General features: G+C 54.5%; 54 protein-coding genes, 1 pseudogene and 1 riboswitch (1 of these 56 only partly in view). Of the genes and pseudogenes, 14 read left to right on the top strand and 41 right to left on the bottom strand.

Features of this window, described 5'->3' with window-relative positions:
• From gutM to gutQ, 3 genes are all read left to right on the top strand, one after another.
• Window positions 1-214 carry the 3' portion of a transcriptional regulator GutM gene (gutM, locus tag ABIE29_RS15130; RefSeq protein ID WP_429619567.1) on the top strand. It extends 143 nt beyond the left edge of the window, so the window shows 214 of its 357 coding nt (coding positions 144-357); the start codon falls outside the window, past its left edge; it ends in the stop codon at window positions 212-214.
• Between the two features lie 84 nt (window positions 215-298).
• The gene (gene srlR / locus ABIE29_RS15125; protein WP_429619565.1) at window positions 299-1,075 is read left to right on the top strand and encodes a glucitol operon DNA-binding transcriptional repressor SrlR; all 777 of its coding nucleotides are present in this window, start codon (window positions 299-301) and stop codon (window positions 1,073-1,075) included.
• On the top strand, window positions 1,068-2,039 hold the full coding sequence (gene gutQ / locus ABIE29_RS15120; protein WP_429619634.1) for an arabinose-5-phosphate isomerase GutQ: 972 nt from the start codon (window positions 1,068-1,070) through the stop codon (window positions 2,037-2,039). Before srlR ends, gutQ begins: the two co-directional genes overlap by 8 nt.
• 82 nt (window positions 2,040-2,121) lie before the next feature.
• Here gutQ and ABIE29_RS15115 read toward each other — a convergent pair whose 3' ends face one another.
• From ABIE29_RS15115 to thiM, 3 genes are all read right to left on the bottom strand, one after another.
• Window positions 2,122-2,580 carry an inhibitor of vertebrate lysozyme family protein gene (locus ABIE29_RS15115; protein WP_429619563.1) on the bottom strand — a complete coding sequence of 153 codons (459 nt, stop codon included), beginning with the start codon at window positions 2,578-2,580 and terminating at the stop codon, window positions 2,122-2,124.
• 282 nt (window positions 2,581-2,862) lie between these two features.
• Window positions 2,863-3,663, bottom strand: a complete 801-nt coding sequence (thiD, locus tag ABIE29_RS15110) for a bifunctional hydroxymethylpyrimidine kinase/phosphomethylpyrimidine kinase (protein WP_429619562.1) — start codon at window positions 3,661-3,663, stop codon at window positions 2,863-2,865.
• Window positions 3,660-4,454, bottom strand: coding sequence for a hydroxyethylthiazole kinase (thiM, locus tag ABIE29_RS15105; protein ID WP_429619561.1), 795 nt, complete (start codon window positions 4,452-4,454; stop codon window positions 3,660-3,662). The genes thiD and thiM overlap by 4 nt, the downstream gene beginning before the upstream one ends.
• A gap of 36 nt (window positions 4,455-4,490) precedes the next feature.
• Window positions 4,491-4,582: riboswitch (TPP riboswitch) on the bottom strand.
• Window positions 4,583-4,694: 112 nt separating this feature from the next.
• Here thiM and rluF point away from each other — a divergent pair.
• From rluF to ABIE29_RS15090, 3 genes are all read left to right on the top strand, one after another.
• A complete protein-coding gene (rluF, locus tag ABIE29_RS15100; RefSeq protein ID WP_429619560.1) occupies window positions 4,695-5,462 on the top strand; it encodes a 23S rRNA pseudouridine(2604) synthase RluF in 768 nt (255 codons plus the stop codon).
• 296 nt (window positions 5,463-5,758) lie between these two features.
• Window positions 5,759-7,345 (top strand): phosphoethanolamine transferase, encoded by a 1,587-nt coding sequence (locus tag ABIE29_RS15095; protein ID WP_429619559.1) that lies wholly within the window; start codon window positions 5,759-5,761, stop codon window positions 7,343-7,345.
• Between the two features lie 82 nt (window positions 7,346-7,427).
• Window positions 7,428-7,643 carry a YgdI/YgdR family lipoprotein gene (locus tag ABIE29_RS15090; RefSeq protein WP_429619558.1) on the top strand — a complete coding sequence of 72 codons (216 nt, stop codon included), beginning with the start codon at window positions 7,428-7,430 and terminating at the stop codon, window positions 7,641-7,643.
• Window positions 7,644-7,768: 125 nt separating this feature from the next.
• Here ABIE29_RS15090 and pepT read toward each other — a convergent pair whose 3' ends face one another.
• Entirely contained in the window at window positions 7,769-8,998 is a 1,230-nt protein-coding gene (pepT, locus tag ABIE29_RS15085) for a peptidase T (RefSeq protein ID WP_429619557.1), read from the bottom strand.
• A 245-nt stretch (window positions 8,999-9,243) separates the two neighbouring features.
• On the opposite strand from pepT, the gene ABIE29_RS15080 reads away from it, so the two are divergent.
• From ABIE29_RS15080 to ABIE29_RS15065, 4 genes and pseudogenes are all read left to right on the top strand, one after another.
• On the top strand, window positions 9,244-10,836 hold the full coding sequence (locus ABIE29_RS15080) for an ABC transporter substrate-binding protein (RefSeq protein WP_429619555.1): 1,593 nt from the start codon (window positions 9,244-9,246) through the stop codon (window positions 10,834-10,836).
• A 325-nt stretch (window positions 10,837-11,161) separates the two neighbouring features.
• Window positions 11,162-11,713, top strand: coding sequence for a DUF1571 domain-containing protein (locus ABIE29_RS15075; RefSeq protein WP_429619554.1), 552 nt, complete (start codon window positions 11,162-11,164; stop codon window positions 11,711-11,713).
• 15 nt (window positions 11,714-11,728) lie between these two features.
• A pseudogene (locus ABIE29_RS15070) lies at window positions 11,729-12,207 on the top strand (SRPBCC family protein).
• 38 nt (window positions 12,208-12,245) lie between these two features.
• Window positions 12,246-12,671 carry an N-acetyltransferase family protein gene (locus ABIE29_RS15065; RefSeq protein ID WP_429619553.1) on the top strand — a complete coding sequence of 142 codons (426 nt, stop codon included), beginning with the start codon at window positions 12,246-12,248 and terminating at the stop codon, window positions 12,669-12,671.
• A 72-nt stretch (window positions 12,672-12,743) separates the two neighbouring features.
• Here the strand turns inward: ABIE29_RS15065 and guaA are convergent, their stop codons facing one another.
• On the bottom strand, window positions 12,744-14,321 hold the full coding sequence (gene guaA, locus ABIE29_RS15060) for a glutamine-hydrolyzing GMP synthase (protein WP_065686599.1): 1,578 nt from the start codon (window positions 14,319-14,321) through the stop codon (window positions 12,744-12,746).
• Between the two features lie 104 nt (window positions 14,322-14,425).
• A complete protein-coding gene (guaB, locus tag ABIE29_RS15055) occupies window positions 14,426-15,889 on the bottom strand; it encodes an IMP dehydrogenase (RefSeq protein WP_037411907.1) in 1,464 nt (487 codons plus the stop codon).
• Window positions 15,890-16,058: 169 nt separating this feature from the next.
• On the opposite strand from guaB, the gene xseA reads away from it, so the two are divergent.
• On the top strand, window positions 16,059-17,435 hold the full coding sequence (gene xseA, locus ABIE29_RS15050; RefSeq protein ID WP_429619551.1) for an exodeoxyribonuclease VII large subunit: 1,377 nt from the start codon (window positions 16,059-16,061) through the stop codon (window positions 17,433-17,435).
• A 3-nt stretch (window positions 17,436-17,438) separates the two neighbouring features.
• On the opposite strand, the gene ABIE29_RS15045 is transcribed toward xseA, so the two are convergent.
• The 5 genes from ABIE29_RS15045 to ABIE29_RS15025 form a co-directional block, all read right to left on the bottom strand.
• Window positions 17,439-17,624, bottom strand: a complete 186-nt coding sequence (locus ABIE29_RS15045) for a hypothetical protein (RefSeq protein ID WP_429619549.1) — start codon at window positions 17,622-17,624, stop codon at window positions 17,439-17,441.
• Complete coding sequence (locus ABIE29_RS15040) at window positions 17,624-18,067, bottom strand: Fic/DOC family protein (RefSeq protein WP_429619547.1); 444 nt, start codon at window positions 18,065-18,067, stop codon at window positions 17,624-17,626. The genes ABIE29_RS15045 and ABIE29_RS15040 overlap by 1 nt, the downstream gene beginning before the upstream one ends.
• 77 nt (window positions 18,068-18,144) lie before the next feature.
• Window positions 18,145-18,312, bottom strand: a complete 168-nt coding sequence (locus tag ABIE29_RS15035; protein ID WP_429619545.1) for a YhfG family protein — start codon at window positions 18,310-18,312, stop codon at window positions 18,145-18,147.
• Between the two features lie 120 nt (window positions 18,313-18,432).
• Window positions 18,433-20,796 (bottom strand): TIM-barrel domain-containing protein, encoded by a 2,364-nt coding sequence (locus ABIE29_RS15030; RefSeq protein WP_429619543.1) that lies wholly within the window; start codon window positions 20,794-20,796, stop codon window positions 18,433-18,435.
• 11 nt (window positions 20,797-20,807) lie between these two features.
• Entirely contained in the window at window positions 20,808-22,115 is a 1,308-nt protein-coding gene (locus ABIE29_RS15025; RefSeq protein ID WP_429619541.1) for an MFS transporter, read from the bottom strand.
• 349 nt (window positions 22,116-22,464) lie between these two features.
• Between ABIE29_RS15025 and ABIE29_RS15020 the strand changes: the two genes are divergently transcribed.
• Entirely contained in the window at window positions 22,465-23,547 is a 1,083-nt protein-coding gene (locus ABIE29_RS15020; RefSeq protein WP_429619538.1) for a LacI family DNA-binding transcriptional regulator, read from the top strand.
• A 2-nt stretch (window positions 23,548-23,549) separates the two neighbouring features.
• Here the strand turns inward: ABIE29_RS15020 and ABIE29_RS15015 are convergent, their stop codons facing one another.
• The 22 genes from ABIE29_RS15015 to trmJ form a co-directional block, all read right to left on the bottom strand.
• Window positions 23,550-23,774, bottom strand: a complete 225-nt coding sequence (locus ABIE29_RS15015; RefSeq protein WP_429619536.1) for a zinc ribbon domain-containing protein — start codon at window positions 23,772-23,774, stop codon at window positions 23,550-23,552.
• Window positions 23,775-23,787: 13 nt separating this feature from the next.
• The gene (locus ABIE29_RS15010) at window positions 23,788-24,744 is read right to left on the bottom strand and encodes an AEC family transporter (protein WP_429619533.1); all 957 of its coding nucleotides are present in this window, start codon (window positions 24,742-24,744) and stop codon (window positions 23,788-23,790) included.
• A 104-nt stretch (window positions 24,745-24,848) separates the two neighbouring features.
• Window positions 24,849-26,336, bottom strand: coding sequence for a ribosome biogenesis GTPase Der (gene der, locus ABIE29_RS15005; RefSeq protein WP_429619531.1), 1,488 nt, complete (start codon window positions 26,334-26,336; stop codon window positions 24,849-24,851).
• 157 nt (window positions 26,337-26,493) lie between these two features.
• Window positions 26,494-27,675: an outer membrane protein assembly factor BamB gene (bamB, locus tag ABIE29_RS15000; protein WP_429619529.1), complete on the bottom strand. Its 1,182-nt coding sequence runs from the start codon at window positions 27,673-27,675 to the stop codon at window positions 26,494-26,496.
• Between the two features lie 11 nt (window positions 27,676-27,686).
• A complete protein-coding gene (locus tag ABIE29_RS14995) occupies window positions 27,687-28,307 on the bottom strand; it encodes a YfgM family protein (protein WP_429619526.1) in 621 nt (206 codons plus the stop codon).
• A gap of 13 nt (window positions 28,308-28,320) precedes the next feature.
• Window positions 28,321-29,595, bottom strand: coding sequence for a histidine--tRNA ligase (gene hisS / locus ABIE29_RS14990; RefSeq protein ID WP_429619524.1), 1,275 nt, complete (start codon window positions 29,593-29,595; stop codon window positions 28,321-28,323).
• 121 nt (window positions 29,596-29,716) lie between these two features.
• A complete protein-coding gene (ispG, locus tag ABIE29_RS14985; protein ID WP_021178849.1) occupies window positions 29,717-30,838 on the bottom strand; it encodes a flavodoxin-dependent (E)-4-hydroxy-3-methylbut-2-enyl-diphosphate synthase in 1,122 nt (373 codons plus the stop codon).
• A gap of 47 nt (window positions 30,839-30,885) precedes the next feature.
• Window positions 30,886-31,866, bottom strand: coding sequence for a cytoskeleton protein RodZ (rodZ, locus tag ABIE29_RS14980; protein WP_429619522.1), 981 nt, complete (start codon window positions 31,864-31,866; stop codon window positions 30,886-30,888).
• Window positions 31,856-32,605 carry a type IV pilus biogenesis/stability protein PilW gene (pilW, locus tag ABIE29_RS14975; RefSeq protein WP_429619520.1) on the bottom strand — a complete coding sequence of 250 codons (750 nt, stop codon included), beginning with the start codon at window positions 32,603-32,605 and terminating at the stop codon, window positions 31,856-31,858. The genes rodZ and pilW overlap by 11 nt, the downstream gene beginning before the upstream one ends.
• 98 nt (window positions 32,606-32,703) lie before the next feature.
• Window positions 32,704-33,891: a bifunctional tRNA (adenosine(37)-C2)-methyltransferase TrmG/ribosomal RNA large subunit methyltransferase RlmN gene (locus ABIE29_RS14970; RefSeq protein WP_429619518.1), complete on the bottom strand. Its 1,188-nt coding sequence runs from the start codon at window positions 33,889-33,891 to the stop codon at window positions 32,704-32,706.
• 269 nt (window positions 33,892-34,160) lie between these two features.
• On the bottom strand, window positions 34,161-34,586 hold the full coding sequence (gene ndk, locus ABIE29_RS14965) for a nucleoside-diphosphate kinase (protein ID WP_429619516.1): 426 nt from the start codon (window positions 34,584-34,586) through the stop codon (window positions 34,161-34,163).
• Between the two features lie 180 nt (window positions 34,587-34,766).
• Window positions 34,767-35,603 carry an enhanced serine sensitivity protein SseB gene (gene sseB / locus ABIE29_RS14960; protein ID WP_429619515.1) on the bottom strand — a complete coding sequence of 279 codons (837 nt, stop codon included), beginning with the start codon at window positions 35,601-35,603 and terminating at the stop codon, window positions 34,767-34,769.
• Window positions 35,604-35,823: 220 nt separating this feature from the next.
• Complete coding sequence (gene pepB, locus ABIE29_RS14955) at window positions 35,824-37,119, bottom strand: aminopeptidase PepB (RefSeq protein WP_429619514.1); 1,296 nt, start codon at window positions 37,117-37,119, stop codon at window positions 35,824-35,826.
• A gap of 80 nt (window positions 37,120-37,199) precedes the next feature.
• Entirely contained in the window at window positions 37,200-37,400 is a 201-nt protein-coding gene (gene iscX, locus ABIE29_RS14950; protein WP_021178855.1) for a Fe-S cluster assembly protein IscX, read from the bottom strand.
• 9 nt (window positions 37,401-37,409) lie between these two features.
• Complete coding sequence (gene fdx, locus ABIE29_RS14945) at window positions 37,410-37,745, bottom strand: ISC system 2Fe-2S type ferredoxin (protein ID WP_429619513.1); 336 nt, start codon at window positions 37,743-37,745, stop codon at window positions 37,410-37,412.
• Between the two features lie 2 nt (window positions 37,746-37,747).
• Complete coding sequence (gene hscA, locus ABIE29_RS14940) at window positions 37,748-39,598, bottom strand: Fe-S protein assembly chaperone HscA (protein ID WP_429619512.1); 1,851 nt, start codon at window positions 39,596-39,598, stop codon at window positions 37,748-37,750.
• A gap of 34 nt (window positions 39,599-39,632) precedes the next feature.
• Window positions 39,633-40,154, bottom strand: a complete 522-nt coding sequence (gene hscB, locus ABIE29_RS14935; RefSeq protein WP_429619511.1) for a co-chaperone HscB — start codon at window positions 40,152-40,154, stop codon at window positions 39,633-39,635.
• 68 nt (window positions 40,155-40,222) lie between these two features.
• A complete protein-coding gene (gene iscA / locus ABIE29_RS14930; RefSeq protein WP_021178859.1) occupies window positions 40,223-40,546 on the bottom strand; it encodes an iron-sulfur cluster assembly protein IscA in 324 nt (107 codons plus the stop codon).
• Between the two features lie 52 nt (window positions 40,547-40,598).
• Complete coding sequence (gene iscU, locus ABIE29_RS14925) at window positions 40,599-40,985, bottom strand: Fe-S cluster assembly scaffold IscU (RefSeq protein WP_004952090.1); 387 nt, start codon at window positions 40,983-40,985, stop codon at window positions 40,599-40,601.
• A 24-nt stretch (window positions 40,986-41,009) separates the two neighbouring features.
• On the bottom strand, window positions 41,010-42,224 hold the full coding sequence (locus tag ABIE29_RS14920) for an IscS subfamily cysteine desulfurase (protein ID WP_024529352.1): 1,215 nt from the start codon (window positions 42,222-42,224) through the stop codon (window positions 41,010-41,012).
• 55 nt (window positions 42,225-42,279) lie between these two features.
• Window positions 42,280-42,774, bottom strand: coding sequence for a Fe-S cluster assembly transcriptional regulator IscR (gene iscR, locus ABIE29_RS14915; RefSeq protein ID WP_021807192.1), 495 nt, complete (start codon window positions 42,772-42,774; stop codon window positions 42,280-42,282).
• Window positions 42,775-42,968: 194 nt separating this feature from the next.
• Window positions 42,969-43,703: a tRNA (cytosine(32)/uridine(32)-2'-O)-methyltransferase TrmJ gene (gene trmJ / locus ABIE29_RS14910; RefSeq protein WP_429619508.1), complete on the bottom strand. Its 735-nt coding sequence runs from the start codon at window positions 43,701-43,703 to the stop codon at window positions 42,969-42,971.
• Window positions 43,704-43,820: 117 nt separating this feature from the next.
• Here trmJ and suhB point away from each other — a divergent pair, with 117 nt between their 5' ends.
• Window positions 43,821-44,624 carry an inositol-1-monophosphatase gene (gene suhB, locus ABIE29_RS14905; protein ID WP_021178863.1) on the top strand — a complete coding sequence of 268 codons (804 nt, stop codon included), beginning with the start codon at window positions 43,821-43,823 and terminating at the stop codon, window positions 44,622-44,624.
• A 35-nt stretch (window positions 44,625-44,659) separates the two neighbouring features.
• On the opposite strand, the gene ABIE29_RS14900 is transcribed toward suhB, so the two are convergent.
• From ABIE29_RS14900 to ABIE29_RS14875, 6 genes are all read right to left on the bottom strand, one after another.
• Window positions 44,660-45,850 carry a DUF3322 domain-containing protein gene (locus tag ABIE29_RS14900; RefSeq protein WP_429619506.1) on the bottom strand — a complete coding sequence of 397 codons (1,191 nt, stop codon included), beginning with the start codon at window positions 45,848-45,850 and terminating at the stop codon, window positions 44,660-44,662.
• Entirely contained in the window at window positions 45,840-49,229 is a 3,390-nt protein-coding gene (locus tag ABIE29_RS14895; protein WP_429619504.1) for an ATP-binding protein, read from the bottom strand. Before ABIE29_RS14895 ends, ABIE29_RS14900 begins: the two co-directional genes overlap by 11 nt.
• Complete coding sequence (locus ABIE29_RS14890; RefSeq protein WP_429619503.1) at window positions 49,213-50,025, bottom strand: DUF4194 domain-containing protein; 813 nt, start codon at window positions 50,023-50,025, stop codon at window positions 49,213-49,215. Before ABIE29_RS14890 ends, ABIE29_RS14895 begins: the two co-directional genes overlap by 17 nt.
• A complete protein-coding gene (locus tag ABIE29_RS14885; protein WP_429619633.1) occupies window positions 50,022-51,446 on the bottom strand; it encodes a DUF3375 domain-containing protein in 1,425 nt (474 codons plus the stop codon). Before ABIE29_RS14885 ends, ABIE29_RS14890 begins: the two co-directional genes overlap by 4 nt.
• 128 nt (window positions 51,447-51,574) lie before the next feature.
• On the bottom strand, window positions 51,575-52,597 hold the full coding sequence (locus ABIE29_RS14880) for a nickel/cobalt transporter (RefSeq protein WP_429619502.1): 1,023 nt from the start codon (window positions 52,595-52,597) through the stop codon (window positions 51,575-51,577).
• Entirely contained in the window at window positions 52,588-53,256 is a 669-nt protein-coding gene (locus ABIE29_RS14875; RefSeq protein ID WP_429619501.1) for a DUF1007 family protein, read from the bottom strand. Before ABIE29_RS14875 ends, ABIE29_RS14880 begins: the two co-directional genes overlap by 10 nt.
• Before the next feature lie 144 nt (window positions 53,257-53,400).
• Between ABIE29_RS14875 and csiE the strand changes: the two genes are divergently transcribed.
• On the top strand, window positions 53,401-54,666 hold the full coding sequence (gene csiE, locus ABIE29_RS14870) for a stationary phase inducible protein CsiE (RefSeq protein WP_429619500.1): 1,266 nt from the start codon (window positions 53,401-53,403) through the stop codon (window positions 54,664-54,666).
• On the opposite strand, the gene ABIE29_RS14865 is transcribed toward csiE, so the two are convergent.
• Entirely contained in the window at window positions 54,663-55,814 is a 1,152-nt protein-coding gene (locus tag ABIE29_RS14865) for a 3-phenylpropionate MFS transporter (protein ID WP_429619499.1), read from the bottom strand. The genes csiE and ABIE29_RS14865 overlap by 4 nt on opposite strands.
• 159 nt (window positions 55,815-55,973) lie before the next feature.
• Window positions 55,974-57,227, bottom strand: coding sequence for a serine hydroxymethyltransferase (glyA, locus tag ABIE29_RS14860; protein ID WP_024529358.1), 1,254 nt, complete (start codon window positions 57,225-57,227; stop codon window positions 55,974-55,976).
• Window positions 57,228-57,671 lie beyond the last annotated feature (444 nt).

The raw sequence follows: 57,671 nt of genomic DNA, 5'->3' as shown, positions 1-57,671 counted from the left end.
GTTCAAACCCCGCGTGGTATTGGCACTGGCGTTTGACGCCCAACAGCGGGTATGTGGCAGCATGCTGATGCGCGGCCTGACCATCTTCGCCCAACCGAAACAACTCCAGCAGTTACATGGCATGCACCAGCAACAACTCAGCCCAGATGTGATCTTCCCTGAGGATCGGGCATGCCAAACTGCACTATCGTTAGCGATCGCACCGAAATCATGATATTTTCACATTAAAAGACATTACCTTTCATAGTGAACTATCTCACCGAGAGGAATGGTCAACTCTTGTGAACAGGGAATCGCTATGAAACCAAAGCAGCGGCAAGCCGCTATCCTCGAATACTTGCAGCGGCATGGCAAAACGGCAGTGGATGCCTTGGCTGGGCATTTCTCCACGACCGGCACCACCATTCGTAAAGATCTCACCTTGCTGGAAGAAGAAGGCGAGGTGATCCGCACCTATGGCGGTGTGGTGCTCAGCCGCGACGATGGCGATCAGCCCATCGATCGTAAAACCCATATCAACAGCGAAAAGAAACGCCAGATCGCCTATGCCGCCATCAAACTGATCGACGATGGCGATTCGCTGATCTTTGACGCGGGCAGCACGGTATTGCAGATGGTGCCGCATCTGGCACAGTTCAATAACATCACCGTAATGACCAACAGCCTGACTATCGTTAACGCGTTGGTGGAACTGGATAACGATCAAACCATCCTGATGCCCGGCGGCACCTACCGTAAAAAATCCGCCTCCTTTCACGGCAGCCTGGCAGAGTCGGCATTTCAGCAGTTCAGCTTCGATAAGCTGTTTATTGGTGCCGACGGTGTCGACCTCAATGCGGGTGTCACCACCTTTAACGAGGTGCATAATGTCAGCAAGGCGATGTGTGAAGCCGCCAGCCACATTGTGCTGCTGGTAGATTCCTCGAAGTTTGGCCGCAAAAGCCCCAACGTGGTGTGCGAGCTGAGCGTCGTGGATACCCTGATCACCGATAACGGCATCAACCCGGATTACCTGGCTGCGCTACAGGCCAAAGGTATCAATATCATTCTGGTAGGAGACCCCCATGATGAGTAACGCCAATGCCCTGCTCAATTTTGCCCGTGAAACGTTGGAGATTGAGCTGACCGAAGCGCAACGCCTGCTGACACGCCTGGATGACAACTTTGTCCGCGCCTGCGAACTACTGCTCAACTGCCGTGGCAAAGCGGTGATTTCCGGTATTGGCAAATCCGGCCATATCGGCAAGAAGATTGCCGCTTCGCTGGCCAGTACCGGCACCCCGTCGTTTTTCGTCCATCCGGCGGAAGCCTTACATGGCGATTTGGGGATGATCGGTGCCGAGGATGTGGTGATCTTTATCTCCTATTCAGGCCGCGCCAAAGAACTGGATCTGATCCTGCCACTGCTGGCAGAAAGCAAGATCCCGGTGATTGCCATGACCGGTGGCAAAGAGTCGCCATTGGCGCTGGGAGCGGCATGTACGCTGGACATCAGCGTTGAACGTGAAGCCTGCCCGATGGGCCTGGCTCCGACCTCCAGCGGAGTGACTACGCTGATGATGGGGGATGCATTGGCAATGGCCCTGATGCGCCAGCGCGGTTTTAATGCCGAGGATTTTGCTCGCTCCCATCCGGGTGGCAGCCTAGGTGCTCGCCTGTTGAATCGGGTACATCACTTGATGCGTACCGGCGATCGCCTGCCGATGGTGCAAGAAAGCGCTAACGTGATGGAAGCGATGCTGGAGTTGAGCCGTACCGGGTTAGGTTTGGTAGCCGTCTGCGATGCACAGCAAAAGGTGGTGGGTGTCTTTACCGACGGCGACCTGCGCCGCTGGTTGGTGAAAGGCAATAGCCTCAATGATGGCCTCAGCCCGGCGATCACACGCCCCGGCTACCGGTTGCCAGAACAGTGGCGTGCCGGGGAAGCTCTGGAAGCGTTGCACGAACAGCACATCAGCGCCGCTCCGGTGGTGGATATCGATGGCGTGCTGGTAGGAGCAATCAACCTGCACGACCTGCATCAGGCCGGGATCGGCTGATAGTAGCAAACCTCTCACGTAGGGGCGTAGCATGCTACGCCCACTTAACGGCCTTGGCGCGTAGCTTTGCCCCTCAGCAGCGTTATTTCCAGTCTGGATTAGCCTCAAACTGTTTTTTCAGCAACGCTTTCATTTGATCGTCCGGTTTACCCAACCATTGATATTTGGCGTATTTCTTCGGATGATCGATTGCCTGCGGCTTATTGGGCACTTCAACCCGCACGCCCCAAGCCTGGGACTTGTCTGCTTTAAAAGCCACAATCATAAAGTTATTGGCACAGTCATGCGGCTTGCAGATGTTACCAAGCTGGTAACGTTGGCCCTTCCAGGTGACGGTTTCTGCAGGCGTAGAAGTGCCGACCCCTTTGCGCGCCCAACCAGGTAACTGTGCCTGGCCCTTCACCATATTTTTCCAACTGGTTTGGTAGCCCGGCTGCTGGATCAGATCTGAGGCAGTGATAATCTGTTCAGCAAAACTGCCGGTGCTAAATCCAAGCAGGGTCGCCACCAGGGCTCCCTGCAACCTCTTTTTTCCTATCATGGTCTTCTCCCTCGGTAAATCAAAAACGTAGCTCCAAGTAGCTCAGACCACAATTAAACGGGAAAGTTGGTTCAGCGTTTTTCGTCAGACTACCTGCCAATACCCTTTTTTGGTTGCCCCAACCCTGATTAACCGCTTTCCTTCCTAGAAACGGTGGTAAATTTTCTCCCGACATTTCTTCCGACATTTCTTCCGACATTGTGGCAACGTTTCTCAGCTTGTCACCCAATACCTTTGGTTAATGTCGCCACCAGTTTCGCCAGCATAAACTCAATCTCAGGATCACCACCATGCGTGGAAATGGTGTACCGGCCCAATCCCCTGCCCCACCTCCAGGCTATCGGCCTGCTGTAAAGCCAGTTGCAGGTAGTTTTTTGCCGCTGCCACGGTATCGGCCCAGCTCTGGTGGCGCGGGCGCAAGGCTGCCAGTGCCGCAGATAAGGTGCAACCGGTGCCGTGCGTATGCCTGGTCGCTATGCGTGGTGCGCTAAAGCGCTGCTCAAAGCCGGGAGTAAATAACCAATCCGGGCTTTCATCTTCACTGAGGTGGCCGCCCTTCATCAACACCGCCTGGCAGCCCATCGCTAACAATGCCTGGCCCTGCTCACGCATTTGAGATTCGTTTTGTGCCGGAGCACAGGCCAACAAAGCCGCAGCCTCTGGCAGGTTGGGCGTGATAATGGAAACCAATGGCATTAGCTCACGGCGGATGGATTCCACCGCTTCCGGAGCCAGCAGCGGGTCACCGCTTTTCGCCAGCATCACCGTATCCAGCACCACATAAGGCAGCGTGTAATGGTGCAGACGTTCGGCCACCGCCTGCACGATATCGGCATTGGCCAACATACCAATCTTAGCGCTGTCGATACGCACGTCGCTGAGTACCGAATCCAACTGAGCGGCCACAAATGCCGGTTCGATATGATATACCGACTGCACGCCACGGGTATTCTGCGCCACCAGCGCGGTGATCACGCTGGTGCCATAGGCCCCCAACGCGGAGAAGGCTTTCAGATCGGCCTGAATACCGGCCCCGCCGCTAGGATCGGTACCAGCAATGGTTAAAGCGTTAATCCGTTTCATAGCAGATCCTCCATACGCAGCTGGTAGAGAGCATCCAGGAAGGCGGCAGTAAAGCTGCCAGGGCCAGAGCAACTCGCAGTTGCCCTTTCACCACATAGCGCCATCACGCGACAAGCGGTGGCGACGTTATCCAGCCGATCGCCCGGTAAACTGCAAAATGCTGTCACGATAGCCGAAAGCGCGCAACCAGTCCCCACCACGCGCGTCATCAATACATCGCCACCTGTGACGGCCCAGTCTCGTTCACCATCGGTGATATAATCTGTCTCACCGGTGACGGCCACAACCGCCCCGCAATTACGTGCCAATACGCGCGCTGCGGGTAGCGCCACCAGCGAGTCATCCTGGCTATCCACACCACGAGCGCTGGTTTGCAGGCCGCTCAATGCAATGATTTCCGACGCGTTGCCACGGATCGCCGCAGGCCGCAGAGTGAGCAGGTGTTGAGCAAAGGTAGCGCGATATGCCAATCCCCCAACGGCAACCGGATCCAGTAGCCAGGGTTTTTCCGCCCGATTGGCCGAATCGATGGCGGCTAACATCGACTCGGCCCGTGATGCGTGCAGGGTACCGATATTGATCAACAGCGCATCGGCCACACAGCTGAACTGCGCAGCCTCTTCCGGTTCCACCACCATTGCCGGGGAAGCGCCAAGCGCCAGCAGCACGTTGGCCGTCAGCTCTTGCACCACTTCGTTGGTCAGGCAATGGATCAATGGAGGTTGGCATTTAAATTGGTTAAAGCAGGCCGCAGCACGAGTGCCGGGTAACACATCAGGTCGAGTGAACATAATGCTCCCAACCGGCGTTCAAGAAGGCGGGTACCGGCTGAGATACCGTGACTTCCCTACGCTGGTATAATCCAGATCAGGTAATACGGGTAATTTCTCAGCCCCTAAAGGCACCCCGAGTCGACGTTTGCCATTATTGGGGTTGCCGCCAGTGAGGTCAATCACACGATAGCGTCAAAAAATAAAAAGGAGACGTCATGCACCCCAGGTAATGTATAGTTCGCGTTTAACGGGGAAACCATGCTTACTCACACATCTATTCGCCTTAACAAATACATTAGCGACAGCGGCATGTGTTCTCGTCGCAATGCCGACCTACACATCCAACAGGGCAACGTTTTTATCAACGGCAGGCTAGCCTCCGTGGGTGCTCAGGTATTGGGCGGGGATGTGGTGGAAGTTAACGGCCAGCCAATCGAACCGCGTGATGCGGGCGATCTGGTGCTTATCGCACTGAATAAGCCTGTTGGCATCATCACCAGCATGGGAAAGCACGTGCGAAATAACATCGGTGATTTCATTAATCACAGCAGGCGCATCTTTCCCATCGGACGCCTGGATAAAGACTCCCAAGGGCTGATTTTCCTGACCAATGACGGCGAACTGGTCAATAAGATCCTCCGAGCAGGCAATAATCATCAAAAAGAGTACCTGGTAACCGTCAATAAACCGGTGACCGATGAGTTTATTCAGGGCATGAGCGCGGGCGTCCCCATACTGGGTACGGTGACTCAAGAATGCCCAGTGGAGAAAGAAGCCCCGCAGGTGTTTCGCATCACGCTGGTACAAGGACTCAACCGCCAAATCCGCCGCATGTGCAAATATTTTGGTTATGAAGTCACCAAACTTGAGCGCGAACGTATTATGAACATCGCTCTAAAAGGGTTGCCGCTGGGCGAATGGCGGGATTTGACCGATGATGAACGGATCGAGCTATTTAAGCTGGTTGAACACTCCTCGTCAGAGGACATTTCCTCCCCGCTTAGATTACCATTACCACCGACATAAACATCCCCGGAAAAGTGGGGACGTACTGAGCGCGACCGCCCTCACAGAGGGGGCTACAATGCTGTTGAAAGTTCGCATCTTCTCCTTCCGTTCGAAATTGCCATCGACCTCTCAAAACAGTCCGTAATTACCAGTTGATCTTGTTTTCATTCGGCTCTATCTTCTCGCATCCGGGTACATGAAGCGGCTCGCTGGATGCGGTCTATCCCTCCTCTTCCCCTTTCCGTCTACCAAACGGATTAATGACTCTTATCTTGTCAGAGTTACCTCACAGCATTTGAAAAACTTCGGTAAACATGAACTCAACGGTTAAAGATACCCTGGCAGCCCGTAGCGTCGCCCTAAACCCGTGGACAGGCTTTTACTTCCTGCAATCGCTGCTGATCAACTTCGCTCTCGGCTATCCGTTCAGTCTGCTTTATGCCGTGGCGTTCAGCTGTGTGTTACTGCTGCTGTGGCGCCTCAGCCCGCGCCTGCAAAAGAGTGTGATCGGGCTGTGTAGCCTCGTCGCCGCCATGTATTTCCCGTTTGCTCAGGCCTATGGCTCACCCAATTTTAATACCCTGCTGGCGTTACACTCGACCACGGTGGAAGAGTCCAGCGAGATATTGACCATCTTCCCGTGGTACAGCTATCTGGCGTCCGTGTTTATTCTGGCGCTGGGCATTATCGCGCTGCGCCGTAAGCCAGCACCAAAAGGCGCCTGGAATACCCTTCACTGCTTATGTCTCACCATCAGCGTGGTCTGCTTTTTTGTCACGCCAGTACAGAATCTGGCGTATGGTGGCGTGTTTAAATGGACAGATTCTGGTTATCCCGCCTTTCGCTTCGTCAGAGATGTGATCGTCAATAACCAGGAGGTAATTGATGAGCAAGCCCGTATGCAGGCGCTTTCACAACTGAAAGATTCCTGGAACGTGCTGGCGGTAAAACCGAAATATCACACCTACATGGTAGTGATCGGTGAAAGCGTGCGGCGAGATGCCTTAGGCGCGTTTGGTGGACACTGGGACAATACTCCCTTTACCAGCCACGTAAACGGCACGTTGTTGCTTAACTATATTGCGGCCAGCGGATCAACACAGAAATCGCTTGGTATCACCTTAACCCGTGTCATTAACGGCAAGCCGCAGTATCAGGATAACTTCGTCACGCTGGCCAACCGGGCCGGCTTTCAGACCTGGTGGTTCTCAAACCAGGGTCAAATTGGTGAATATGACACTGCTATCGCCAGCATTGCCAAACGCGCCGATGAAGTCCAGTTCCTGAAAAACGGTGATTTTGAAGCGGATAAAAACACCAGCGATGAAACGCTGCTCAAGATGACCGCCCAGGTTTTCGCCGCCCCGCGCACTACGGCCCCGCAGCTGATCGTATTGCACCTGATGGGATCACATCCGCAAGCCTGCGACCGGACCCAGGGGAAATACGTGGACTTTGTGCAATCCAAAGAAACCTCCTGCTATCTCTACAGCATGACGCAAACTGACAACCTGCTGAAACAGCTCTATCAGCAGTTACGCGACACCGGGGAAAGTTTCTCCATGGTTTACTTCTCCGATCACGGTCTGGCGTTTAAAGAGCGCGGCACCAAGGTGCAATATCTGGCGCACGATGACCAGTTTCAGCAAAACTTTCAGGTGCCCTTTATGGTGCTTTCCAGCGATGACACCGCTCATCGTCTGATTAAAGCAACGCGTTCAGCCAATGATTTTCTGACCTTTTTTGCCTCGTGGACCGGGATAAAAACCAAAGAGCTGACACCCAAATACCCGTTTCTTTCCGAGCAGAAAGCCGGCCCCGTCTATATCACCAACTTTAAGCTCAAGAAAGTGGACTACACGCATTTGCCGACGGATATCTTTGAAACCCAAACGCGTTGAAGTATAACAAGGTAGCCTTTGCATCTCGGGCCACTTTGTTTGTAATATGAGGCAGTTAAATTGAAAAAGAGCCTGTTCAACGATGAAGAAACTCACTTTTCTGCCTCTCATTTTCCTGACATGGGTACTGGCGGGCTGCACCAGTGACTACATTATTACCACCAAATCTGGCGATATCCTGCAGGCCCACGGCGAACCGGACACCGATCGCAATAGCGGCATGACCAGCTATACCGGCATGAACGGCGATTATCATCTGATCAATACCAATGATATTTCAGGAATAGTGAAAAAATAGCGGGTGTCTGAGTTATTCCAAACCGTAGCGGCTTTCTTGTTTATTAGAAATAGCCAACAAAATATCATTTTCGCTAACCAGGCGAGAAAAGCCTGGTCGCGATAACGTTGAAGCAATATCTGCCCTTATTTAGCCGCCAACTGACACAGTTTTAAAGCCACGTTATAGGACGCCTCAAACGATTTAAGGGGCAAAAACTCAAACCGTGAATGGAAGTTATGCGCGCCGGTAAAGAAGTTTGGCGTTAATAGCCCCTTTGCTGACAGCGCGGCACCATCTGTACCGCCACGCATCGGAATGACTTTCGGCTCAATGTTCAACTCGGCCAGTGCGGCAAAAATCAAATCAATGGCCCGGCGGTCATCAGTGATGGCATTGCTGATATTGCTGTAGGTATCGCTGATGTGATACTCCACGTGGGCGGTGGGGTACTGCGCAGCAACCTTTTGTGCCACTTCACCAATCTGCTGTTTGCGGCGCTCAAAGTTCGCCAAATCGAAATCACGGATATTGGCTTTCAGCAGCGCTTCGCTTTGCGATGCCTGCATGCCGTTAAACCAGATATAACCTTCGCGCCCTTCGGTATGCTCAGGAGTCTGCTGACGATCGAAGTGGCCGATGTAATCCATCGCCATCAACAGTGGGTTCACCAGCACGCCTTTCGAGGACATCGGGTGGCTGGTCACGCCGGTAAAACGCAGTTCGGCGCTGGCGGCATTGAAGTTTTCATACACCACTTCGCCCAGTTCGCAGCAGTCGATGGTCCAGGCAAAATCAACGTCGAAACGCGCCAGATCCAGCGCTTTGGCACCGCACAGGCCAATCTCTTCGTCCGGTACAAATGCCACCACGATATCGCCGTGTTGGTGCTCGGCGGTAAGGTTTTCCAGTACGGTCATCACCACGGTAACAGCCGCTTTGTTATCCGCCCCTAACACACTGGTGCCGTCGCTGAAAATAATCTCTTCCCCCGGATAGGCTTTGATTTCCGGGTGTTCAGCGGTGCGTAGCCAGATATCTTGCCGCGCGTTCAGGCACAAATCCTCACCGGTAAAGCGCAAGATTTGCGGATGGATATCCGGCGATAAACCGACGTCAACGGTATCGATATGGGTGATAAACCCGATACGTGGCGCGCCGGGTACGTTGCCTTTTTTTACTGCGGTGACGGTCGCATGTTCGTCAATAACCACATTATCCAGGCCGAGTTGGCGCAGTTCCTCAGCCAGCATCTCCGCCATGGCAAACTGGCCAGGAGTGCTGGGCAAAGTACTTACCGCCGGGTTGCTCTGGCTGGTGACGGCCAGGTAGCGGAAGAAACGTTGGGTTAACTGCGTGGCGAGCGGTGAAGACATTATGTTGTATATGAACGCATCCCGTTTGCAAGGCTTCCATGGCTAGGATCACCAGAGCAATCTTTCAGAATTCACCCTTTCGTTAGAGTTTATCTTTGCCAACGACCGCCTTTACCGAGGCTAGCGTTGACCTCATGGTTATCGTTCGATGTTATTTGCTGACAATGTAAATTTAATGTTATTTATTAAGCGCTTTAGTACAAGCTTTATTTTTCAGTGGTAGGTACACCAACAGGAAGATAGTGATGATAATTAAAATTACAAAGCTTGCGCTGGCCATAGCAGCGCTCTCGATAAGCTCTGGGGTAGCAGCAAAAACGTTAGTCTATTGTTCAGAAGGTTCACCAGAAAACTTTAACCCGCAACTCTACACTTCCGGGACCAGCGTAGATGCCAGCGCGGTGCCGATCTATAACCGGCTGGTGGATTTCAAGGTCGGGACCACTGAACTGCAACCTAGCCTGGCAGAAAGCTGGGACGTGAGCGAAGACGGCAAGGTGTATACCTTCCATCTGCGCCAAGGGGTGAAGTTCCAGAGCAACAAATATTTCAAGCCGACGCGCGATTTTAACGCCGACGATGTCATCTTCTCGTTTATGCGCCAGAAAGATGCCAACCATCCCTATCACAACGTCTCCAACGGCAACTACTCCAACTTCGAAAGTCTGGAATTTGGCAAGTTAATCACCGCCATAGACAAGGTGGATGACCATACGGTGCGTTTCACGTTGGCCCATCCGGAAGCGCCGTTTGTCGCCGATTTAGGCTGGTATTTCGCCTCGATCCTCTCTGCGGAATATGCCAATGCCATGCTGAAAGCGGGCACGCCCGAGCGTGTGGATATGGAGCCGATAGGCACCGGGCCGTTTGAACTGAAGCAGTATCACAAAGACTCCCGCATCCTGTTTAGCGCCTTCCCTGATTACTGGCAGGGTAAAGCGAAAATCGACCGTTTGGTGTTCTCCATCACGCCGGACGCATCGATCCGTTACGCCAAGTTGGAAAAAAATGAATGCCAGGTGATGCCGTTCCCTAACCCGGCAGACCTGCCGCGCATGAGGGAAAACAAAGACATCAACCTGATGCAAAAAGCCGGCTTGAACACCGGCTTCCTGGCGTTTAACACCCAAAAAGCGCCGCTGGATAACGTGAAAGTCCGTCAGGCGCTGGCGCTGGCCATCAATAAACCGGCGATCATCGAGGCGGTATTCCACGGCACCGGCACTGCGGCAAAAAATATCCTGCCACCGGGCGTGTGGAGTGCCGATGCGGATTTGAAGGACTACGATTACGATCCGCAGAAGGCCAAAGCACTGCTGAAAGAAACCGGCTTCGCCAACGGCATGACCATCGATCTGTGGGCAATGCCGGTTCAGCGCCCATACAACCCGAACGCCAAGCGCATGGCCGAGATGATCCAGGCCGACTGGGCGAAAGTGGGCGTAACGGCCAAAGTAGTTACCTTTGAGTGGGGCGAGTACCTGACGCGAGTGAAAAACGGCGAGCATCAGGCCGCACTGATGGGCTGGACCACCGCAACCGGTGACCCGGATAACTTCTTTGGCCCGCTGTATAGCTGTACGTCAGCCAACGGCGGTTCTAACTCGTCGAAGTGGTGCTATCAGCCGTTTGATAAACTGATCCTGGAGGCTCGTGCCGAAAGTAATCACCAAAAGCGCGTGGAGCTTTACAAGGAGGCCCAGCAGATGATGCACGATCAGATGCCGGCGGTGATGATTGCCCACTCGACGATTTTTGAGCCGGTACGTAAAGAGGTGAGCGGATACGAAATCGATCCGTTCGGCAAACACATTTTCTATCAGGTCGATGTGAAATAAGCACTGACGTTTGACCGATTGTGCAAGGCTTCAATCCGCGAGGAATGAAGCCTTTTTTATTGGCGAAAAGCTCATTCAGGGTATGTTACATATTAAGCCCCAAAAACTCGAATAGTATGATGTTTGAAAAATAAAACCGCTATCGTCTGTGATCCAGCTCCTATATTTAATTAATCAGGCCAGACTTTTCCGGCCATGGTTCCACAGGGAGAAAAGTATCAACCACTTATTCGGCCACCAATGGTTTCTGGCAACGATATTGATAGCTAGCCCCCATACTTTCGCAGCATTTCCCTCTGACCCGATTATTCAGGCGCAGGAGCAATTGGCACAGATTGCTGCATATCAGTGCAGGATCGACTCCCGTTCGGCACAAGGCGATCGTACCCTGGTGCGTTACAGCTACCGTAAGCCGGGCCATGTGCGGATGGATTTCAGCGAACCGCATCGCGGTGCCGTGCTGATCTATGATCCCGATAGCGGTAAGGTGCGGGTATGGCCATTCGGTATCGGCACACTGCCCGTGTTGAGCCTGTCACCCAGCAACTCGTTGGTACAGGGGCCTAACGGCCATCGCGTAGACCAATCGGACGTCGGCACCTTGCTGCGTAATATTCGCCACCTCCAGCAAGGGGGAAAAACGACCGTAATCGGCAAGGAAGTCCTGACAGGGCAAGCCGTTTTGCATCTCTCCATCCTTGGAGCGGCTGGGGTTAGCATTGATGACGTTCACCGTTATGAGGTCTGGTTAGAGGACAGCCACGGCTTCCCAACCAAGGTAATGAGCTACGATACCGACGATCGAGAAATGGAAACCGTGGTAATGGATGCGCTGGTGTTCAACCTGCATTTTCCCGCTGACTTCTTTACTCCTTAAGGTAGAACCCAAGCTATGGCCGAATATCAGTTTGCCACCACCTGGCGCATCAAAGCCCCGTTACCGACGGTGTGGGAGGTGCTTTATCATCCCGATATCTGGCCAAACTGGTGGAAAAACCTGTTGCAGGTGATTGAGATAGGCAAAGGCGATGCACTCGGCATCGGTGCGTTGCACCGTTATACCTGGCAAGGCGTGCTGCCTTACCGCATCACCTTCGACATGCATGTGGTAAATATCGTGCCGCTAAAGCTGCTGGAGGGACGAGCCAGCGGCGAAGTAGAAAGGGCCGGCCAATGGCTGTTAAGTTCTGATGGGGCTTATACCCTTGCGCGTTATACCTGGCAGGTGCGTACCACGACGCGCTGGATGAACTATTTGGCACCACTGGCAGCACCGTTATTTCGCTGGAACCACGATGCGGTGATGCGGTGATGCGGGCCGGGGCAAAAGGGTTGGCCCAACGATTGGGCACCAGCGTTGAAATGAGTTGATTGTCAGCTATAGTGCTAGCAAATCATCAGGAGCTGCCATGCAAATAAGACCTTGCCAAGAGGCCGATCGCCCTTTCCTGCGCAGCCTGTATCTGGCCGCCCGCCAAGCCGCTTTCACCTGGCAAGATAGGCAAAATTACCGGCTGGAAGATTTTGACCGTTCCACCTTGGGCGAAGAGATCTGGGTGGCCGAGCAGGATGGCAAGCTGCTCGGTTTTGTTTCGATTTATCGCGCCGAGGATTTTATTCACCACCTGTATGTCGATCCGCAGCTGCCACCGCAGGGCGTTGGCAGTGCGCTACTGCACGCAACAGAGCAGACGTTCAGCTCCACTGGCTCGCTCAAGTGCCTGGTGAAAAACGACAGGGCACTGGCGTTCTATCACAAGCACGGCTGGCAGATTATCTCCACCGGCGGTGACGTCGGCGAAGAGTATTACCTGATGCATTCGCCAAAAAGATAAAAAAGCCATTTAAAATAAATGGCTTAATAATAAAACTAACATGCTATTAGTCGTGGGTTAACTAACGGCTAATCATTCCCACTCGATGGTCGCCGGTGGCTTGCCGCTAATATCATAAACCACGCGGGAAATACCGTTGACTTCGTTGATGATACGGTTGGATACGCGCCCCAGGAAATCGTACGGCAGGTGTGCCCAATGCGCGGTCATAAAGTCGATGGTTTCTACTGCACGCAGTGAGACAACCCAATCGTATTTACGGCCATCGCCCATCACACCAACGGAACGCACCGGCAGGAACACGGTGAACGCCTGGCTGACCTTGTTGTACAGATCGGCTTTGTGCAGCTCTTCGATGAAGATCGCATCGGCACGGCGCAGCAGATCGCAATACTCTTTCTTCACTTCGCCCAATACGCGCACGCCCAGACCTGGCCCTGGGAACGGGTGACGGTACAGCATGTCGTACGGCAGGCCCAGCTCCAGACCAATCTTGCGCACTTCGTCTTTGAACAGCTCTTTCAGCGGTTCCACCAGCCCCAGCTTCATCTCTTTCGGCAGGCCACCGACGTTGTGGTGCGATTTGATCACGTGCGCTTTGCCGGTAGCGGAAGCGGCAGATTCAATCACATCCGGGTAGATGGTGCCCTGAGCCAACCATTTCACAGCGCTCTGCTTGCAGGCTTCTTCGTCGAACACTTCGACAAACACGCGGCCAATGATTTTACGTTTGGCTTCTGGCTCATCAACACCCGCCAGCGCGCTCAGGAAACGATTCTCCGCTGCTACGTGCACGATGTTCAGACCGAAGTGGTCACCGAACATTTCCAACACTTGGTCGGCTTCGTTGAGGCGCAGCAGGCCGTTATCTACGAATACGCAGGTAAGACGCTTGCCAATGGCACGGTGCAGCAGCATGGCGGTAACGGATGAGTCCACGCCGCCAGACAGGCCGAGGATCACGTGATCTTCACCGACCTGCTCACGAATACGCGCAACGGCATCTTCGATGATGGTGGCAGGCGTCCACAGCGCTTCACAACCACAGATATCCAGCACGAAACGCTCCAGGATACGCTGGCCCTGGCGGGTATGGGTGACTTCCGGGTGGAACTGTACGCCGTAGAAGCGTTTTTCCTCGTTGGCCATAATGGCAAACGGGCAGGTATCGGTGCTGGCAACGGTGACGAAATCTGACGGGATAGCGGTAACTTTATCGCCGTGGCTCATCCATACGTCTAATACCGGTTTGCCTGCCGGGCTGATCGCATCTTCGATATCGCGGATCAGGGCGCTTGATTGTGTGATTTCCACCTGCGCGTAACCAAACTCACGCTCGGTTGAACCCTGTACATGGCCGCCCAGTTGCATCGCCATGGTCTGCATGCCGTAGCACACACCCAATACCGGTACGCCGGCGGTGAAGACATATTCTGGCGCACGCGGGCTGCTCAGTTCGGTGGTACTTTCCGGGCCACCGGAGAGAATGATGCCGCTTGGATTGAATTCGCGGATCTGCTCTTCGCTGACGTCCCAGGCCCACAGCTCACAGTAAACACCAATCTCACGCACGCGGCGGGCAATCAGTTGGGTGTATTGTGAACCGAAATCCAGGATCAGGATGCGATGCTTATGAATATTTTTTGTCATGTGAGGCAAATTCCAGCAACAGAGAAAAAGAGCAAAAAGGGTATTTGGGATGAGAGGTTGTCCCCTCATCCCTGCCCCTCTCCCGCAGGAGAGAGGTTAAAGCGTTAGCCCATGCGGTAGTTTGGTGATTCTTTGGTGATGGTCACGTCATGCACATGGCTTTCTTGAATACCGGCACCGCTGATGCGCACAAACTCGGCTTTGGTACGCAGTTCGTCGATGGTCGCACAGCCGGTCAGGCCCATGCAGGAACGCAGGCCGCCCATCTGCTGATGTACAATCGCCTTCAGCATGCCTTTGTAGGCCACACGGCCTTCGATACCTTCCGGCACCAGTTTATCAGCGGCGTTATCGGTCTGGAAGTAACGGTCCGAGGAACCTTTGGACATCGCGCCCAGAGAACCCATCCCACGGTAAGATTTGAACGAACGGCCCTGATACAGCTCGATTTCGCCCGGAGATTCTTCCGTCCCCGCCAGCATTGAACCAACCATCACGCAAGACGCACCGGCAGCAATCGCTTTGGCGATATCGCCAGAGAAACGGATACCACCGTCAGCGATAACTGGGATACCTGTTCCTTCCAGCGCTTCGACCGCATCGGCGATAGCGGTGATCTGCGGAACACCCACGCCGGTTACGATACGAGTCGTACAGATAGAGCCAGGACCGATACCGACTTTCACCGCGCTTACGCCGGCTTCCATCAGGGCTTTGGCACCCGCCCCGGTCGCGACGTTGCCGCCAAGGATTTGCAGGTCTGGGTATTTGGCACGGGTTTCACGGATGCGCTGTAACACGCCTTCGGAATGGCCGTGTGAAGAGTCGATGAGCAGTACGTCAACACCAGCAGCGACCAGCGCATCAACACGCTCTTCGTTACCGGCACCAGCACCCACCGCAGCGCCTACGCGCAGACGGCCATGCTCATCTTTACAGGCGTTAGGTTTACGCTCTGCTTTCTGGAAGTCTTTGACGGTGATCATGCCCAGCAGGTGGAAGCTGTCGTCCACCACCAGCGCTTTTTCAACGCGTTTTTCGTGCATTTTTTGCAGCACAACTTCACGCGCTTCGCCTTCCTTGACGGTGACCAGGCGCTCTTTTGGCGTCATCACTGCGGTGACAGGCTGAGTCAGATCGGTGACGAAGCGCACGTCACGGCCGGTAATGATCCCCACCAGTTCGTTTTCTTCGGTCACCACCGGGTAACCGGCAAAGCCGTTACGCGCGGTTAACTCTTTCACTTCTGCCAGCGTGGTGGAAGGTGTAACGGCCTGTGGGTCCGTGACCACGCCGCTTTCATGTTTTTTCACCCGGCGAACTTCTTCCGCCTGGCGCTCAATGGACATGTTTTTGTGAATGAAGCCCAGACCGCCTTCCTGCGCCAGCGCAATGGCCAGGTTGGATTCGGTTACGGTATCCATGGCTGCGGACAGCATAGGGATATTCAGGCGGATGGATTTGGTCAGTTGGGTGCCAAGATCTGCGGTATTAGGCAGAACTGTGGAGTGGGCTGGAACCAGGAGAACGTCATCAAACGTTAGAGCTTCTTTTACAATACGTAGCATGGGCAATATCTCACCAAGGTGGATGCGGAAAAGATAAAATATTGCCGTGGCATTATACAGAGCGTAATCGGTTGCCTCCAGCACTTTCTTACAAAAACTCTTGATTACCTTTCGCCGAGCTGTAATATCGACCAATTAAGTGCTTGTTTTGAAATTTGATCTGGGTCACATGTCACTACCTACTTCACCGTCCATTTTTACCGTAAGCCGCCTCAATCAGACGGTTCGACAGCTGCTGGAAATGGAAATGGGGCAGATTTGGCTCTCCGCCGAGATCTCCAACTTCTCCCAGCCCTCCTCCGGCCACTGGTATTTCACGCTGAAAGATGACCGTGCCCAGGTGCGTTGTGCGATGTTCCGCAACAGCAACCGTCGCACCACCTTTCGTCCGCAAAATGGCCAGCAGGTTCTGGTGCGGGCCAGCATCACCCTGTATGAACCACGTGGTGATTACCAACTGATCGCCGAAAGCATGCAGCCTGCCGGTGACGGCCTGCTGCAACAACAATTCGAACAGTTAAAACAGCGTCTGGCGGCCGAAGGTTTGTTTGATCAGCAGTTCAAACAACCATTGCCAAGCCCGGCCAAATGCGTTGGGGTGATCACCTCCGCCAGCGGCGCGGCTCTGCACGATATTTTGCAGGTGCTACAGCGGCGGGATCCTTCACTGCCGATCGTGATTTATCCCACGTCCGTGCAAGGTGCAGAAGCTCCGTTGCAGATCGTTCGCGCGATCGAAACCGCCAACCGCCGTGATGAGTGTGATGTGCTGATTGTCGGGCGCGGCGGTGGCTCGTTAGAGGATTTGTGGAGCTTTAACGACGAACGCGTCGCGAAGGCAATTTTTGCCAGCCGTATCCCGATCGTCAGCGCCGTTGGTCATGAAACCGACGTCACCATTGCCGACTTTGTTGCCGACCTGCGGGCACCTACCCCTTCCGCAGCGGCGGAGTTGGTCAGCCGTAATCAGCTAGAGTTATTGCGCCAATTACAGTCACAGCAACAACGCCTGGAAATGGCGATGGATTATTATCTGGCGCAGCGCCAGCAGCAGTTCACCCGCATCAACCACCGTCTGCAACAGCAGCATCCACACCTGCGGCTAGCTCGGCAGCAAACGCTGTTATTGAAGCTACAGCGCCGTTTGGAAGATGGGATGCAGCAGCAATTACGGCTATCTTCTCGCCGCAGTGAACGCGTGCAGCAGCGCCTGGCGCAGGTCCAGCCGATGGGCCGCATCCACCGTTTGCAGCAGCGTGTTCAGCAGCAGGAATACCGTTTGCAGCAGGGGATGGAGCGGCAGCTCAATGGCTATCGCCAACGCTTTGGCGTCGCCTGTAGTCAGTTGGAAGCGGTTAGTCCGCTGGCAACCCTGGCTCGAGGCTATAGCGTAACTCAGACACCACAAGGTGAATTACTGAAAACCACCAAGCAGGCACAGGTTGGGGAAATGCTGAAAACCCGCCTGCAGGATGGCTGGGTGGAGAGCGAAGTCAAAACCGTCACCGTGGCGAAAAAGCCACGTAAGAAACGCGTGGTGGAGTAGCGGTTAGTGGCAGAGCTGATCGACTTCTTCTGCGGAAAGGCCGGTCAGTTTCATTACCATGGTACGTTCGAAACCGTTCGCCAGCATGGAACGAGCTATTTTCAGGGCCTCCTTGAGTTTTCCTTCTTCTAGTCCTTCCAGTCGCCCTTCTTTTCGTCCTTTTTGCTCGAGATATTCTGCAATAGTCATCAATTCCTCCTCATGCGATGGCGCACGACTGGCCACCAGCTAATTGCAAAACCTGCATTGACGATGAGATGTTCGAACAAAAGACGCTGAGCACGGCCGTTCCCTTCCCGAAAAGGATGAACCATATTCAACTCACCAAAATACTCAGCTACGGCACAAATCAGTTCTGGACGATCATAGTCTTCAAACCAGCCACTTTGAGCCATGCCGCTAAAGATCTTTTCAGCCTCTGGTTCAATTCGAGTCGCGTTACAAAAACGCGTGTGACCTTTCGAAATGTCAATGGCGCGAAACTCACCTGCCCAATCGTAAAGATCGAGAAATAATGTGCGATGAAGCTTTTTAAAATAGGCCAAGTCGTAGGGTGGAAGAGAAAAATCGATCTGGCTAGCGGCTATTTCTGAAAGATCTCGTTCAGCTTGTGCGAGCAAAGCCTCATCCAAGATACCCAATTCATTACGTAGCGTACGGCTACCTGGGTAACAGTATGGATCCTGCCCAGTGCCGTACTTATCCAAAATCAGGCAGACTTCCGATATACGCGAAGTACTGCTTCACGCGAAGGTAATTCCCGCTTCGACTCTTCTTGAGTAACGTCATAACCTTCCAGACGCAAACTGGCAGCATAGTTTGAACGGCGCGTCTGAGCACAATAGGCTAATTTGGCTTGTAGGCTGATCTTTTTCACAGAGAACACCTTATTTAGGTACCTAGGTAGCTGTGTATCAATGATAGCCAATCTCACGCCAAACTTCATCCAGTTTGATACTTCCCCAACCCTCTGCAGAGGGTTGGGATATGACATTAATTACAGCACATAAGTAGCCCGGCAAACCCCGTTCACCCACAGTTCGCGAGTCTCACCTGCTGGCATTACAATGTTCAGCACCTGCCACGTCGGTTTGAAATGCCCCTCGTGGGTTAAGGTCAGTTCGATGCGCTGATTGTCACTCACCGCCTCCCAGCGGAGCCACAGCGCATTATTCTGCTGCCAGCCATGGCTTTCCCCGTCATCTTCAAACAGCAGGCCAGAGGACCATCCGCAGCCCTTGGTAGGGAACAGCCGCAGCTCCCGGCGATCGTCTGCTGCATTATCCACATGCCCCAACCGCTGTGACATCGGGATCCCTGCCCCAGCACGTACCAGCAATGGCAAACGTTCCAGCGGTGCCTCCAATACAATGCGTTGGCCACCGCTGTACCATTGGCCGCTGTAGAAGCAGTACCAGCCATCAACGTTATCCGGCAGGTAGACTTCGCGCTGACGCTGCCCCTGATCTACCACGCTGGCCACCAGCAGATCGCGGCCAATCAGGAAATCATCGGTTTCACCGAAGGTGCGTTCATCATGTTCATGATCGAGGAAGGTTGGCCGCAGCATCGGCTCATCATCATGGCTGGCCTGCCACAGCAGCGTGTAGAAGTACGGCATCAGCCGATAACGCAGGTTGATGGCATCACGGATCATCGGCGTGGCCGCCGGGTACATCCAAGGCTCGTTGACGGTCGCGTCATCATTCCACGAATGGATGGTAAAGCGCGGATGCATGACCCCATTTTGTACCCAACGCACTAACAGTTCCGCGTCCGGTTTATCGCCGGAGAAACCGCCCACGTCGTGCCCGACGTTAAACAGCCCGGACAGGCTCATCCCCACCCCCATACGGGTGTTGTAGCGCAGGGTTTGCCAACTGGTACGGTTGTCCCCGCTCCAGGTTTGTACGTAACGCTGCATACCGGCGCAGCCGGAGCGTGAAATCAAATAAGGCCGCAGGTTCGGTGCAAAGCGCTGCTGTGCTTCAAGTGAGGCTCGCATCATCAGCAGCGGCATCACCGGGCGAATATGCTTGATGGCAATCGGCTTGCCAAAACCGTGGCAGCGCGCTTCTCCATCCCACACTTCATACTCGTTATTGTCATTCCAGGTGGAATCAATCCCCATTTCCAGCAGTTGCTCTGTCACCCCCTGCTGCCACCAGCGCACCGCCGCCGGGTTGGTGAAGTCGAGGTGTGAACCTTCATCATCCCAGAAGCTCGAACGTTCTGGGCTATCGCTTTGCGAGTCGCGGATAAACAGGCCAAGTTCTGCCACCTGCTGGTACTTGGGATGATCCTGCAACAGGCAGGGTTTGATATTCGCCGCCAGCTTTAGCCCAGCATCGTGGAAGGCCTGGCTAAGCTGTTTAGGTTGCGGCACCTTGTCGTAGTTCCAGTTGAAGACGTAGCGTTTGTTATTGATCGAGGTATAGCCGGAAGAGAGCTGGAACGAATCGCACGGAATAGCATGCTGGCGGCACAGCTGGATAAACTGCTGCAACTGGTGCTGAGCATCCGGCGCATCGGTGTAATGCATCGTCGAGCCGCTGTAACCCAGGCTCCACTTCGGCCCAAAATGGGTTTTACCGGTCAGGCGCACGAAGGCTTTGGTCACGTCGAGCACCTTTGGCCCCAGGAACAGATAGTAATCCAGATCGCCCGCCTCAGCCTGATAGCGGCGATAGGCCAGGTGATAGTTGTCGATCTCATTACCCAGATCCAGCCAGCAACTGCTCAGGTTGTCATAAAACAGGCCAAAGCTGACCTCTTCCCGGCGCGTGATGGTAAATGGGATATGCTTGTAGAGCGGATCGGTGCTGGCGGCGTTGTAACCCATTGCATCCAGGTTACGCATTTCATAGCGGCTGCCGGTACGCTCCAGATCGCCCGCCTTTTCACCTAACCCATAATAACGTTCGCCCTGATGGCGGCGCTGATAGTGCGCCACGCCGTCACCGTGCGCATTAAGCAGATAGGCACTGGTTGGGCGATCCGCAGCCAGTGGCAACCATTCCCCCGCCGCGTTGCAATATTCCCATTCCAGCCACAACGGCTGATGTACCGTCACGCGCAGTTGTGGGGTCGCCACCGTCAAACTGTCGCCCTGCAGGCCAAGTTGATAGCCCGGCAGGCCAAAACCGGCGACGCTGAGGCGATCCCGCCCTTCCCAAGGTACATCCTCCTGCGGGGCGATACTCCAGGTGCGATCCAGCGCCAGTTCGCCGTGGCGTTTGATCAGTACGCGGAACAGATTGCTTTCCAGCACGTACAGGCAGAACAGGTGTTGTTCATCCACCAGCAGTTCAACATGGTCGGCGTATTGCCCCGCCAACGTCCAGTTTTTTAACGTTTTCATAATGATCCAACTTAAACAGTAGGTGAAGGTTTTTTGCCGCGTTCGGCGATCAGAGCAATCAGGAACATCGCACCGATCAGATCGAAGAAGCCCATGGCGACGAAGAGCGGGTTGAAGCCGACTGTGTCGGAAACGGCACCAATCAGCAGCGTGAACAGGAAACTGGCGATCCAGGCGCTGGAGCCACGCATGCCGTTCACCGTCGCCATCTGGTTTTTATCGAAGGATTCCACCACCAGCGCGCTCAACATGCAGGAGATCACCTGGTGCCCAAAGCCACCAATGGAGATCAGCGCGATCGCGATATAGGGATCTTTGGTGATCGCGACAAACGCCAGCGACACCATCATGAAGGCTCCGGTCACCGAGCTGGCCACCACCGAGTTCACGCGGGAACAACCGAACCATTTGCGATACAGCGTAGTGAGATAGCCACTGGCAACGCTGCCGATATCCGCAGCCAGGAACGGCAGCCAGGCAAACATGGCGATCTGTTTGAGATCCATGCCGCGCTCGGTGGCCAGGTACAGCGGCACCCAGAAGCTGAACACCGCCCAGGCCGGTTCAGCCAGAAACGCTGGGATGGCGATGCCGTAGAATTTTTTGTTTTTGCACAGGATCGCCAACGATTTAAAGAACGGCAGCTTCGGCAGTACCGGTTCATTATCCTCGTTGATCAGATCAAACTCCTTTTGGCTCAGGTTCGGGTGCTGTTGCGGCGAGTGGTAAAACACCCACCACAAAACCACCCAGATCAGCGCCAGGGCACCGGAGAACAGAAATGCTCCCTGCCAGCCGAAAGAGACATGGGCAATCACAATGATCGGCGGAGCCAGCATCGCGCCGATCGAGAAGCCAACCCCTGCCCAGCCAGCGGCAATCGGCCGTTCTTTTTTCGGGAACCAGTCAGAAATCGCTTTGGCGTTGGCCGGGGTAGCCGCCGCTTCTGCTGCACCCATGAAGAAACGCAGGATCGCCAGCTGCAACCAGCTGCCCGCACCGGCATGCATCATGCACACCACCGCCCAGATGCTGGCACAAACCAGGAACCCCATCTTCAGACCGATGACGTCTATCAGCCAACCGCAGATCGGTTGGAACAGGGTATAAGCCAGTTGGAAGGAGGCTACCACCCAGGAATATTGTTCGGTGGTCATGTTGAGGCTGGTTTTCAGTTCCGGCGCCAGAATACCCAGCGAGTTGCGGGTAATGTAGTTAACCGTGACGCCCAACAGGAACAGGGCCAACATCCACCAGCGCAACGATTTGAATTTACGGCGGCTGCTTGCAGCTACCGTTTGATTGATTTCTACACTCATCTTGAACTCCGTGGCGACCATACGCCTTTTTGGTAGGGCAACTCTTGCTAACGGAGGTGTTAACAGCGTTATTTGTGACGGCGGCCACAAATACAACGTCAATGCTGCGACAACCCTATGATTTAATGTTGTTTTACTTGTATTCCAGCCGGTAAATTGGACTGATAAATCTATAAAATTGGTGTACCAACGCAGACTACCCAGCGGAGAGTGCGAGTGAAATGACGAATTTTGCAAAAATTTTCATACGACAGTTAAAATTTCGCCGTTATAGCCCTAAAAAGCCGTATTAAATACGGATATAAGCTATGAAAATTTTTTCACAATCGAATTTGAAGGAGATCACAAAATGAACGGAAAGCTGAAAATACAGGAAATTGCGCGCCAAACCGGGCTTTCGATCAGCACCGTTTCACGCGTGCTGGCAGGGAAGTCCAACACCAGCGCCGAGGCGCGGCAACGGGTGCTGGCCTGCGCGCAGCAAAACGGTATTTTGCAGGGGCTTTCCAACGGCAGACTGATGTTGAACAACGTGATGGTGTTTGCCCCACAGCGCGCCTTTGATGTCCGCACCGATATCTTCTACTACAAGGTGATCCAGGGGATCACCACCGCACTGGCGCAACATGATGTGAGGATCCGCTACTGCGGGTTGGAGGAGCAACATAGCGACAGCGTGCTGTTTTTGGAAAAGATGAGCGATCCATTAACCGAAGCCGTGCTGATCATCGGCATTGACGACGAGCACATTCACACGCTGGCCGCCGATCTGAACAAGCCCTGCATTCTGATTAACTGCACCGATCGCCAGATGCGGCTAGACAGCGTCTCCCCCGATCACCAACTGATTGGGGAGTATTCCGCCAACTATCTGTTGCAACAGGGCCACAGCCGTATTCTCAATCTGCAATGTCTGCGGCGCAATACCATGGAGCTGCGGCTGGCGGGGATCAAACAGGCCTATATGCGGCACAATATTCCCTTCGATGACCGCCAGCATCTGGTCACTACCTCCGGCTTTGGCAGCGAAGAAGCCGAACAGGCCATCACAGCCTTTATCAACGGCGTTACCGATCGGGCACAATTACCGACGGCGATCCTGGCAGGGGGTGACTATATGGCGGTAGGTGCCGTTAATGCGCTAAAGAAGATGCATATCAGCGTGCCGGGGCATATCTCGGTGATGAGCACGGATGGCTTTAATCTGGCAGAAATCCACGACGTGCCACTGACCTCGGTTCACGTTCCTCGCGATGAGCTGGGCGTGGAAGCCATCGCGTTGTTGCAACGCCGTATGCTGCGCCCGGATGCGCCCCCCAGTAATATGCTGTTGCATGGGCGGTTGGCGGTGCGGGCCTCGGTAAAGCGACTCAGCCCAAACAAGGTGACGCCAGCGGTCAGCACGCACGACCACCGGCTCTATGATGCATGAGTTCATTCCACCGGTTGATAGCTGAACTTCACCCGCTTTTTGGAGATCAGCCCGTGGCCATGCTGGCAGAGGTAATCCACGGCACCACAGGCTTTCAGTTGTTGCAACGGTTGCCCGCAGTCGGGGCATTCGGCAAGCTGCCGGTAATCGCTGTGGCAGTCGTCACAATGATAGTAGCCATTCACCCAGCTCATCGGCTGGGCACAAACCGGACATAAGGCGTCCATCTTTCCTCCTGATTTAAATTACGCCCCACGAGCGCAAGAAAGAAATCCCCAACGCGGTGGTAAAGAAGGAGCCCACGGTGGTGATCGCAATAATATTGGCGGCCAACGTCGCATTGCCTCCCATGGCGCGTGTCATCACATAGCTGCCGGAGGCGGTTGGCGTCGCCGAGAACATAAAAATAATGCCGAGCGTAGCGCCCTCAAAACCGCACAGCCAACCTCCTAACGTCATCAGCACCGGTACCAAAAACAGTTTAGCCGCCGACGATAGCGCCGCGACGTTGGAAGAACGGAACATCGCCCGCAGATCGAGGCTGGCCCCGGTACACAGCAAGGCCAGTGGTAATGACAGGCCGGAGATATAGCTGCCGGTCTGTTTAAGCACTGGCGCAATCCCCAGCCCGGTCTGCGCATAGGCCAGGCCGCTTAACAACCCCAAGATCAGCGGATTGGTCACGATGCTGCGCAGCAATGACAGATGTTTGATCTTCTGCCCGTTGCCCCCTTGCAGGCTGCGCGTCAGGGTGATGACCGACAGCACATTAAACAAGATCACCGTCACGGTCAGATACAGCGAGGCAATCGCGACGCCCTCATCGCCGTAGGCGGTCATGGCATAAGCCAGCCCGACAATCGCGGTATTCGCCCGGAACCCTCCCTGCACGAACACGCCACGCTCGCGTGGCTCTTTCACCAGCCACTTGGCCGCGATCTCCAGCAGCAGGAAGGTCGTAACCGTCCCCACCGCACCGTAGATCACCAACGCGAAATTATCGCGCAGCTGCGGATGGTTGGTGGCGATGCTGAAGAACAACAGGCAGGGCAACGCCAGATTAAATACCAGCCTGGTGGCCCCATCGATAAAGCGATCGTCCATCAGCCGCCAGTGGCGCAGCAGTATCCCCAGCAGCATCATCAATAAGTTGGGTACGGTGACGCTAAAGGCAAAATTCCAGGTTTCCCAGGACATGAGGTTCCTTTGCAGGGTCGGTGAAGAAGTGAGATTGGCAGATAATAGAACGGTTTAAGCAGGATAAAAATAGGGCGCGGTATCAATTCCACGCCCTAGGGTTGTTATTTTGACTTTTTCAGGTGGCTCATCAAGCGCTTGCGCTTGCGCATCTGGTTTGGCGTCAAGGTGTTACGCTTACCCGCAAACGGGTTCTCGCCCTCTTTGAACTGGATGCGGATCGGCGTTCCCATTACCTTGAGTGAACGACGGAAGTAGTTCATCAGGTAACGTTTGTAGGAGTCGGCCAGATCGGATACCTGGTTGCCGTGGATCACCACGATAGGCGGGTTATAACCCCCGGCGTGCGCGTATTTCAGCTTCACGCGACGGCCACGCACCAACGGCGGCTGGTGGTCTTCGGCGGCCATCTGCATGATCTTGGTGAGCATCGAGGTATTAACACGACGGGTGGCGCACTCATAGGCTTCCTGTACGGATTCGAACAGGTTACCCACGCCGCTGCCGTGTAACGCAGAGATGAAGTGCACACGCGCGAAATCGACAAAGCCCAAACGCAGGTCGAGCATCTCTTTCACGTGGTCGCGATCTTCCTCACTCATGCCGTCCCACTTGTTGACCGCAATCACCAGTGAGCGCCCACTATTGAGAATAAAGCCCAGCAGCGACAGATCCTGATCGGAAATGCCTTCGCGGGCGTCGATCACCAACAACACTACGTTGGCATCTTCGATCGCCTGCAGCGTTTTGATCACCGAGAATTTCTCCACGGTTTCAGTAACCTTGCCGCGCTTGCGCACCCCGGCGGTGTCGATCAGCACGTATTCGCGCTCGTCACGCACCATCGGAATGTAAATGCTGTCGCGAGTCGTGCCCGGCATGTCAAACACGACGACACGCTCTTCGCCGAGAATACGGTTAGTGAGTGTCGACTTACCTACGTTAGGGCGGCCAACGATCGCCAGCTTGATCGGCAGATCCTGCGGGTTGAAGTCATCTTCCGGATCTTCATATTCACCGTCTTCCAGCTCACCGCTCTGCTCGGCCCAATAGGCGGCATTGGCCTCTTCTTCGGTCAGCTCGACTTCTTCCGGTTTTGCCGGGATAAACGGTACCAGTACGTGCTCAATCAGTTGCGTAACGCCACGGCCATGGGAAGCGGCAATCGCATAGACGTCGCCCAGGCCCAGGGAATAGAAATCTGCCGTCGCAGTGTCCGGATCCATGCCATCGGTTTTGTTGGCAACCAGGAACGTTGCCTTCTGGCGATTACGCAGGTGCTGAGCAATCCCCTGATCGGCAGGCATCAGCCCGGCACGGGCATCGACCATAAACAGGACGATATCGGCCTCTTCGATCGCCAGCAGCGACTGGCCAGCCATACGCGTTTCAACGCCATCTTCCGTCCCGTCAATACCCCCGGTATCGACGATAATAAATTCGTTGCCCTCTACTTCAGCACGACCATACTTGCGGTCTCGCGTTAGCCCGGGGAAATCCGCCACCAGCGCATCGCGCGTCTGTGTTAAACGGTTAAACAAGGTGGATTTACCGACATTCGGGCGCCCGACCAGCGCAACGACAGGTATCATGTTGAAGCCTCATTACTTAATAATCAATGCGTTACTATGCAGCGCAATAGACAGCGGCAGCATAGCTTAAAAATACGAAACGGCTCCTGGTATCAGGAGCCGTTATCCCATGAATCTTACAGGCTGCACAGCCTGCGATCTATTGGGGCTAAAACTGTTAGCGAGTGAAGGCGTAAACCTTGCCGCCACGCGCCTGGATCAGCAGTTTGTCACCGGCCACAATAGGCGCGGACAGGAAGCCGGAGCTATCCACTTTTTGCTGAGCCACAAAACGGCCATCGGTGGTATTAATCCAGTGCAGATAACCTTCGGCATCACCGACGACCAGGTAGCCGTTATACAGCGTTGGTGCGGTCAGGTTACGGTGCAGCAGCTCGCTCTGACGCCACAGGTTAACACCACCTTCGGTATTCATCGCTACGACACGGTCATTCTGATCGACCACATAGATACGGTCAGCATCGACGATAAAGTCGTTCACCGAGCCCATATCACGTTTCCACATGATTTGACCGGAGCGCAGATCCAGCGCCGTCATGTTGCCATTGTAACCCAATGCATAGACCACGTTGTCAACAATCACCGGCGTGGTGTCTACGTCATTCAGGCGATCGATCTCGGTCGCACCGCTTGGCTGGGAGATACGCTGCTGCCAGATCAACTGGCCCTGCTGCATCAACACCGCGCTGACGCGACCGTTGTCACCGCCAACTACCGCTGCACCAAAGGCCGTTGCCGGAGCAGACTCACCACGCAGTGACAGTGAAGGGATATCCAGGTTGACCGTCCACTTGATGGCACCATCAGACTCGTTCAATGCTTGCAGCTGGCCGTTGGTGGTATGGACCAGCACCAGCCCCTCGGCGACCACCGGGCGGGAGATCGCTTCACCCGCAACTTTGGTTTGCCAAGCGACTTTACCGTCTTCGGTATTCAGCGCATACACCACCGCTTTTTCACTGCCAACGTATACGTTGGAACCAGACACCGTCAGGCCACCAGACAGCAGCGCAGGCAGGTTACTGGAGAAGAAGCCGGTTCTCTCGGAGAGATCGGCCTTCCATTTTGCTTTACCGTCGGCCAAGTCCATCGCTTTTACCGTACCGCGACGATCGGCAGCATAAACGGTGCTGTCCTGATAAGCCGGGCGCAGGTGAGAGTAGTATTCACCAATGCCATCGCCGACCGACGTGCTCCACGCTTTGTTCGGCGTGAACTGATTTTCAACCTTTGGCAACGGCGACATGGTCACCACGTCTTCTTCGCCACTAAACAGCGAACAGCCACTCAGCAAAGTCACGGAAACCAGTCCGACCAAGAGTGTTTTACGCAATTGCATGGGAATTCCCCTTAGCTGGACAAGTTATTCAATTTCATGCGCATCACTGCCGCAAGCGCCTGAGAAGCATTGGATTCGATGCCTTTGCTGTATGCTTCGCGCGCACCCTTGCTGTCGCCTTTGGCCAACAGCACGTCGCCGCGTACGTCTTGCATCATCGCCATCCAACCTTCACCTTTCACGCCATCCAGCGTTTTCAGCGCTTCATCCAGCTTTTTCTCTTGCATCTGAATACGAGCCAGACGCAGGTTGACCAACGCCAGCAGGTTTTCATCTTTGGCATGGCCCTGTGCCACCACCAGTTGCTGTTCTGCCTTGGCAAACTCACCTTGTTTTGCAAAGTGTTTAGCCAAATCCAGAGCCGCAAACACGCCGTAGCTGTTGTCGTTCGCCTGGATAAACTTCTCTGCCGCCGCCACGTCTTCGGCTTTACCCGATGCCAGGGCAACGTTAGCCTGTTGATAAGACTGTGAGGCCGCCATCATGCTGGAGGTCTGGTTGCTCTGCCAATAGCGCCAACCAACCAGGGCACCAATACCGAGCACCACACCCACAACCAAAGCTTTACCGTTTTCGGCAAAAAAGTTGCGCACGGCGTCAAGCTGTTCGTTTTCAGTGGTATAGACTTCCACGGTGTCCTTCTCCTTAACCTAACATCAAAGCCAGACGCGCAGCGATTTCGCTTTGCGCCAGCGTTTCTTGTTCACCACTGCGCAGGTCTTTAATCACCACCTGCTGTGCTGCGACTTCGTTCTCACCCAGGATCAGGGCGATACGCGCGCCCCACTTGTCCGCCCGGGTGATCTGCTTTTTAAAGTTGCCGCCGCCATAGTTGGTCATCAATTTAATCTGCGGCGCAGCATCACGCACCTGCTCTGCCAGCAACATGGCCGCACTCTGGGTACCCGCACCGCTCGATATGACGTACACGTCGATGGTCGCCGGTGCCTTGAAGTCCGGATTAACCGCCTGAACCAGCAGTACCAGACGCTCCAGCCCCATGGCAAAACCCACGCCAGGGGTAGCGCGCCCACCCAGTTGCTCAACCAGACCGTCGTAACGGCCACCGGCACACACGGTGCCCTGAGCGCCCAGGCTGGTGGTGACCCACTCAAACACCGTGCGATTGTAATAATCCAGGCCGCGCACCAGGCGCTCGTTAACGGTATATGGGATACCGGCCTGAGCTAAAAGTTCACACAGCCCGGCAAAGTGGGCTTTGGACTCTTCATCCAGATGATCGGAAAGACGCGGCGCATCGTTAAGCAGGGTTTGCACCTCTGGATTTTTAGAATCCAGCACGCGCAGTGGGTTGCTGTACATGCGGCGCTTGCAGTCTTCGTCGAGTTTTTCCTGATGCTGTTCCAGGAAAGCCACCAGAGCATCACGATAGTTGGCGCGAGCTTCCAGTGAACCGATGGAGTTCAGTTCCAGATTGACGTGTTCGGCAATCCCCAATGCTTTCCACCAGCGGGCGGTCAGCAGGATCAGCTCGGCGTCAATATCCGGGCCTTGCAGGCCAAATACCTCGGCCCCTAACTGATGGAACTGGCGGTAACGGCCTTTTTGTGGACGTTCGTAACGGAACATCGGGCCGATATACCACAGACGCTGTTCCTGATTGTACAGCAGACCATGTTCGATACCGGCGCGTACGCAGCCAGCCGTCCCTTCCGGGCGCAGCGTCAGGCTTTCGCCGTTGCGGTCCTCGAAGGTATACATTTCTTTTTCCACGACGTCGGTCACTTCACCGATGGCGCGTTTAAATAACGGGGTCTGCTCTACAATCGGCAACCGGATTTCGCTATAGCCATAGCCGCTCAGCACCTGCTTGAGTGTGCCTTCAATTCGCTGCCACAGTGCCGTTTCTTCCGGCAGGTAATCGTTCATGCCGCGAATGGCTTGAATGTTTTTTGCCACGTGAGTTCTCTGTCCGTTTATATAAAATGGATCCGATTATAGGGACTTTGCCACCCGCTATTCAACGCAGATGCGCAATCCAGTCCTCGGATTATCAATCAGCGGGCCAATGGCCGCCGACTTATTCTTCCAGAAGATTGATCGAAATGCGCTTGGATCCGTCCATCATGGCCGCTTTGGCCCGGATTTTCGCTTCCAACTGGTCAATCATCTGTTCGTTATCAAAACGCTCTTTCTGGCGCACGCCGTCTTCGTAGAAGCCGCTCTTCTTGTGCCCGCCGGTTACGCCAATGGTCGACACCAGGGCTTCGCCCGGCCCGTTCACCACACAACCGATAATGGACACGTCCATCGGGGTGATCAGGTCTTCCAGACGCTGTTCCAACGCATTGACGGTGCCAATGACGTCAAACTCCTGACGTGAACAGGTTGGGCAGGCAATGAAGTTGATGCCACGAGCGCGGATACGCAAGGACTTCAGGATATCAAAGCCAACCTTCACTTCTTCAACCGGATCCGCCGCCAGCGAAATACGCAACGTATCGCCGATCCCTTCCGACAACAGCATGCCCAGGCCAATGGCTGATTTCACTGAGCCACTGCGCGCTCCGCCTGCCTCGGTGATACCAAGATGCAAAGGCTGGTCAATACGGGCTGCCAGCAGACGGTAGGACTGTACGGCCAGGAACACGTCGGACGCTTTCACGCTCACCTTGAACTGGTCAAAGTTGAGGCGATCCAGAATATCCACGTGACGCATGGCGGATTCCAGCAGCGCTTCCGGTGTAGGTTCACCGTACTTTTCTTGAATATCTTTTTCCAACGAGCCGCCGTTGACGCCGATGCGGATCGGGATATTTTTGTCACGCGCACAATCAACCACGGAACGGATACGTGATTCGTTGCCGATGTTACCTGGGTTGATACGCAGGCAGTCAACGCCGTATTCGGCAACCTGCAGCGCAATGCGGTAATCGAAATGGATATCGGCCACCAGCGGTACGTTGACCTGCTGCTTGATCAGCCGAAACGCCTCAGCGGCGTCCATGGTGGGAACGGAAACGCGGACGATATCGACCCCCACGCGCTCCAGAGCCCGGATCTGATTAACCGTCGCTTCGACGTCGGTGGTGCGGGTGTTGGTCATCGATTGCACGGCAATCGGCGCTCCGTCGCCTATAGGCACGTTACCGACGTAAATACGGGTGGATTTGCGGCGGTTAATGGGAGCTTGGTTATGCATCAGTTACTCTCCACTGCTGCTCTTTTGTTACGACAAGAGCCGCGCAATTACTGCGCGGCAACGGTCAGACGAGCAACACGGTTTGACTTGACAAACCGGCTTAAATCGACCGGTTTACCCTGGAATTGGACCTGTACCGAAGCCGGTGCGCCAAGGGTCAGTTTAAACGGCGCCTTGCCAGCCAGGTTCAGCCGCGAACCGCTTTTCTGGATGCCGCTGACCAAGGATTTCCCCGTTGCGTCAAGCACTTGTACCCAGCAGTCGCCGGAAAAATCCATCACCAGCCCGTTGGCATCAGCCTCTGAAGCACTGACGCCAGCGGCATCGGTAGGCAACTGAGCCTGGGCGATTGGCGCGGTCGGTGTCGCATCCGGGATAGTAGCCTGGCTTGGTGCTACCACCGCAGGTTGCTGAGCCGCCTGCGGATCAAGCACGACCGGGACCTGTTGAGTCGCGGCAGCGCTATTGGTTGACGGCGCAGGGCTGTTGTCTGAAGCGACTGCCGATGCGCCATTATCCAGGTTACCGTCGGTCAATGGCACGGGCTGGCCTTCACCATGCTGAGAAAGCTGTGCGGAAGATTGATCTGCCATAGTGGCGATCTCTTCCTGCTGCGCCTTGTGATTTTGCCACCACCAGGCACCGGTCAAACCCACGACCACAAACACAATCAGCCAGGTAAAGCTCATCAGCCAGCCATCACGCTTTTTACGGCGCTTACCCAAAGAGAAGCTCTGCATCTGAGCCACTTTGGCCGCTCTCACCGGTGCCTGTTTTTCCATCATCGGCAACAGTTCATCTTCTGGCAAATGCACCAGCTTGGCATAGGAACGGATATAACCACGCACGAACGTTGAAGCCAGATCGGCAGACATATTGTCGTCTTCAATGTCGCGCACGGTAGACATTTTCAGGCACAGGCGTTCCGCCACGGCCTGTTGACTCAGCCCGAGTTGTTCACGAGCCTGGCGCAGGCGTTGACCTGTTGTCATAGATACGGTTTTATCTTGGGAATCTTCAGTATTCATTAGCTAAGAACTGCTGGTACTGTTTGGATTGTGGAAAACTTCGCGCTAGCTGTTTGCCATAGCGTTGAACGCTATCCTGACGGCCCGCTAACGCGGCGAAACGAATCTGTAACCATAGACTGTCGGCACTCGCCGGCAGAACATGTTGATAACTGTCCAATAAAAGTTGCGACTGCGCGCGCTTCCCTTCTCCAAATTGCTTTTCTGCCTCCACTAGCAGCGGAGCCCCTTTGTCCGGATCGATCTTCAGCGCTCGCGTTAATAACTTACGAGCTTCATCATTTTGACCGGCCTTGAGGAAACAGTAACCTGCGTTTTCCAGACTGTCGGCAACCTGACCATATTCTGGCACCAGTGCCGCAGCGCTAAACTGCTGTTGGGCCGGTACATACTGCCCTAAACTACAGAGAAACGCACCGTAATTATTCAATACCGTACCGTTACCCGGTGCAAGTTTAAGCGCTTGCTGATAACGCTGCTGCGCGGCGGTGTTATCACCAATCCGTTGATTATAGAGTGCCATGCCCAATTGGGTACGATAATCCTGTGGGGCCGCATCGACCGCTTTTTGCAGATTCTGCCTGGCAGCCGGCAGATCGCCCTGGTTCAGATACTCCAGGCCCAGTTGTAACCGGGTCTGGCCTGCCGCCACCGCAGCCCCGTCGTTATCGGGTTGCGAACTGGAGCAACCCGCCAGCAAACTGGCTGCCAATAATACACCCCACAGTTTCAGCTTCATGCCTGCACTCATTTCCTTATCCGATGTTACCCGATCGCCTGAAGGATTGCTGCTCACATAACAGGCTGTTAGATAACAAAAAAATCATGCTTTAGGATTCAGACCGCTCGTACGTTGATAGGTTCCCCGGCCATTTTCTTTTTCAGGGTACGCTTGGTACGATCGATCACCTCTCCCGCCAACTGCCCACAGGCAGCATCAATGTCATCACCACGGGTTTTACGAACAATAGTCGTAAAGCCGTATTCCATCAACACCTTGGAGAAACGATCTACGCGACTGTTGGAGCTGCGACCATAAGGTGCACCGGGGAACGGGTTCCATGGGATCAGGTTGATCTTGCACGGCGTATCTTTCAGCACTTCCGCCAGTTGGTGCGCATCGTCGGTGCTGTCGTTGATGTGATCCAGCATCACGTACTCAACGGTGACCCGCCCTTGGTTGGCATTGGATTTTTCCAGATAACGGCGTACCGCCGCCAGGAAAGTTTCAATATTGTACTTGCGGTTGATCGGCACGATCTCGTCGCGGATCTTGTCGTTTGGCGCATGCAGCGAAATGGCCAGAGCCACATCGATCATATCGCCAAGTTTGTCCAGGGCAGGCACAACACCGGAGGTAGACAAGGTAACGCGGCGCTTGGACAGACCAAAACCAAAGTCGTCCAGCATGATTTCCATCGCTGGCACCACGTTGGTCAGGTTAAGCAGCGGCTCGCCCATGCCCATCATCACCACGTTGGTGATTGGGCGCTGGCCAGTGAGTTTGATGGCACCCAGAATTTTAGCGGCACGCCAAACCTGACCGATGATTTCCGAAACACGCAGGTTGCGGTTAAAACCCTGCTGAGCCGTGGAACAGAATTTGCACTCCAGTGCACAGCCTACCTGTGAAGACACACACAGGGTGGCGCGATCGCCATCAGGGATATAGACGGTTTCGACCTGTTGATCGCCCACCTTGATAGCCCACTTGATGGTGCCATCGGCCGAACGCTGCTCTTCTGCAACTTCCGGCGCACGGATTTCCGCTACGCGCTGCAATTTATTGCGCAGCACCTTGTTGATGTCGGTCATCTGCTCAAAATCGTCGCAGCAATAGTGATACATCCACTTCATCACCTGATCGGCGCGGAAAGGTTTTTCACCCATGTTGGCGAAAAATTCGCGCAATTGCTGACGATTCAAATCCAGCAGGTTGATTTTGGCCGTAGCCGGTTGTTCCGTTTGCACGGTCAGGGAATTATTTTCAGACAAGGTATGCTCGGGCGCGATGGGTTCTAACATAATGATCTCTTAGCCTCGTTATTACACGTTATGGCTTGAAGGAGTGTGTAGGGGCGCTGCATGCTGCGCCCATGTTCTCTGCGGCGAAGCGATTCGCCCCATTAGTTTGGCAAAACTAACGGAAAAAAACACGCCCCAGGCAAGATGACTCACCAGGGGCGCGGCATTGTACAAATTTTAGTAGCGGGTTTCCACGTCTGAACGGCTTTCACGGCATTTTTATTGTATCTGCCGGTAAATAGCCGGTTTCAGCAGAAAAACACCGGCAATTAACGTGGGCAGATTTCGCTTTCGTTAAAGAAATAGGCGATCTCACGCTGGGCAGATTCTACTGCGTCTGAGCCGTGCACGGCGTTGGCAGTGAAGCTGTCTGCATAGTCGGCACGCAGGGTGCCAGCCAATGCGTTGTCCGGGTTGGTTGCGCCCATGATGTCACGGTTACGCTGTACGGCGTTTTCGGCTTCCAGAACCTGTACCACGATCGGGCCAGAGGTCATGAATTCAACCAGACCGTCGAAGAAAGGACGACCTTTGTGCTCAGCGTAGAAGCCTTCGGCTTGTTCGCGAGTCAGACGCAACATTTTAGCTGCGATGATTTTGAAACCTGCGCGCTCGAAGCGAGCATAGATGGCGCCGATGTCATTGTTGGCTACTGCGTTTGGTTTAATGATGGAAAAGGTACGTTCTACGGTCATGATGGCCTCTATTATGTCTTCCAAAACAGGCCGGGCGATAAGGTGAGGTGCCGGCCTTTCAAGTGGCGCAGATTATATGTGCGCTGTTAACGCTTGCCTACGGGAAAATCAACATTTCATTAAAAAAAAATTATCTTAATCCTCGATAGTCAGCGACAAATTGGATCCTGCCCGATCGGCTTACTGGGTTTTATCGGTCGATGGGATCATATTTCGCAGCCAACTGCCCCAGCGACGCTGATAGAAAGCCTGGGTATGGTTGATCAGATAGTGGCTCACGCCCCGCGCATTCTCTTCTACCAGGCAAAAATCGACTGGCTCATCGTTTGGCGCGGTTTCGCTGGCCACCATACCGGCTTCGCTGATCAGGGCTTCAATCTCTGCCGGATCGCCATCCACTTCCAGGCCCACCAGCAGGTTTGGTTTCTCGTCTACGGCACGATCGTGCATTAACGCCAGGAAAGCGCGGCGTACCGGTTTCCGCTGGCTGAACAAGGTCGTCAGCGCATCCACCATCGCCGCCGGATACTCTTCAGGCTGCCCCAGCAGCAACTGGGTTTCGGTATCGATATAGCGCTCTGCCGGTTTCACTACGCCGCCGGTAGCCAACAGCATGGCGATCTCGGCTGGCAGGAATTCTTTGCCGTGGGTGCCTTTCGGGTTGAGGAACAGTTCGGCACCTTGGGTGATTTCAAACAGCACGCGAGCGGGCATGGCGATAAAGGGTTGCTCATCCTCCACCGCTTTTTGCAGCGCCTCCAACGAGGTGAAGAAAGGCACCACGCTGCTGCCATCCTGCTTTTCCCAGTGCTGAATGTTCACCGGCGTCTCGGCATTCAGCGTAATTTCACCGTCGTGCGGCACCTGCTCGCTGTCACCCAGAATATAGACCGTTGAATCCAGCAGTTCGCGGAAAAACGCCGGGCGGTGTGCCGGCTCCGAGGCCGCCAGCCTCAGCAGGCGCTCAAGCTCGTTTTCGCCTGAAACGGCGTCATCATCATGATGGTGGGAACTCATTGCCGACTCCTTCAATGTATCAGGGGCCCAGCATGCTGGGCCCCTACGGAAAATTTGGGATAATCGAGGTGAGAAGTTTTCCTGCTTCAGTGATCTTCCCCTCACCCTAACCCTCTCCCCAAGGAGAGGGGACTGTCCGTGCCACAATTTAACGCCCCCCTTCACCACATCGCCGTTCCAGCTCCCTCTCCCTATGGGAGAGGGTTGGGGTGAGGAGCGGTTACTTGGCCTTGCTCAGCAACAGGTTGGCCAGCGTACGCACGCCCAGACCGGTTGCACCTGCTGACCACTGATCCACGGCACCTTTGCGATAGGTGGCAGAACAGTCGATATGCAGCCAACCCTGTTGGTAATTCTGCACAAAGTGCGACAGGAAGGCTGCGGCGGTGCTGGCACCGGCAGTGTAAGCCGGGCCCGCAACGTTGTTCAGTTCAGCAAAGTTTGACGGCAACTGGCTGCGGTGGAATTCCGCCAGCGGCAGACGCCAGAATGGCTCATGCTCTTCATCCGCACTGGCCAACAGCTCTTGCGCCAACGCATCGTCAAAGCTGAACAGCGCGTGGTAATCATTACCCACCGCCGTTTTGGCTGCGCCGGTCAAGGTCGCACAGTCAATGATCAACTGCGGGTTTTGTGCGCTGGCATCGATCAGGCCATCGGCCAATACCAGGCGCCCTTCCGCATCGGTATTCATCACTTCAACCGTTTTGCCATTGCGGTAGCGAATGATGTCGCCCAGTTTAAAGGCGTTACCGCTGACCATATTGTCCGCACAGCACAGGTACAGTTTGACGCGCTGCTGCAAGCCGCGAGCCACCGCCAATGCCAATGCGCCAGTGATGGTGGCCGCGCCGCCCATGTCGGACTTCATCGAGTCCATAAACGCGCTTTGCTTGAGGCTATAGCCGCCGCTGTCGAAAGTGATCCCTTTACCTACCAGGCAGGCAAATACCGGTGCATTCGGGTTGCCCGTCGGGTTAAAGTCCAGCGCCAACAGCACCGGAGAACGATCGGAACCCCGGCCAACGGTATGAATACCGGCGTAGTTCTGCTCGCGCAGATCTTCACCTTTGGTGATGCGGTAGCTGACGGCATCGCAACCGACAGCACACATCAGATCAACCGCGCGGGTTGCCAGTTGCTCCGGCCCCAGCTCTTCCGCTGGCATATTGATGGTGTCACGCACCCAATCGACAATCTTCAGGCGCTGTTGCAGCTCTTGGCTTTCCGTTTCCGGCAGCTCTGCCCATTCAACGCTACGCTGCCCTTTCGGCCCGCGAAAGCCCTGCCAAAACGCCCAGCTGTTTTCCAGGTCCCAGCCTTCCCCGGCCAGTTTCACTTTCTTGATACCCTGGCCATCGATCCTGCGTGCCGCGCGCTGGATCAAGCCCAGTTTGCCGGTAGCGGTCAGGTGGATGGTGATGCCTTGGTCATTGGTGCTCAGCAGCGCCTTTTCACCCCAGCGCGCATCGGCGGGTTGCTGGGATAGCGTGATCTGCATGATTTCGGTTGTCATAGCCTTACTCCGGATTATTCTTGTACTAATCTTGTCGGATACAAAATAAACGGGCTGCCTATGGCAGCCCGTCATGCTATTTACTCTGCTTCATCTAACCAGACCAGCAGGATCGCTTCCAGTATTTTTTCATTGGAAGCCTGCGGTTCGTCGTCAAATTCTTCCAAATCGCAAATCCACTGGTGCATATCGGTGAAACGCACGGTTTTCGGATCGGTATCTGGATAGGCGTCGTACAGGGCTTCGCCGATTTCGCGGCTGTCTGTCCACTTCAGTCCCATTCTTATCTCCTAGTGCTCGCGCGCATGGTTAACAGTGTAACGCGGCATTTCGACTACCAGATCGTCGTCGGTGACGCGGGCCTGGCAGCTCAAGCGGCTTTCCGGCTCCAGCCCCCAGGCTTTGTCCAACATGTCATCCTCCAGCTCGCTGCTTTCGGCCAGGGAATCAAACCCTTCACGCACGATGCAGTGGCAGGTGGTACAGGCGCAGGATTTCTCACAGGCATGTTCAATTTCAATACCGTTACGCAGTGCGACATCGAGGATGGTTTCCCCAACTTCCGCTTCCAGTACTGCCCCCTCCGGGCATAGATCTTGATGGGGCAGGAAAACAATTTTCGGCATGGTTAAACCTCATCCACAGAATGGCCAGCCAGCGCACGGCGAATGGAATCATCCATGCGGCGCGCGGCAAAATCTTGGGTTGTTGCATCGACTATTTTTATTGCAGCCTCGATCGCAGCAGGATCGGAGCCTTGCATCACTTGCTGGAGTTTGGCTACCGCGTTGTTGATAGCCAGGCTTTCTTCGTCACTCAACAGGGCGGCATCGCTTGCCAGTGCACCTTGCAGGCTTTCCAGCACGCGGGAAGCTTCTACCCGTTGCTCCGCCAGCTTGCGAGCACCGATATCGCTTTGCGCATTGGCCATCGAGTCCTTCAACATGCCGGCAATTTCGGCATCGGACAGGCCATACGAGGGCTTGACCTGAATGGAAGCTTCGACACCGGTGGATTTCTCCATCGCCGTCACGCTCAGCAGGCCGTCGGCATCCACCTGGAAGGTCACACGAATATGCGCCCCACCGGCAGGTAACGGCGGTAAACCACGCAGCGTAAAGCGCGCCAACGAACGGCAATCCTGCACCAGTTCACGCTCGCCTTGCAGCACGTGGATCATCATCGCGCTCTGGCCGTCTTTAAAGGTGGTGAACTCCTGCGCTCGCGCCACCGGAATGGTGGTGTTACGCGGGATCACTTTCTCGACCAGGCCGCCCATGGTTTCCAGACCAAGCGACAGCGGGATCACGTCCAGCAGCAGCATTTCACTATCTGGTTTGTTACCCGCCAGGATATCCGCCTGGATAGCGGCACCGATAGCCACTACCTTATCCGGATCGATCGACGTCAGCGGCGTACGGCCAAAGAACTCACCCACCTGTTCGCGCACCAATGGCATACGGGTTGAGCCGCCCACCATCACCACTTCCAGCACCTCTTCGGCACTGACGGCGGCATCTTTCAGCGCGCGGCGGCAGGCCATCAGGGTGCGTTTCACCAGCGAGGCAATCAGCGTTTCGAACTGTTCGCGGGTTACTTCACCCTGCCAGCCAGCGATATCCACCGTGGTACTCTGTGCATCGCTCAGGGCGATCTTGACCGCAATCGCCGCATCCAGCAATTGACGTTGCACGCCATGATCGCTGCGATCGCTAATGCCGGCCTGTTCACGCAGCCAGTCCGCCAGCAAATGATCGAAGTCATCGCCACCCAATGCGGAATCACCGCCGGTAGCCAGCACTTCGAACACGCCACGGCTGAGGCGCAAAATGGAAATATCAAAGGTGCCGCCGCCCAGATCGTAAACGGCAATCACCCCTTCCTGGCCAGAATCCAACCCGTAGGCGATGGCCGCAGCGGTCGGCTCGTTCAACAGGCGCAGCACATGCAGGCCAGCCAGACGCGCAGCGTCTTTGGTACCTTGGCGTTGGGCGTCGTCGAAGTAGGCAGGAACGGTGATCACCACCCCATCAAGTTCACCTTCCAGCGCCGCTTTAGCGCGGGTAGCCAGTGCTTTGAGGATATCGGCAGATACGCCAATCGGGTTAACCAGGCCGGCGGCGGTCACGATCATTGGCAAGCCGTTGTCGCTGGCCTGGAACTGATACGGCAGGTTTGGATAGCGTTGTTGCACGTCCGCCAAAGAGCGGCCCATCATGCGTTTGACAGAGCTGACCGTATTGACCGGATCTTGTGCCGCCTGTGCACGAGCGCTCCAGCCAACCTGATGTTCGGTGGCCTGATAATGCACCACCGAAGGCAGCAGATAGCGCCCTTCAATGTCGGCCAGCGTCTCGGCCTGGCCGCTACGCACCGTAGCCACCAGCGAGTTGGTGGTGCCCAGATCAATACCAGCAGCCAGACGGCGCTGATGCGGTGCAGCCGTGAGGCCAGGCTCACTAATTTGTAATAAGGCCATTTACAGAGCTTCCAAAATCAAGATCAAGAATCTATTACTCAAAACCCAGCAATTTTTCTTCGAGTTGTTCAATCTGTTGCTGGAGCTTGTCCAAAAAGCGTAACTTGCGCACGGTATCGGCAGCCTGTGACCACTGCTGATCATCCAGCTCCTGCACCATCTGCGCGCTACGCTGTTTGAAGGTCTTGTTCAGGCGCGTGGCGAAGGCAGCCAGGGCGTTTTGCGCATCCGGCGAGCGTTCAATGGCATCAAGCTCTTCACGCAGCTCCAACTGCTCCATCAGGAACGCGGTGTCACGCATAGTATGTTGCTCGTTGCCCAAATCAAAGCCGTGCAAAGATAACATATACTCGGCACGTTTTAACGGGTGCTTCAGCGACTGATAGGCTTCATTGATGGTCGCCGCCTGCTGTAACGCCATCAGGCGTTCACGCTCCGGTTGGAGGGCATGACGATCGGGGTGGAATTGGCGCTGCAAATCTTGATAGCGTGAGGTAAGCAAGCTGCCGTCTACGCTATAGCGGACCGGCAACCCGAATAAAGTAAAGTAATCCATAGCGTGCTCGGGGCGTTATCGTGATGATTGAGGTTCCCCCGTGGGTCACGGGGGAGCACGATGGACTGTCAGACGTTAAAGCTCTCGCCGCAGCCGCACTCGCTTGAGACGTTCGGGTTGTTGAACTTGAAGCCTTCGTTCAGACCTTCCTTGACGAAATCAAGCTCGGTACCGTCCAGATAGACCAGGCTCTTGCCGTCAATGATCACCTTGACGCCTTTGTCTTCAAAAACGATATCATCGTCGTTCGTTTCATCAACAAATTCGAGCACATACGCCATTCCGGAACAGCCGGAAGTTCGCACGCCCAGACGCAGGCCGAGACCTTTGCCACGGTGGTCCAAAAATGCCTGAACCCGCTGCGCGGCGCTGTCGCTCATGGTAATCGACATAACAACCTCTTCAATCTTAGCCCGCAGGGCGGGCTAACTGACTCAACAATAACTACTTGGCGCTGTGCTTGCTCTTGTAGTCGGCGATCGCTGCTTTAATGGCGTCTTCGGCCAGAATTGAGCAGTGAATTTTAACCGGAGGTAACTCCAGTTCTTCGGCGATCTGGGTATTTTTGATCGCTTCGGCCTGATCAAGAGACTTGCCTTTCATCCATTCGGTCACCAGCGAGCTGGAGGCGATGGCGGAACCGCAGCCGTAGGTTTTGAAACGGGCATCTTCAATAATGCCTTCGTTGTTGACCTTGATCTGCAGCTTCATCACGTCGCCACAGGCTGGTGCCCCTACCATACCGCTACCGACGGTAGGATCTTCGTTATCAAACGACCCTACGTTACGCGGGTTTTCATAATGATCGATTACTTTTTCGCTGTAAGCCATGACGTTGCTCCTGGATGCTGAGAATTAATGATGTGCCCATTCGATGCTGTTGATATCCACGCCCTGTTTGAACATGTCCCACAGTGGGGAGAGATCGCGCAGACGGCCAATGGATTTACGCACCAACGAAATGGTGTAATCGATCTCTTCTTCCGTGGTAAAACGCCCCAGGGAGAAACGGATCGAGCTGTGCGCTAACTCATCACTCATACCCAGTGCACGCAGCACATAGGAGGGTTCAAGGCTGGCAGAGGTACAGGCAGAACCTGAAGAAACCGCCAAGTCTTTCAACGCCATGATCAGCGACTCACCTTCAACATAGTTGAAGCTGACGTTGAGAATGTTCGGTGCACCGTGTTGCAGATCGCCGTTCAGATACACTTCTTCCATATCTTTCACGCCGTCCCACAGACGATCGCGCAGGATGCGCAGGCGTGCCATTTCGCTGGCCATTTCTTCTTTGGCAATACGATAGGCTTCACCCATGGCAACGATCTGATGCACTGGCAGGGTACCGGAACGCATACCGCGCTCATGGCCGCCGCCGTGGATCTGGGCCTCGATGCGGATGCGCGGCTTACGCTGCACATACAGGGCACCAATGCCTTTCGGGCCATAAATCTTGTGGCCGGAGAAGGACATCAGATCCACTTTCAGCTTGCTCAGATCGATAGGCAGTTTACCCACGCTCTGGGTCGCATCGACGTGATAGATGATGCCACGCGCCCGGCACATTTCACCGATGGCGGCGATGTCCTGCACCACGCCAATTTCGTTATTCACGTGCATGATGGAAACCAGGATGGTGTCTTCACGCATCGCGGCTTCGAGAACCTGGAGATCGATGATCCCGTTGCTCTGCGGTGCCAGATAGGTGACTTCAAAACCTTCGCGCTCAAGTTGGCGGCAGGTATCCAGCACGGCTTTATGTTCGGTTTTACTGGTGATGATGTGCTTGCCTTTCTTCTGATAGAAGTTGGCAGCGCCTTTGATCGCCAGGTTATCGGATTCGGTGGCCCCTGAGGTGAACACGATCTCACGCGGGTCCGCGCCAACCAGCTCAGCGATTTGGTTACGGGCGATATCAACCGCCTCTTCCGCCTGCCAGCCGAAACGGTGGGAACGGGAGGCCGGGTTACCGAAAGTGCCGTCCAGGGTCAAAAACTGCATCATCTTCTCGGCAACACGCGGGTCGACGGGGGTCGTGGCCGAGTAGTCCAGATAAATCGGTAATTTCATTGCTCTTGTACTCCGTACATCACTTCCAAAAACCAATAAATTAGTCGCCAGCTGCTTATGCGCGCAGATTAACGTTGATCGTTTCTTGCAGACGACCGTTGGCCGTGCGGCGCGTATCGCTATTTTGACGGTCTGCCACGTCCAGCACTTCCTGGTTGTTCACCAGTTCGGCCAGCGTAATATTGTTCAAGAACCCGCTGATGCGCTCACTCAGATCGCGCCACAGGGTATGGGTCAGGCAACGATCGCCCCCTTGGCAGCCTTCTTTACCCTGGCAACGGGTGGCGTCTACTGACTCGTCGACTGCGGAAATCACCGCACCCACGGCGATAGCGTCCGCCTCTTTGCCCAGCAGGTAACCACCGCCTGGCCCACGTACGCTGGCCACCAGACCATTCTTACGCAGGCGGGAAAACAGTTGTTCCAGATAAGAGAGCGAGATACCTTGGCGTTCGGAAATATCCGCCAGTGGTACCGGCCCTTCCTGGGAGTGTAATGCCACGTCGAGCATGGCAGTTACTGCATAACGGCCTTTGGATGTCAGTCTCATAGCTAATTGGTTACCTGTTGGTCAAACATGGGCCAAATTCTGACATTCCCGAGTAAATCAGTCAACTATTTAACCTACTAATTTACTCAAGTATTCGTGCTTTTTGTGCGTTTCTCTATCCGATGTATATAAAATACACCTTATAACCCCCAGATAAGCAATACTAACTCGCCTAACTGCGGGTAACAGCAAAATTAATTACCTTGCTGTTTATCCTGTTTCTCGATCGAGGTCAGCATACCACGCAAGATATTCAGCTCCTGCGCCTCCGGGCGTGCCCGGGCAAACAGGCGGCGTAAACGGTTCATCACCTGCCCTGGATGGGCGGCACGGATAAAGCCGGTGCGCACCAGCGTTTGCTCCAGATGCTGATAGAAGCGTTCAATATCATCCACCAGAGGATACGGCGACTCTTCCACCGGCGCGACCTCTGCCTGCTGGCGATCGAGGAAGGCAACGCGAACCTCATACGCCAGGATTTGCACCGCCATAGCCAGATTCAGCGAGCTGTAATCCGGGTTGGCAGGAATGGCGACATGATAATGGCATTTCTGTAATTCGTCATTGGTTAGCCCAACGCGTTCACGGCCAAAGACCAACGCAACCGGACCCTGCTCGCCTTCCTGTACCGCGCGTACGCCGCATTCGCGAGGTTCCAGCATCGGCCATGGGAGAGTGCGCGAACGAGCGCTGGTGCCCACCACCAGGCGGCAACCCGCAATGGCTTCATCAAAGGTATCGACAATCGTGGCGTTGCCAATCACATCGCTGGCGCCTGCGGCCAGGGCGATCGCCTGGGAATCGGGCTTCACCAGTGGATTGACCAGATAGAGGTTGGTTAACCCCATGGTTTTCATGGCACGGGCCGTAGAGCCCATGTTGCCGGTATGAGAGGTTTCAACCAGAACAATGCGGATATTGTGCAGCATACAAACTCTGAGCGTTGCGGAAAATCGTAGCATCCTAACACAGTCGTAGGTATTTTGCCGAACACCTGCTATACTTCGCGCCGTTTCCTGTTCTTTAACATCCTGTGGAAGATACCCATGCATCCGATGCTGACTATCGCCGTGCGCGCTGCGCGCAAGGCTGGCAACCTGATTGCCAAAAATTACGAGACTCCAGACGCTGTAGAAGCGACACAAAAAGGTTCTAACGACTTTGTCACTAACGTCGATCGCGAGGCTGAGCGTCTGATCATCGAAATCATCCGTAAATCTTACCCGAAACACACCGTTATTGGTGAAGAGTGCGGTGAGTTAACCGGTGAAGATCAGGATGTACAATGGGTGATTGATCCACTGGATGGCACCGCCAACTTCATCAAACGTCTACCACACTTTTCCGTTTCCATCGCCGTACGCATTAAAGGCCGTACCGAAGTGGCCGTGGTTTACGATCCAATGCGCAACGAACTGTTCACCGCCACCCGTGGCCAGGGCGCACAGCTCAACGGTTACCGTCTGCGCGGCACCAATGCCAAAGATCTGGATGGCACCATCCTGGCGACCGGCTTCCCGTTCAAAGTCAAACAGCACGCACCGGCTTACATCAACGTACTGGGCAAACTGTTCACCCAATGTGCCGACTTCCGCCGTACCGGTTCCGCCGCGCTGGATCTGGCCTACGTTGCCGCTGGCCGCGTTGATGGTTTCTTTGAGATTGGTCTGAAGCCTTGGGACTTTGCTGCTGGCGAACTGCTGGTACGTGAGTCTGGTGGCTTGGTCACCGACTTTGTTGGCGGGCATAACCACTTCAGCTCTGGCAACGTGGTTGCCGGTAACCCGCGTGTGGTGAAAGCATTGCTTTCCAACATGCGTGAAGAACTGAGCGAAGCGCTGAAGCGTTAATCTTGAGCGGCATCAGGCTACTGATGCCGCGTTTTCTACTGTAAACGGCTCAACCATTCATTCAGCCGCTGTTGGATATAATCCGGCGCTATCTTCTCCTGCTCCAAACGCGTTCCTGGGTAACTTCCCGCGATCAACGCCTTAAACAACGCTAGTTCATCCGCCTTCAGGTGCGTTGGCACTGCGGTCATCGAAGAGTCCTCGTCAACCATCATCGCTGAATAACGCATCACGGTAGCATGATCCATCATCAGGGCCGTCAGCTGTGGCAATTTGCTGCGCGCATCGCTCAACACATGCAATCCCCATGAGTCGATATCGCCCCAGTACGCGACCTGTTTATCGACTAGCCAAGGTGCATCCAGCCAACTGACATTTTTCCCTCCGCCGGATACCGCTACCGTATCGGCCAATAAGGGCAATCCCAATCCTGACTGCACATTCTCCACCACCAGAATATGTTTGGCCGGTAATGGCTGTTGGCGCAACTCCTCCACCGTTAGCTGCAACAAGCCTAATCCACCCAGCCTTGCCTGCGCAGCGGTGCATAACGGGCGTACCGTTAACCAGCCTTTATGATTGCCTTTAACATCCAGCCAGTTAGCCAAACCACCTTGTGCTTCGATCGCCCCATCATGCAGGCAATCGAGCAGATCGCTAATCAAGCGAACATAGTGCTCGACAAATTTGGTATCAACGCCTTGCAGTGGTAAAGCACGCAGATACTGGCCATTACCCATGCCGGGTTTAAGCTGAGGGATCAACTGCTGCAACCGCTGAATATCTATCGGGGACAACGAGGCTAACAACTCCAGATAATTCACCAACACCGGGTACAATTTGGCCTCTATCGCCAATAATGGCGTCATATTACGTACCCAGCTATCGCTGCGGGCTTGCGCCTCTTTCCCCAGATAAGCCAGCAAGCTGGTGATATCCTCAAGTACCAATGCCACTGGCACCCGCTGGCTCCCCAACGTTCGATAATTACGCTCTTCCCACTCAAGCCATTGCTGCTGCGGAAATTGCCGCCAGGCACTGACGTAGCGCTGGAAATGCGCCAGGTCTGCTAATATTGCCCGATTCGTCGGTGGTTTCAGCGAAACGCGTATGGGAAAAGGGCGTTCCCCTAAAAGGCGGGCTTTCAAGTTGCCCCGGTGAAACCACTCACGCTTCGAGATCAAGGCATAAGCCTGCTCAGGCAAGCGACCCCAATCATCCGCCATGCTGGCCAACCTCGGTTAATTCAATGCCCAGGTTTTGCGCTCGGCGCTGGCGTGCCGTATCCAACCGCCGATCTATTTCCGCCCAGGTGACTTCACACAGGCGGCTTTCATGGTTCTTGGCATCACGCTCGGCAATCAGCAATGAGCGCGCAGATTCACGCGCCAGGTTGAGGTTCTTATAGGGCGTAATGATATTGACGTGAATGTGCAACTCGCGGAAGACCTGCAATACCCGGCGGCTGACGGCCTCCGCCGTATTGGAAAAAGCCTCATCCAGAAATACCGTACAGTAAACCGGCCGATCCTGGCCTTCGGGCGTCAACACATAGGCCAGGCTGGCGGCGACAATAGTGCCAGCGAAGGATTCTTTCTCCCCACCGGATTTACCGCCCGAAGATAGCAAGACATCACGCACATCATGGTTGGCCATATCCCGTTCTTCGGCAAAGAATGACATTTGATAACGCGCATCCAACAGACGCAGGCTTTCCTGCGTCCCCGAAGAGGTCGGATTGCTGGCTTTCTCCAGGATCCCTATCACCAGCTTTAACTGCTGATAACGAGCCAGATGATCGTCACTGGTTGCCTGAGCAAAAACCTTATCCAACTGGCGATTAAAGTCCTGCACGTGGGGATACATTTCGATCTTGGTGCCTAACTTCAAATAGCTCCCGGCCCGGAACTCGGTACGAGCCAGCACTTTATTGATAGTCGCAATCCGCTCCAGAATATCATCGCGTTCGGCATCAATGCGTTGACGAATACGTACCATTGACTGGGTGGCGTGCTTGTTTAGACGTGCTTTGAACTGCTCCACCAAAGCAGGCAGACCTTCGCGCTCCAACTGTTCGAGATGTTGTAAATACTCGGGCAGGCTGTCGACACCGGCTCCCCAACTGCCTGCGATAATTTCCCACTTGGTACGGAAGGATGACATGCTGCCCACGGCTTCCCGCAGGGCATTGTTCTTGCGATCGCTGGCTTTATCCTGAGCTGTCACCAAGCGCTTGCGGTGTGATTCAGTCAAAAACGCCAGCTGAGACAGCTCCGCGTCGTCCAAGGTCCCAACTCGTTGTTGCAGCAGAAGACGCACCTCGTCTTCCATCCCAGGCTCCGCCGCCTTACTGGCTTTATCCTGCTCGCGCTGCGCGTTTGCCTTTTCGTTATCCAACCCGCCCTGGCTGGCATTCTTGCGGTCTTTTTCTCCCCGCAAGGTGGCTAAGCGCTGCTTGGCCTCCTCCCAACGTGCTTTACACTGCTGGAGATCGCTCCCCGAAGCTACCCACTGATTAAGCTGTTGCTCAATCCGGCCAACTTTACCCTGCCACAACGGAGCATCGATATCTTCCCAACGATAGCGAGGCAGTTTTTGCCACAACGCCTCTCGCTGGTTCACCTCATCCAGATCGATGCGCGCCGATTCCAGTGCCTTTTGCGTTTTACTCAACTCACTGCTTGATGACTTGATATCCTGCTCTAACAACGCAATACGCGTCTGGTTAGAAAACCCCAACTGCCATGCCCGCCGATCGTCAACCTTATGCTGATCCTTTTTCTCAAAACGGCCTTTGTCGCGATGAATCAACCCTTGCTGAGTTATGGAGAATGCGGTGGCATCCAGGGTTTCGACCGTATCGACACAGTGCAAATCAAAACGCGCCAGATAGTGCTGCAGCCAGCTGCGGTAAGGATGCTCCCGCCAGGTTAATTTATGCAGGTAGCCATCATGATGGAACGCTGGCTCGGCTGACGCTTCGGCTTCCCGAACCACCTGCACTCGAACATGAAGCCCGGTATGACGCTGATTCAGCCAGCGGGTCACCAAATGAAAACTCACCTCTGGCACGGCTAACGTCGTACGTATGCCGCCCAATGCCCGTTCGATAGCCCCTTGCCAATGTAGTTGATCTGGGTCGACATCCACCAACTCTCCGATAAACAGGCATTGTTCACGTGGTAACGCCAAGGCAGTCACCATTTCGTCACGCAAGCGTTGGAAACGCAGATCGATATTCGAATCAGGCCGGGCGCGTATCCCTTCCAATTCCTGTTCAAGTTGGCGCAACTGCCCTTGCAAGTTTGCCAACTCGGCGCTCAGCGCGCCAAATCCATCTTGAGCTGCGCGCTTTTCATCGCTAATGGTTTGCAGTTTTTCCCGCGAAATCGCCTGATTATGCAGAAATACCCCTTCACGCAGGCTGCTCTCCAGCCCCAACGCGTTAACCTCCTGCTGATACTCCGAGGCTTTAACCCCCACGCTTTCCAGTTGACGCTGAGCCTGCGCCAACTCTTGCTTGATGATTTCGATCCGATCGCCACCGGCGTTAATATAATCCGTATGCGTTTTATCAACCTGTTCCTGGGTTTCCTGCTCATCGCGATCCAACTGCCGGATCTCCAACGCCAGCGCGTCCAGTTGGTTTTGTAACCCTTTGATCCTGGTTTCCCACAGACGAAAACCACATTCCCCCATGTAAACCGGTAAGGCATCAAGCTGAGCCGTCAGCCGTTTGATCTCCGCTTCACAGCTGCGCAAGCTACGGTCTAAATCGGGGAATCTGATCAAATGATCCCGTTGATTACGGGCATCCAGCAAACGTTCATGGATCGCCACCAGATCGGCGAACTCATCCACCACCCGGCGGGCATCGTCTTTAACACCGCTGGCTTCCAGCACCAGTTCCCGGATCAACTCGGTTAAATCATCGATTTTCTTTAAACCCAGCGCGCGCGCCAGCAATGCCGGAGCATTTTTATTTTCCATATGCAGGCAGCGCCGATAGGTTTCCTGATAATCGCTAAAATTATCGCCGCACGGCGTAATGGCGGGATCTTCTTTCAGCCATTGATTCAAACCGCGCACGTTGCCCTCACCAAAGCGATCTAATAGCTCTTTCAAGGCGACATCGCGCCGTGCCACCAGATAGATCCGGCTGATGTCCGCCAGCGCATGGCTGTGCTTGGTGGTCCAGAATAGCGCTGCCAACACGATGCAAGAACCATCATCGGCACGGTATAACGCCCGTAATGCGGTAAGCACTGGCCCCTCACGCTTGCTTTTGACCCGCGTTTTGGCCCCGTCATGCTCAGAGCCGAAGCTGCCGCGCATGTAGGACACCAGCGAACGATCGGTGCGATCCCCCTGCGCTGCGGCAATATTAAAAGAAGCTTTTCCCGCTGGCAGCAGCAGCGCCATCAGGCCATCGATCAGCGTCGATTTACCCGACCCGTTATCCCCAGTCACCAGCGTGCCCAACGGATCGATGACGGCCGTATGCAGTTGGTGAAATGACCCCCAGTTATAGACGGATAACTCAGCCAGCCTGATTTGCCCACAATCAGCACCGGGCAGCGTCAATTGCTCACTCTTCGCCATCATCTGTTTCCTCCTTGTTCGCCGGAGAGGTTTCCGCGCTCAATGCCAGCCGTTCATACTCTTCGAGCATAGCTTCCAAGAATGCCGCATTAACCACATAACGAATGACCGGGGTAATTTCATAGCGCTCACTCTCACCACGGATCGCCGATAAAATATAGCGCTCGGCCATTTTATCTAACGCCGAATTCAGCTTCTTTCTATCCGCCTTGCTGTTATTGGTTAACGGCAGAAAGGGCGTCAGGTGGCTTTCGATACGCTCAATGTCAATGATCACACGCTGTTCGCCTGCACGTTCCCGCTCCTGATAATGCTTGCGTAGTACCAACAGCAGTAAGGTGTCATACAAGGACAAGGTGCGGCGGTTAATCAGGGAAATGGTTTCCGTCTCCTCATCTTCCTCCAGATCTTGCTGCAGGACAAAAGCCACTCCGCCCGGTTCATCCAGCAATAAACGCAGATACATATTGGCCAGATGATTACCGATGACGACTTGATGGCGACATAAGGCTTCGAACAGCTTGGGCTTTTGCGTGGCCAGTACGACGCCAACACGCAGCAGGCTAACCAGAGTTCGCCGGATCTCCGGGGCTAACGCCTCGGTATCAGCTTCCGTTACCTCGGGTTCAGCGGTAGCAATCTCTGGTGCCGCAAAATCCAGCTCCAAATCTAGCCGCTCTTCCGGCAGTTTTGCCACTGGTTCAGGCTCGGTAGCTCGTTCCCGCTGCTCTTTACTAAGCTGGCTTAGACGCCGCATGCGATCCAGTAAATCGCCTGATGACACTTTCTCTTCGCTCACAGCGCCAGCTCCCCCAAGTTCGCGGGAAACATGGCCGCACTCAGCAGATAGCCGGGGATCACCGCATTCAGTTGCACACCTTGTTTATCCGTCACCATTATCGTTTCCTTTTCATCCAGCTCTGTCGCTTTTACCGCTTTGGCAACGCGCAGCCAGGCAACCAACTCTTCCAGCCCCATCTCTAAGGGGTGCTGCTGTGCCAATGCGGCAAGGGTCATGGGGCCACCGCGCTGCAATATATCCAGCAGGCACTGTGCCACTTCGAGCATGCTTACGGTGTCCAGATAGTCCAGCATATCGTCGCTGGGAATATGGCCGTTGGTTTGAACTTCTACGCCGGAGGTATCCAACTGCTCATCGGGAGACTTCAGCAGCAGCGCATCTGGCGAGTAAAAGCGAATATGCCCAGTAGGTAGACGCACCGAAGTGCTGGTTTTCAAGCTGTTCTGGTCTTCCTTAAAGCGGATCGCCAACCGTTCCAGCCGCCCCAACAGACGATCCACCGCGCGCTGTTCAGACAATGTCCCGCTTTCGATATAAGCACGCAAGCTCTCTTCGGTCTTGCGGCGGATCAGAAATACCCTTTCACTTTCGCGGCTCAGTTCACGCATCAGTTGCCCAAGAAACTGTTTTTGCTGGGCCGTTAATGATTCTGCGACCGGGAGATTCAGGATCACCTGTAACTGCTCGCGAAATTCCGTCGTGCGGTTTTGATCGCACAACAATTGGAAAAATCCCTCGAAGGCACTGCCAGCATCGGTCTCGGTCAATAGCTGTTCTTTTTCCAGCACCGCCAATAGCACTTCTCCTCGGCTTGCTCCCTGTTCGATCATCTGGATACGAATATCTTTATCCATGGTGCGGATTTCGTCTTCGACACGGCGAAAATCCCCCGTCAGCACCGAAGCCAACTGATAGATTTCCCGTAAGCGCTCTCGTTGCTGCGACGGCGACAACTCCACGATCACCCCGGCCTTAACCGCGTCTATTTCACGTTGAATTTCACGCCTCTTCTGCTCAAGCACCGCCAAACGGCGATCGGGATTGGGGGAAATAGAAATAACAAAATCACGCACCGCATCTTGTACGATGCGTAAATGTGAGGCCGTGGTGGTGGCACTGTGCTGATCTAAAGAGAGGCTAAAGCGTAGGGCTGTTTCACAGGCATCGGTTTTGGTCAGTTGGCCATCCAACTCACGTAACCACCCTGCCTGGATCCATTGGTTCAGATAGCTGGTCGCTGGGCTTTCGGTGATCCAAATGCCCTGGAGGCGACACTGTTCAAGAATGCTTTCCAACAGAATGCGGGCACGCCCATAGGGCACTTCATTTTCTTCACTGAACAGATCGGCGACGAAAGCCAATATCAGCGGGGCGTTATCCGTGCGCAATAACTTCCAGGCAATATTTTCCTGATAGATACGCCGAAATCTGGCTTGGAACTCATAGAAACTAATGATAAACCTCTCTTTCTTTATAGGAAATCCTGAGGGATTACATTAGGTTATTTTACTTATGTTATCTCTTTGTTCAATATTTAATCTCACGATCAACGGGAAAAAGGCCGTATCCCGCCGCCAAATTCCGGCTGAGCACTGACGTACAGCAGCACACCAGCAAACAGCAAGATTAAGCCACCGGCTAACGCCAACGCCCCCCAAGCAACCGCACTCCAGGCCGCCGGTGCGCGCTGACGGCTGATGCGTATCGCCAGCTTACGGCTGTAATGCACCAACAGCGCCAACCCGGAAATCGTGATCGAGGTACCCAATGCCATGGCAAGTGCCGACAACACGCCCCAGCTAAAAACGCCGATCACTTTGGAAAACAGCAAGACCAGGATCGCCCCGGAGCAAGGCCGTAGTCCCATGGCCAGCACAATCGCCGCTTTGGTGCGCCAGTCATTGCCGGCTTGCAGTTCCTCATCGCTCGGTAAATGCCGGTGGCCACAACCACAATTTGCACTATGCACATGATCGGCTGGCAGAGGCTGCAAGCTGTTGATGCGCAGCGCAGGCCCAGGCCGCATGGCTTTCACCGCCATAAACAAGCGCTTTAACGCCCGCCAACTGAGCAAGACACCGAGCAGGATCACCAGAATAAAACTGCCCTTCTCCAGCCAGAAACTACTCTGATGTAGTTGGCGGGAAGAAAGTTGCAGCACCACCAGCACCAACGTGACCAGGGCAATCGCGACCAATCCCTGAACCACGGAGGCGGCAAACGTCAGCTTCAGGCTGCTTTTCAACCGTGCCGGGTGGGTAGCCAGATAGGTGGCGATCACCACTTTACCGTGGCCCGGCCCCAGGGCATGCAACACGCCATAGCCTAGACTGAACAGCATCAGCGCTACTCCCGCTTGCTGGGGAGCCGCCTTGACCTGTTGCAGCAAGGCCGCCATTTCCTGATGTAGCCCTTTCTGCCACACCGCGCTTTGCATCAACAACTGCGGCCAGTAATGCCAAACCCACTGAGCCACCGCCGCCAGCAGAATGAAGAACAGCAACAACGGCCACAGGCTGAAGGCCCAATGGTGCCGAGGTTTGCTGGCCTGGCTAAGGTTTATTGACATGTTAACGTCACCCGCTGGGCAAACTGTTGCCCCAACGCCATATCTTCACCGGGCGAGTCATTCTTATCGAGAGACAATGCGTAGGCTTGTAATGACGAATCGGGCTTTGGCGTCACCAAACTGAATTTGCACTGCTTTGCCATTTCTGGCGGCAGGTGCAGCGCCTTTTGATCCTGATAGGTCATGTCCACAAAATAGGTGGGATCGTAGGTGGCAATCTCAAAGGGTTTCCCCAGCAGCGGCTGTGGCTCTGCCAGCGGCAACACAAACTCCAGCACGGCTTTATGGCCCTGCCGGGATAGATGGTATTCGGTTGGCAGATTGAGGTATTTCACCGGTTTGCCTGCGCGATAAATATCGGTGAAATAGTGCTGCCCGAGGACGTTAGCCATCACTTCCGCCGCCAGTTTTTTCCAGACTTCTGAATCGCTGTTGGCATTTTCTGCGTCATACAGTAGATCCGCCGAGGTGATCTCATCCATTACCCAAACCATTTTTAAACCGGTCAGCTTCTGATCCTTAGCCACAAAGGTGGTGTTCATATCGATAAAACTGTGTGGGTGGGCCAGTGCCCCCATGCTGATCATCATTACCAAGCAGGCCACCAGGGCGCGGAGTTGCATCATCCAAGCATACTTTTTATTGTTATAATATAACATCAACAAAACCTCAACCGGCGTTAACAAGCCGAATAACTGTGACGAAAGTAGTAAGCCGAAGTAAAAGCAGGGGTAACTGCCACGCCCCGCAGAGCCTTTTGCTATGCTTAAACATAATTTAAACACGACCTGCCAGAAGGTGATATGAGCCTGGAGACTTCTTCTGCGCCTGAGTTCTCCGGTCAACAACGGCGCTGTCATTTACTGCTGATGCTGTATGCGCCAGTACCCTCGGTACAACTGGAGACAATCGGCCAAATCAACGGCGTAGACATGCTCATTACCCGGCAAGATATAGCCGAGGTTGCCAGCGAGATCCAGCATTTCCATCATCTGGAAATCAGCGGCGATCCCGACGAAGGCTACCAGATCCAGGGCAGCGCGCTGGATCTTCGTTTATGTCTGCTCCAATGGCTACGGCGAGCCTTGCGTTGCAGCCCTGAGTTTGTCGAACAACACTTTGGCCCTCAGTTTCAGCGGGCGATACAACTTCAGCACCAACAGCTACCGGCACTGGAATTGTGCATCAACCAATGTGAACAGCGCCTTAACCGCCGTTTTGAGCAGCGTGACCGACTGTTTTTGCAACACTATCTTTGTTATTGCGTCTGGGCTAGCCAGCATCAACGCCATCCTCAATTTGATCGCCACCAGCATGAGTGGCTGCAAAGCAAACCAGAACAGCTGGCGGCGGCGGAGCTGCATCAATCGCTCAATCAGCTATTTGGCCAGCCCGGTGATAGTAGAGAATGCGACTTCCTGGCGTTGATGTTTACCCTGCTGAAAAGTCACAGCTACCAGAGCAGCGATTCGCCAGAGGACCAACGCCTGATGGCGGCCATTGGGCAGGTGGTGGAACGCTTCCAGCAGATCTCCGGCATGCATTTCAGCAGCCAGGAGGGGTTAATCAGCCAGCTGTTTGCCCATTTGGCCCCTGCCGTGGAACGTTGCCGGTTTGCTATCGGCATCGACAATACGCTACTGGAAGAAGTGGTCCGTAAATATCCCCGGCTGATGCGTACCACACAAGAGGCATTAGCGCCGTTTGAACGGGAATATGAGATCCAATTTTCGCGGGAAGAAGCAGGGCTAGTGGCGATCAGCTTTGGTGCCTGGTTGATGCAAGGCAATGCGCTGCAGGAAAAGCAGATACTGTTGCTGACGCTGGATAACCCGCAGTTGGAAGAAGAAGTGGAATATCAGATCCGCGAACTGACGCTATTGCCGTTGAATATCAAATATCAGCCATTGCACGACTACCTGCTTGCTGGCGCACCGCAAGGTATCACCCTGGTGATTAGCCCCTACGCCACACCGAGCCAGGAGCAACCACCCACACTGATTATTACCGAACTGCCGCTAGAGCGTCAGCAGCGCAAGGCGATCCGTGCGCTGCTGGAAAGCCATTAACTGCTATTGCTAACCGCCACCGCCGGTGGGCGAATAAACAATGCTGGCACCACCACCGCCACCATCACCCAAAACACTCCGCCCTGATAGTGCTCGAACAGGAAGCCCGCCACCACGGTCATCACGGCAATCCCACCGCCCATCGCCAACGCCGAATAAACCGCCTGCAGACGGATCACTTCCGCCCCCTGACGCGCCGCAATAAAGCGCATTGCCGCCAGATGGCAGACCGTGAAGGTGCCACAGTGCAGCACTTGCACCAGTAACAGCCAGCCGATTTCCGTGGTGGTTGCCATCAAGCCCCAACGCAGCAGGCCACATACGGCGGAAAGTAACAGCAGATTACGCGCGTTCCAGCGGCGGAACAGGAAATTGCTGCTGGCAAAGATAATTACTTCGGCGACCACGCCCAAAGACCACAGGTAGCCGATAGTCGCCGCAGAGTAACCCGCCTCTTCCCAATAGATGGAGGCAAAGCTGTAATAACCGGCATGTGCCCCTTGCAACAGCGTCACACACAGCAGAAAACGCCAGACAGGTCCTTCGCTGAGCAGTTCACGCCAGGAGCGGCTGGGTTCATTCTGCGCCCGAGCCTCACCTTGTGGCAGCACGCTCGGTTTCAGCAACATGCCTACCAGCATCGCCAAAATGCTGACCAACAGGCTGATCAAAATCGCATTATGGCCCCAAACGGACACCAGCTTGCCGGTTAACGCCGAACCGATCACAAAGGCCAGCGATCCCCACAGCCGCACCCGGCCATAGTCCAGAGTGATCTGCCGTTGCCAGGTGGCAGCCAACGCATCAGTCAGCGGAACCAACGGGGAGAAGAATAGGTTAAAACCGGCGATCACCAGCATCAGCCAGGCCCAGCCATTACCGAAACAGAAGCCGACGGCAAACGCCAGGGAGAGCAATGCCAACAAACGCAACGCAGTGATTAAATAAGAGGGATCTTTAACGCGAGGAGCAATCAGCAGGCTACCCAGGAAGCGCGCTACCAGGCCAGCGCCGAGCAAGATACCGATGGTTTCAGGCGGTATGCCCTCACCTTTTAACCAAACGCTCCAAAACGGTAGATAGATGCCATAGGAAAAGAAGTACGTGAAATAACTGAGAGCGAGCCAACGCGTTGATTGCAGAACCATGATCCCTCCAAGATGAGGGCAATACTTTGACAGAGCTCACACCTTGCAGCAATCTTCATTCATGCTCAAAGGGCTAGAGTGCAAAGTAGTTCACAGTTTCGCTGCAACAAAGCGAAAAAACCCGCCGAGGCGGGTTTATCTGCAAACCAATCGAAGTACTTAGGCGTAAACCGGGAAGCGAGCGCAAATATCCAGCACTTTCTTCTTGGTACGTTCGATGGTGGCTTCGTCGTTCAGGTTGTCCAGCACATCACAGATCCAGCCAGCCAGTTCACGCACTTCGGCTTCTTTAAAGCCACGGCGAGTCACCGCTGGGGTACCCAGACGGATGCCAGAAGTCACAAACGGGCTCTTCGGATCGTTTGGCACGCTGTTCTTGTTAACGGTGATGTTGGCACGGCCCAACGCGGCATCGGCTTCTTTACCGGTCAGGTTCTTATCTACCAGATCCAGCAGGAACAGGTGGTTGTAGGTGCCGCCGGAAACCACTTTGTAACCGCGCTCCAGGAACACTTTCACCATCGCTTTGGCGTTATCGGCCACTTGCTGCTGGTAAACCTTGAACTCAGGCTCCATCGCTTCTTTCAACGCTACCGCTTTACCCGCGATCACGTGCATCAACGGACCACCCTGGCCACCAGGGAAGACGGCTGAGTTCAGCTTCTTATACAGCTCTTCATCACCACCTTTGGCCAGGATCAGGCCACCACGCGGACCCGCCAGCGTTTTGTGGGTGGTGGTGGTCACGACGTGGGCATGAGGAACCGGGTTCGGGTAAACGCCAGCGGCAATCAGGCCCGCCACGTGTGCCATATCCACGAACAGATAAGCGCCGATGCTGTCAGCGATTTCACGCATTTTGGCCCAATCAACCACACCGGAGAAGGCCGAGAAGCCGCCGATGATCATTTTTGGTTTGTGGGTCTGCGCCTGTTTGGCCAGATCGTTATAGTCAATCTGCCCGGTTTCGTCGATGCCGTAAGGCACCACGTTATACAGCTTACCGGACAGGTTCACCGGTGAACCGTGCGTCAGGTGGCCGCCGTGTGCCAGGTTCATCCCCAGGATGGTGTCACCCGGCTGCAGCAGTGCGGTATAAACGGCAAAGTTAGCCTGGGAACCTGAGTGCGGCTGCACGTTGGCATAGTCGGCACCAAACAACTCTTTGGCACGGTCAATCGCCAGTTGCTCAACGATATCAACGTATTCGCAACCGCCGTAGTAACGCTTGCCCGGATAGCCTTCTGCGTATTTGTTGGTCAGTTGGGAACCCTGGGCCTGCATCACGCGCGGGCTGGTATAGTTCTCAGACGCAATCAGCTCAATGTGCTCTTCCTGACGCACTACTTCCTGCTCCATTGCATGCCACAGTTCGGCATCATAATCAGCAATGTTCATTTCACGCTTTAACATCCGGCATCTCCTGACTGAAATCAGCTAGCTTTCCCCTATGGATTTCAAGCTGCAGCTAGGCGACAAGCTATCTCATCCCCAGGAGCTTACTTTTCGTAAGTGACTGGGGTGTGATAGTGCAGGTAACAACGCTGCAGCTTGAAAGACGACGGGGATAATTTTACCCATATGGGTTCTGGACCACAGTGTAAACCGTTTCGGCCTGTCGAAGATAGGTCTTGACAGAGGTTTTTACGCAAACGATTGGCATCAGGTGGCGTAAGGCTTTGAACCCTTAAAGGCCGCCTTTTGGCAATGGAGTTTTACTCATCAACAAAATGCGCTTTTTTCATGTTCTGTGAAGGCGATCGACGGTTAACAACCCCGTAACAACAACAGGGATATTTACAAGCATGGGAGAATTTTATAAGATGTATTTAAAATACATCTATTAAATAAGCACCA

Source organism: Serratia sp. 2723 (assembly GCF_050434425.1).
Taxonomy (GTDB): Bacteria; Pseudomonadota; Gammaproteobacteria; order Enterobacterales; family Enterobacteriaceae; genus Chania.
Note: the sequence above shows the minus strand (reverse complement) of the source record. Positions and strands in the feature narration are given on the sequence as shown.

What these genes read in the sequence shown, in the direction of transcription:
- ABIE29_RS14920 (WP_024529352.1), bottom strand. Translation starts at nt 42,224, where the DNA reads ATGAAATTACCGATTTATCTGGACTACTCGGCCACGACCCCCGTCGAC.
- iscX (WP_021178855.1), bottom strand. Translation starts at nt 37,400, where the DNA reads ATGGGACTGAAGTGGACAGACAGCCGCGAAATCGGCGAAGCCCTGTAC.
- ABIE29_RS15025 (WP_429619541.1), bottom strand. Translation starts at nt 22,115, where the DNA reads ATGAGTGTAGAAATCAATCAAACGGTAGCTGCAAGCAGCCGCCGTAAA.
- hscA (WP_429619512.1), bottom strand. Translation starts at nt 39,598, where the DNA reads ATGGCCTTATTACAAATTAGTGAGCCTGGCCTCACGGCTGCACCGCAT.
- ABIE29_RS14880 (WP_429619502.1), bottom strand. Translation starts at nt 52,597, where the DNA reads ATGTCAATAAACCTTAGCCAGGCCAGCAAACCTCGGCACCATTGGGCC.
- srlR (WP_429619565.1), top strand. Translation starts at nt 299, where the DNA reads ATGAAACCAAAGCAGCGGCAAGCCGCTATCCTCGAATACTTGCAGCGG.
- ABIE29_RS14900 (WP_429619506.1), bottom strand. Translation starts at nt 45,850, where the DNA reads ATGGCGGATGATTGGGGTCGCTTGCCTGAGCAGGCTTATGCCTTGATC.
- ABIE29_RS15020 (WP_429619538.1), top strand. Translation starts at nt 22,465, where the DNA reads ATGAACGGAAAGCTGAAAATACAGGAAATTGCGCGCCAAACCGGGCTT.
- ndk (WP_429619516.1), bottom strand. Translation starts at nt 34,586, where the DNA reads ATGACCGTAGAACGTACCTTTTCCATCATTAAACCAAACGCAGTAGCC.
- gutQ (WP_429619634.1), top strand. Translation starts at nt 1,068, where the DNA reads ATGAGTAACGCCAATGCCCTGCTCAATTTTGCCCGTGAAACGTTGGAG.
- xseA (WP_429619551.1), top strand. Translation starts at nt 16,059, where the DNA reads ATGTCACTACCTACTTCACCGTCCATTTTTACCGTAAGCCGCCTCAAT.
- fdx (WP_429619513.1), bottom strand. Translation starts at nt 37,745, where the DNA reads ATGCCGAAAATTGTTTTCCTGCCCCATCAAGATCTATGCCCGGAGGGG.
- ABIE29_RS15010 (WP_429619533.1), bottom strand. Translation starts at nt 24,744, where the DNA reads ATGTCCTGGGAAACCTGGAATTTTGCCTTTAGCGTCACCGTACCCAAC.
- iscR (WP_021807192.1), bottom strand. Translation starts at nt 42,774, where the DNA reads ATGAGACTGACATCCAAAGGCCGTTATGCAGTAACTGCCATGCTCGAC.
- csiE (WP_429619500.1), top strand. Translation starts at nt 53,401, where the DNA reads ATGAGCCTGGAGACTTCTTCTGCGCCTGAGTTCTCCGGTCAACAACGG.
- ABIE29_RS15115 (WP_429619563.1), bottom strand. Translation starts at nt 2,580, where the DNA reads ATGATAGGAAAAAAGAGGTTGCAGGGAGCCCTGGTGGCGACCCTGCTT.
- ABIE29_RS15045 (WP_429619549.1), bottom strand. Translation starts at nt 17,624, where the DNA reads ATGACTATTGCAGAATATCTCGAGCAAAAAGGACGAAAAGAAGGGCGA.
- ABIE29_RS15065 (WP_429619553.1), top strand. Translation starts at nt 12,246, where the DNA reads ATGCAAATAAGACCTTGCCAAGAGGCCGATCGCCCTTTCCTGCGCAGC.
- suhB (WP_021178863.1), top strand. Translation starts at nt 43,821, where the DNA reads ATGCATCCGATGCTGACTATCGCCGTGCGCGCTGCGCGCAAGGCTGGC.
- ABIE29_RS14865 (WP_429619499.1), bottom strand. Translation starts at nt 55,814, where the DNA reads ATGGTTCTGCAATCAACGCGTTGGCTCGCTCTCAGTTATTTCACGTAC.
- ABIE29_RS15095 (WP_429619559.1), top strand. Translation starts at nt 5,759, where the DNA reads ATGAACTCAACGGTTAAAGATACCCTGGCAGCCCGTAGCGTCGCCCTA.
- pepT (WP_429619557.1), bottom strand. Translation starts at nt 8,998, where the DNA reads ATGTCTTCACCGCTCGCCACGCAGTTAACCCAACGTTTCTTCCGCTAC.
- rluF (WP_429619560.1), top strand. Translation starts at nt 4,695, where the DNA reads ATGCTTACTCACACATCTATTCGCCTTAACAAATACATTAGCGACAGC.
- sseB (WP_429619515.1), bottom strand. Translation starts at nt 35,603, where the DNA reads ATGAGTTCCCACCATCATGATGATGACGCCGTTTCAGGCGAAAACGAG.
- guaA (WP_065686599.1), bottom strand. Translation starts at nt 14,321, where the DNA reads ATGACAAAAAATATTCATAAGCATCGCATCCTGATCCTGGATTTCGGT.
- ABIE29_RS14970 (WP_429619518.1), bottom strand. Translation starts at nt 33,891, where the DNA reads ATGTTAGAACCCATCGCGCCCGAGCATACCTTGTCTGAAAATAATTCC.
- guaB (WP_037411907.1), bottom strand. Translation starts at nt 15,889, where the DNA reads ATGCTACGTATTGTAAAAGAAGCTCTAACGTTTGATGACGTTCTCCTG.
- hscB (WP_429619511.1), bottom strand. Translation starts at nt 40,154, where the DNA reads ATGGATTACTTTACTTTATTCGGGTTGCCGGTCCGCTATAGCGTAGAC.
- trmJ (WP_429619508.1), bottom strand. Translation starts at nt 43,703, where the DNA reads ATGCTGCACAATATCCGCATTGTTCTGGTTGAAACCTCTCATACCGGC.
- pepB (WP_429619514.1), bottom strand. Translation starts at nt 37,119, where the DNA reads ATGACAACCGAAATCATGCAGATCACGCTATCCCAGCAACCCGCCGAT.
- glyA (WP_024529358.1), bottom strand. Translation starts at nt 57,227, where the DNA reads ATGTTAAAGCGTGAAATGAACATTGCTGATTATGATGCCGAACTGTGG.
- ispG (WP_021178849.1), bottom strand. Translation starts at nt 30,838, where the DNA reads ATGCATAACCAAGCTCCCATTAACCGCCGCAAATCCACCCGTATTTAC.
- ABIE29_RS15080 (WP_429619555.1), top strand. Translation starts at nt 9,244, where the DNA reads ATGATAATTAAAATTACAAAGCTTGCGCTGGCCATAGCAGCGCTCTCG.
- thiM (WP_429619561.1), bottom strand. Translation starts at nt 4,454, where the DNA reads ATGTTCACTCGACCTGATGTGTTACCCGGCACTCGTGCTGCGGCCTGC.
- ABIE29_RS15015 (WP_429619536.1), bottom strand. Translation starts at nt 23,774, where the DNA reads ATGGACGCCTTATGTCCGGTTTGTGCCCAGCCGATGAGCTGGGTGAAT.
- iscU (WP_004952090.1), bottom strand. Translation starts at nt 40,985, where the DNA reads ATGGCTTACAGCGAAAAAGTAATCGATCATTATGAAAACCCGCGTAAC.
- bamB (WP_429619529.1), bottom strand. Translation starts at nt 27,675, where the DNA reads ATGCAATTGCGTAAAACACTCTTGGTCGGACTGGTTTCCGTGACTTTG.
- ABIE29_RS14895 (WP_429619504.1), bottom strand. Translation starts at nt 49,229, where the DNA reads ATGATGGCGAAGAGTGAGCAATTGACGCTGCCCGGTGCTGATTGTGGG.
- ABIE29_RS15090 (WP_429619558.1), top strand. Translation starts at nt 7,428, where the DNA reads ATGAAGAAACTCACTTTTCTGCCTCTCATTTTCCTGACATGGGTACTG.
- pilW (WP_429619520.1), bottom strand. Translation starts at nt 32,605, where the DNA reads ATGAAGCTGAAACTGTGGGGTGTATTATTGGCAGCCAGTTTGCTGGCG.
- ABIE29_RS14875 (WP_429619501.1), bottom strand. Translation starts at nt 53,256, where the DNA reads ATGTTATATTATAACAATAAAAAGTATGCTTGGATGATGCAACTCCGC.
- thiD (WP_429619562.1), bottom strand. Translation starts at nt 3,663, where the DNA reads ATGAAACGGATTAACGCTTTAACCATTGCTGGTACCGATCCTAGCGGC.
- iscA (WP_021178859.1), bottom strand. Translation starts at nt 40,546, where the DNA reads ATGTCGATTACCATGAGCGACAGCGCCGCGCAGCGGGTTCAGGCATTT.
- ABIE29_RS15030 (WP_429619543.1), bottom strand. Translation starts at nt 20,796, where the DNA reads ATGAAAACGTTAAAAAACTGGACGTTGGCGGGGCAATACGCCGACCAT.
- der (WP_429619531.1), bottom strand. Translation starts at nt 26,336, where the DNA reads ATGATACCTGTCGTTGCGCTGGTCGGGCGCCCGAATGTCGGTAAATCC.
- rodZ (WP_429619522.1), bottom strand. Translation starts at nt 31,866, where the DNA reads ATGAATACTGAAGATTCCCAAGATAAAACCGTATCTATGACAACAGGT.